The organism is Chryseobacterium sp. BGA-UO-ETr-SB22 (assembly GCF_059567885.1).
Genome location: NZ_JCAQOV010000003.1, coordinates 1 through 57,671 on the forward strand (window position 1 = coordinate 1; position 57,671 = coordinate 57,671).

Annotated in this window: 52 protein-coding genes (1 of these 52 running past the window's edge); 20 read left to right on the forward strand and 32 right to left on the reverse strand. The window is 35.9% G+C overall.

Translation table 11 applies throughout. The features are described 5' to 3' along the window. The first annotated feature begins 1,268 nt into the window (after positions 1-1,268). Complete coding sequence (locus tag AC57AW_RS01795; protein ID WP_496350622.1) at positions 1,269-4,136, forward strand: M16 family metallopeptidase; 2,868 nt, start codon at positions 1,269-1,271, stop codon at positions 4,134-4,136. Between the two features lie 79 nt (positions 4,137-4,215). Here AC57AW_RS01795 and AC57AW_RS01800 read toward each other — a convergent pair whose 3' ends face one another. The 3 genes from AC57AW_RS01800 to AC57AW_RS01810 all read right to left on the reverse strand — a co-directional run bounded on the left by AC57AW_RS01800 (position 4,216) and on the right by AC57AW_RS01810 (position 8,498). Next, on the reverse strand, positions 4,216-5,292 hold the full coding sequence (locus AC57AW_RS01800; protein ID WP_496350623.1) for a GNAT family N-acetyltransferase: 1,077 nt from the start codon (positions 5,290-5,292) through the stop codon (positions 4,216-4,218). Continuing rightward, positions 5,289-6,287, reverse strand: a complete 999-nt coding sequence (locus tag AC57AW_RS01805) for a polysaccharide deacetylase family protein (protein WP_496350624.1) — start codon at positions 6,285-6,287, stop codon at positions 5,289-5,291. The genes AC57AW_RS01800 and AC57AW_RS01805 overlap by 4 nt, the downstream gene beginning before the upstream one ends. A gap of 72 nt (positions 6,288-6,359) precedes the next feature. Next, a complete protein-coding gene (locus tag AC57AW_RS01810; protein WP_496350625.1) occupies positions 6,360-8,498 on the reverse strand; it encodes a S46 family peptidase in 2,139 nt (712 codons plus the stop codon). 256 nt (positions 8,499-8,754) lie between these two features. Between AC57AW_RS01810 and AC57AW_RS01815 the strand changes: the two genes are divergently transcribed. Continuing rightward, positions 8,755-9,243, forward strand: coding sequence for a copper resistance protein NlpE (locus AC57AW_RS01815; RefSeq protein WP_496350626.1), 489 nt, complete (start codon positions 8,755-8,757; stop codon positions 9,241-9,243). 40 nt (positions 9,244-9,283) lie between these two features. On the opposite strand, the gene AC57AW_RS01820 is transcribed toward AC57AW_RS01815, so the two are convergent. Beyond that, on the reverse strand, positions 9,284-9,931 hold the full coding sequence (locus tag AC57AW_RS01820; RefSeq protein ID WP_496350627.1) for an MgtC/SapB family protein: 648 nt from the start codon (positions 9,929-9,931) through the stop codon (positions 9,284-9,286). A gap of 148 nt (positions 9,932-10,079) precedes the next feature. On the opposite strand from AC57AW_RS01820, the gene AC57AW_RS01825 reads away from it, so the two are divergent. The 6 genes from AC57AW_RS01825 to AC57AW_RS01850 all read left to right on the forward strand — a co-directional run bounded on the left by AC57AW_RS01825 (position 10,080) and on the right by AC57AW_RS01850 (position 14,086). Then, positions 10,080-10,637, forward strand: a complete 558-nt coding sequence (locus tag AC57AW_RS01825) for a YdeI/OmpD-associated family protein (protein ID WP_496350628.1) — start codon at positions 10,080-10,082, stop codon at positions 10,635-10,637. A gap of 9 nt (positions 10,638-10,646) precedes the next feature. Further along, positions 10,647-11,045 carry an immunity 22 family protein gene (locus AC57AW_RS01830; RefSeq protein WP_318849086.1) on the forward strand — a complete coding sequence of 133 codons (399 nt, stop codon included), beginning with the start codon at positions 10,647-10,649 and terminating at the stop codon, positions 11,043-11,045. A 122-nt stretch (positions 11,046-11,167) separates the two neighbouring features. Beyond that, the gene (locus AC57AW_RS01835; protein ID WP_496350629.1) at positions 11,168-11,779 is read left to right on the forward strand and encodes an FEKKY domain-containing protein; all 612 of its coding nucleotides are present in this window, start codon (positions 11,168-11,170) and stop codon (positions 11,777-11,779) included. 11 nt (positions 11,780-11,790) lie between these two features. After that, the gene (locus AC57AW_RS01840; RefSeq protein WP_496350630.1) at positions 11,791-12,105 is read left to right on the forward strand and encodes a hypothetical protein; all 315 of its coding nucleotides are present in this window, start codon (positions 11,791-11,793) and stop codon (positions 12,103-12,105) included. 37 nt (positions 12,106-12,142) lie between these two features. Then, positions 12,143-12,877, forward strand: coding sequence for a protein phosphatase 2C domain-containing protein (locus AC57AW_RS01845; protein ID WP_496350631.1), 735 nt, complete (start codon positions 12,143-12,145; stop codon positions 12,875-12,877). 489 nt (positions 12,878-13,366) lie between these two features. Next, on the forward strand, positions 13,367-14,086 hold the full coding sequence (locus tag AC57AW_RS01850; protein ID WP_496350632.1) for a hypothetical protein: 720 nt from the start codon (positions 13,367-13,369) through the stop codon (positions 14,084-14,086). An 84-nt stretch (positions 14,087-14,170) separates the two neighbouring features. Here the strand turns inward: AC57AW_RS01850 and polA are convergent, their stop codons facing one another. The 15 genes from polA to tssO form a co-directional block, all read right to left on the reverse strand. Next, complete coding sequence (polA, locus tag AC57AW_RS01855) at positions 14,171-17,005, reverse strand: DNA polymerase I (protein WP_496350633.1); 2,835 nt, start codon at positions 17,003-17,005, stop codon at positions 14,171-14,173. 146 nt (positions 17,006-17,151) lie between these two features. Further along, positions 17,152-17,583 (reverse strand): hypothetical protein, encoded by a 432-nt coding sequence (locus tag AC57AW_RS01860; protein ID WP_318849080.1) that lies wholly within the window; start codon positions 17,581-17,583, stop codon positions 17,152-17,154. A gap of 95 nt (positions 17,584-17,678) precedes the next feature. Further along, positions 17,679-18,095 carry a type VI secretion system tube protein TssD gene (gene tssD / locus AC57AW_RS01865; protein ID WP_318849079.1) on the reverse strand — a complete coding sequence of 139 codons (417 nt, stop codon included), beginning with the start codon at positions 18,093-18,095 and terminating at the stop codon, positions 17,679-17,681. 483 nt (positions 18,096-18,578) lie between these two features. Then, on the reverse strand, positions 18,579-18,992 hold the full coding sequence (gene tssD, locus AC57AW_RS01870) for a type VI secretion system tube protein TssD (RefSeq protein WP_318849078.1): 414 nt from the start codon (positions 18,990-18,992) through the stop codon (positions 18,579-18,581). A 348-nt stretch (positions 18,993-19,340) separates the two neighbouring features. After that, the gene (locus tag AC57AW_RS01875; protein ID WP_318849077.1) at positions 19,341-20,207 is read right to left on the reverse strand and encodes a lytic transglycosylase domain-containing protein; all 867 of its coding nucleotides are present in this window, start codon (positions 20,205-20,207) and stop codon (positions 19,341-19,343) included. A gap of 58 nt (positions 20,208-20,265) precedes the next feature. Next, the gene (locus tag AC57AW_RS01880) at positions 20,266-22,761 is read right to left on the reverse strand and encodes an ATP-dependent Clp protease ATP-binding subunit (protein WP_496350634.1); all 2,496 of its coding nucleotides are present in this window, start codon (positions 22,759-22,761) and stop codon (positions 20,266-20,268) included. A gap of 266 nt (positions 22,762-23,027) precedes the next feature. Beyond that, positions 23,028-23,699: a hypothetical protein gene (locus AC57AW_RS01885; protein WP_496350635.1), complete on the reverse strand. Its 672-nt coding sequence runs from the start codon at positions 23,697-23,699 to the stop codon at positions 23,028-23,030. 117 nt (positions 23,700-23,816) lie between these two features. After that, positions 23,817-25,082 (reverse strand): hypothetical protein, encoded by a 1,266-nt coding sequence (locus AC57AW_RS01890; RefSeq protein ID WP_496350636.1) that lies wholly within the window; start codon positions 25,080-25,082, stop codon positions 23,817-23,819. Further along, positions 25,066-26,913, reverse strand: coding sequence for a hypothetical protein (locus AC57AW_RS01895; RefSeq protein ID WP_496350637.1), 1,848 nt, complete (start codon positions 26,911-26,913; stop codon positions 25,066-25,068). Before AC57AW_RS01895 ends, AC57AW_RS01890 begins: the two co-directional genes overlap by 17 nt. Positions 26,914-26,922: 9 nt before the next feature. After that, the gene (locus AC57AW_RS01900) at positions 26,923-28,851 is read right to left on the reverse strand and encodes a type VI secretion system Vgr family protein (protein ID WP_496350638.1); all 1,929 of its coding nucleotides are present in this window, start codon (positions 28,849-28,851) and stop codon (positions 26,923-26,925) included. Positions 28,852-29,015: 164 nt separating this feature from the next. Next, positions 29,016-29,423 (reverse strand): type VI secretion system tube protein TssD, encoded by a 408-nt coding sequence (gene tssD, locus AC57AW_RS01905; RefSeq protein ID WP_034697144.1) that lies wholly within the window; start codon positions 29,421-29,423, stop codon positions 29,016-29,018. 413 nt (positions 29,424-29,836) lie between these two features. Beyond that, positions 29,837-32,242 (reverse strand): type VI secretion system protein TssR domain-containing protein, encoded by a 2,406-nt coding sequence (gene tssR / locus AC57AW_RS01910; protein ID WP_496350639.1) that lies wholly within the window; start codon positions 32,240-32,242, stop codon positions 29,837-29,839. A 46-nt stretch (positions 32,243-32,288) separates the two neighbouring features. Further along, positions 32,289-33,200, reverse strand: a complete 912-nt coding sequence (locus AC57AW_RS01915) for a PKD domain-containing protein (RefSeq protein ID WP_318849068.1) — start codon at positions 33,198-33,200, stop codon at positions 32,289-32,291. Positions 33,201-33,250: 50 nt separating this feature from the next. Continuing rightward, on the reverse strand, positions 33,251-33,775 hold the full coding sequence (locus AC57AW_RS01920; protein WP_496350640.1) for a type VI secretion system transmembrane protein TssO: 525 nt from the start codon (positions 33,773-33,775) through the stop codon (positions 33,251-33,253). Positions 33,776-33,786: 11 nt separating this feature from the next. Beyond that, positions 33,787-34,323 carry a type VI secretion system TssO gene (tssO, locus tag AC57AW_RS01925; protein ID WP_318849066.1) on the reverse strand — a complete coding sequence of 179 codons (537 nt, stop codon included), beginning with the start codon at positions 34,321-34,323 and terminating at the stop codon, positions 33,787-33,789. 179 nt (positions 34,324-34,502) lie between these two features. Here tssO and AC57AW_RS01930 point away from each other — a divergent pair, with 179 nt between their 5' ends. The 6 genes from AC57AW_RS01930 (at position 34,503) to AC57AW_RS01955 (ending at position 40,624) form a co-directional block, all read left to right on the forward strand. Next, positions 34,503-35,174, forward strand: coding sequence for a response regulator transcription factor (locus AC57AW_RS01930; protein WP_149388314.1), 672 nt, complete (start codon positions 34,503-34,505; stop codon positions 35,172-35,174). A 318-nt stretch (positions 35,175-35,492) separates the two neighbouring features. Further along, positions 35,493-35,783, forward strand: a complete 291-nt coding sequence (locus AC57AW_RS01935; RefSeq protein WP_002984212.1) for an HU family DNA-binding protein — start codon at positions 35,493-35,495, stop codon at positions 35,781-35,783. Positions 35,784-36,149: 366 nt separating this feature from the next. Next, positions 36,150-37,709: an Rne/Rng family ribonuclease gene (locus AC57AW_RS01940; protein WP_318849065.1), complete on the forward strand. Its 1,560-nt coding sequence runs from the start codon at positions 36,150-36,152 to the stop codon at positions 37,707-37,709. A 75-nt stretch (positions 37,710-37,784) separates the two neighbouring features. Beyond that, positions 37,785-39,215, forward strand: a complete 1,431-nt coding sequence (locus AC57AW_RS01945; RefSeq protein ID WP_496350641.1) for a T9SS type A sorting domain-containing protein — start codon at positions 37,785-37,787, stop codon at positions 39,213-39,215. A gap of 74 nt (positions 39,216-39,289) precedes the next feature. Next, positions 39,290-39,760 (forward strand): OsmC family protein, encoded by a 471-nt coding sequence (locus AC57AW_RS01950; protein WP_496350642.1) that lies wholly within the window; start codon positions 39,290-39,292, stop codon positions 39,758-39,760. A gap of 213 nt (positions 39,761-39,973) precedes the next feature. Next, complete coding sequence (locus tag AC57AW_RS01955; protein ID WP_318849062.1) at positions 39,974-40,624, forward strand: LuxR C-terminal-related transcriptional regulator; 651 nt, start codon at positions 39,974-39,976, stop codon at positions 40,622-40,624. 366 nt (positions 40,625-40,990) lie between these two features. Here the strand turns inward: AC57AW_RS01955 and AC57AW_RS01960 are convergent, their stop codons facing one another. The 6 genes from AC57AW_RS01960 to AC57AW_RS01985 form a co-directional block, all read right to left on the reverse strand. After that, positions 40,991-42,502 carry a carboxypeptidase-like regulatory domain-containing protein gene (locus AC57AW_RS01960; protein WP_318849061.1) on the reverse strand — a complete coding sequence of 504 codons (1,512 nt, stop codon included), beginning with the start codon at positions 42,500-42,502 and terminating at the stop codon, positions 40,991-40,993. Between the two features lie 12 nt (positions 42,503-42,514). Next, positions 42,515-43,879 carry a CsgG/HfaB family protein gene (locus AC57AW_RS01965; RefSeq protein ID WP_496350643.1) on the reverse strand — a complete coding sequence of 455 codons (1,365 nt, stop codon included), beginning with the start codon at positions 43,877-43,879 and terminating at the stop codon, positions 42,515-42,517. Positions 43,880-43,903: 24 nt separating this feature from the next. Beyond that, positions 43,904-44,314 (reverse strand): curli production assembly/transport component CsgF, encoded by a 411-nt coding sequence (locus AC57AW_RS01970; RefSeq protein WP_264519018.1) that lies wholly within the window; start codon positions 44,312-44,314, stop codon positions 43,904-43,906. An 11-nt stretch (positions 44,315-44,325) separates the two neighbouring features. Continuing rightward, on the reverse strand, positions 44,326-45,060 hold the full coding sequence (locus AC57AW_RS01975; RefSeq protein ID WP_228460185.1) for a CsgE family curli-type amyloid fiber assembly protein: 735 nt from the start codon (positions 45,058-45,060) through the stop codon (positions 44,326-44,328). 7 nt (positions 45,061-45,067) lie between these two features. Further along, positions 45,068-45,466: a hypothetical protein gene (locus tag AC57AW_RS01980; protein ID WP_496350644.1), complete on the reverse strand. Its 399-nt coding sequence runs from the start codon at positions 45,464-45,466 to the stop codon at positions 45,068-45,070. A 116-nt stretch (positions 45,467-45,582) separates the two neighbouring features. Next, entirely contained in the window at positions 45,583-46,401 is an 819-nt protein-coding gene (locus tag AC57AW_RS01985) for an RIP homotypic interaction motif-containing protein (protein ID WP_318849057.1), read from the reverse strand. 425 nt (positions 46,402-46,826) lie between these two features. Here AC57AW_RS01985 and AC57AW_RS01990 point away from each other — a divergent pair, with 425 nt between their 5' ends. From AC57AW_RS01990 to AC57AW_RS02005, 4 genes are read left to right on the forward strand one after another with little or no spacing between them, the layout of a single operon-like run. Next, positions 46,827-47,456, forward strand: a complete 630-nt coding sequence (locus AC57AW_RS01990) for an NUDIX hydrolase (protein ID WP_318849056.1) — start codon at positions 46,827-46,829, stop codon at positions 47,454-47,456. 27 nt (positions 47,457-47,483) lie between these two features. Beyond that, a complete protein-coding gene (locus AC57AW_RS01995) occupies positions 47,484-48,290 on the forward strand; it encodes a lysophospholipid acyltransferase family protein (protein WP_047373745.1) in 807 nt (268 codons plus the stop codon). Positions 48,291-48,305: 15 nt separating this feature from the next. Beyond that, positions 48,306-48,743 carry a hypothetical protein gene (locus tag AC57AW_RS02000; protein WP_318849055.1) on the forward strand — a complete coding sequence of 146 codons (438 nt, stop codon included), beginning with the start codon at positions 48,306-48,308 and terminating at the stop codon, positions 48,741-48,743. A gap of 6 nt (positions 48,744-48,749) precedes the next feature. Beyond that, positions 48,750-50,087: a UDP-N-acetylmuramate--L-alanine ligase gene (locus AC57AW_RS02005; protein ID WP_496350645.1), complete on the forward strand. Its 1,338-nt coding sequence runs from the start codon at positions 48,750-48,752 to the stop codon at positions 50,085-50,087. A gap of 81 nt (positions 50,088-50,168) precedes the next feature. Here AC57AW_RS02005 and AC57AW_RS02010 read toward each other — a convergent pair whose 3' ends face one another. The 4 genes from AC57AW_RS02010 to AC57AW_RS02025 form a co-directional block, all read right to left on the reverse strand. Then, complete coding sequence (locus AC57AW_RS02010; RefSeq protein WP_318849053.1) at positions 50,169-50,780, reverse strand: hypothetical protein; 612 nt, start codon at positions 50,778-50,780, stop codon at positions 50,169-50,171. A 74-nt stretch (positions 50,781-50,854) separates the two neighbouring features. Next, positions 50,855-51,913: an NAD(P)H-dependent flavin oxidoreductase gene (locus tag AC57AW_RS02015; protein ID WP_496350646.1), complete on the reverse strand. Its 1,059-nt coding sequence runs from the start codon at positions 51,911-51,913 to the stop codon at positions 50,855-50,857. Between the two features lie 129 nt (positions 51,914-52,042). Beyond that, positions 52,043-52,747 carry a DNA alkylation repair protein gene (locus AC57AW_RS02020; protein ID WP_496350647.1) on the reverse strand — a complete coding sequence of 235 codons (705 nt, stop codon included), beginning with the start codon at positions 52,745-52,747 and terminating at the stop codon, positions 52,043-52,045. 105 nt (positions 52,748-52,852) lie between these two features. Next, the gene (locus AC57AW_RS02025) at positions 52,853-53,728 is read right to left on the reverse strand and encodes an aldo/keto reductase (RefSeq protein ID WP_496350648.1); all 876 of its coding nucleotides are present in this window, start codon (positions 53,726-53,728) and stop codon (positions 52,853-52,855) included. Positions 53,729-53,913: 185 nt separating this feature from the next. Here AC57AW_RS02025 and AC57AW_RS02030 point away from each other — a divergent pair, with 185 nt between their 5' ends. Both AC57AW_RS02030 and AC57AW_RS02035 read left to right on the forward strand, forming a co-directional pair. Beyond that, positions 53,914-54,348 (forward strand): GNAT family N-acetyltransferase, encoded by a 435-nt coding sequence (locus AC57AW_RS02030; protein WP_496350649.1) that lies wholly within the window; start codon positions 53,914-53,916, stop codon positions 54,346-54,348. Further along, positions 54,349-54,816, forward strand: a complete 468-nt coding sequence (locus AC57AW_RS02035) for a GNAT family N-acetyltransferase (RefSeq protein WP_496350650.1) — start codon at positions 54,349-54,351, stop codon at positions 54,814-54,816. On the opposite strand, the gene AC57AW_RS02040 is transcribed toward AC57AW_RS02035, so the two are convergent. From AC57AW_RS02040 to AC57AW_RS02050, 3 genes are all read right to left on the reverse strand, one after another. Next, a complete protein-coding gene (locus AC57AW_RS02040; protein WP_496350651.1) occupies positions 54,793-55,689 on the reverse strand; it encodes a LysR family transcriptional regulator in 897 nt (298 codons plus the stop codon). The genes AC57AW_RS02035 and AC57AW_RS02040 overlap by 24 nt on opposite strands. 101 nt (positions 55,690-55,790) lie before the next feature. Continuing rightward, positions 55,791-56,726: an alpha/beta fold hydrolase gene (locus AC57AW_RS02045; RefSeq protein WP_496350652.1), complete on the reverse strand. Its 936-nt coding sequence runs from the start codon at positions 56,724-56,726 to the stop codon at positions 55,791-55,793. A 292-nt stretch (positions 56,727-57,018) separates the two neighbouring features. Next, on the reverse strand, positions 57,019-57,671 hold the 3' portion of the coding sequence (locus tag AC57AW_RS02050; protein ID WP_496350653.1) for a metallophosphoesterase family protein. It continues 94 nt past the right edge of the window; 653 of the gene's 747 nt are visible here — the last part of the coding sequence; the start codon falls outside the window, past its right edge — the gene reads right to left on this strand; its stop codon occupies positions 57,019-57,021.

The following is a 57,671-nucleotide window of genomic DNA, read 5'->3' on the forward strand; positions in this document are numbered from 1 at the left end:
AAAATTTTAAAGTTTTTTAAGTAACCTCAAACTCTTCCATAACCCTCAATCTCTCTACTCCTGCGCTCCCTTAATTGGGACTGCAAAGATACAAACTCTTTTTAAACTCGCAACTCTTTTTAATAAAAAAAATTAAAGTTTTTCGTCTGTCTCTTTTTGAAGTTTTATAATGTTTCTGCTTATCTAAAAGCTCCTCTGCGCTTACTGAACCTCTTTCGTTTTTCAGTGGGGCAAAGATAGAAACTTCTACCATACTCCGCAACTTTATTTAACATAAAATTTACCCTTTCGTAATATTTAATCCTAATCTACTGACTCGCAGTAGGAAAAATTTTAAACATTTGTTTGGGGAATGGTGATTGGAGCTGGAGAGTGGCAGAGTTTGAGGGAGGGAGAGGTTTTTTGGGTGGAAAGAGATACGGGATTCGGGATACGGGGTGCGAGCGAAGGTGAGGGATTTCGGGTGATCGTAATATAGTATATATAATAAAGATGTAAGTTTTGGCTAAAGCTGGAGGAAAAAGGGATTCTTTGATTAAAAACGGGCTTCCTTCGGCTAAGCTAAGGACTACAGCCCGTTCCTGCTGAAAAAGTTTCTATTATTAACCACAGATGACACGGATTTTCGCAGAGGATGATGTATATATGTATGCAAGGGAACTATTTTGGTGGAAATGGGCTAAAGACCATCTGTATTCACTAATTATTATAGGATTAACCGCAGATGACACAGAGTTTCGCAGATCAGGAGAGAGATTGTTTTGACAAAAATGGGCTAAATACCGCTCCTACTGGATATAATGAACCCGCTATTTGTAATCTAAACCTCAGAACACGAAACCCGCAACGCGAACCTAGAATCCCACAACTCATAATTCATAACTTATAATTCATGATTCGTCTCCTCTCCTAGCCCTGATAGAAATGGTTACCCCGCAGTTTGCGTGGAAGAGCTGGTGGGTTTAGCCAGGGAAAGCCGGGCGTGAGGAGTATGAATGGATAGCAGGTAAAAGCTCCTGAAAAAGATTCTATATATAATAACGAATAGTAAAGATTATATACCTATCTATAGTAATGAAAGATATTATATAAAAAGAAATTACGGAAAGTAATCTTTATTTCCTTTCTATCATGGGTATTTTATTCTTTTGATTCACCTTTTCAACTATAACCATAGATGTAATAGTGATAAAAACCGGCTAACATTTTTTTTTGATTTCATACATTTGTAGTGCATTCCGGATTCTAAGGAGTGAAATGAGTTTTATATGACAGACAGAAAATATAAGGAAACGGTTCATACTGATAAAAACCAATACGAATATATTACAATAGCCCACGACGAAAATAAAGTCAGAATTTATACCTTGAAAAATGGGTTGAAGGTTTTTCTTGCTCAAAATTTTGATGCTCCGAGGATACAGACTTTTATTCCTGTAAGAACCGGAAGCAATAATGATCCGGCCGATAATACCGGACTGGCTCATTATCTTGAGCATATGATGTTTAAAGGAACGTCTCAGATAGGAACCCAAAACTGGGAAAAGGAAAAAGAACTTCTGGACCAGATCTCAGCATTATATGAAGAGCATAAAGCAGAACAGGATCCCGAAAAGAAAAAGGAGATCTATAAAAAAATTGATGAAGTTTCTCAGGAAGCCAGTCAATACGCCATCGCCAATGAATATGACAAAGCTATTTCTTCTTTGGGAGCTACCGGAACAAATGCTCATACCTGGTTTGATGAAACAGTATACAAAAACAATATTCCGAATAACGAACTTGAAAAGTGGCTGAAAATAGAAAAGGAAAGATTTTCTGAAATTGTACTTCGTCTTTTTCATACGGAACTGGAATCTGTATATGAAGAGTTCAACAGAGCTCAGGATAATGATACAAGACTTGTAAGCTATGAATTGATGGATGCTCTTTTTCCTACGCATCCCAACGGCCAGCAGACAACACTGGGAAGACCCGAGCATTTGAAAAACCCTTCTATGAAGGCTATTCACAAGTATTTTGATGAATATTATGTTCCTAATAATTATGCTATGGTGCTTGTTGGTGATCTTGATTTTGAGGAGACTATTCAATTAATTGATCAATATTTTGGCACTTTGCCCTATAAAGAGCTTCCTCAAAAGACACCAATAATTGAACAACCCATTACAGAGATTGTAATAAGAACAGTAAAAAGCCCTACTACTCCACGGGCTCAACTGGCTTGGAGAACGGAAAGCTATGGAACAAGGGATGCCATGCTTGCGGATGTTGTTGCCAATATTCTTAGTAACAGGGGTGAAGCCGGATTGCTGGATCTACATATCAATCAGACACAAAAGATGCTTTGGGCTCAGGCCTTTTCTGTAGGTTTAAGACAATATGGTTATTTTTCTATTGTTGCTGTACCTAAAGAAACACAAACTCTTGAGGAAGCAAAAAACATGGTACTGGAGGAAATTGAACTGATAAAGAAAGGTGATTTCCCAGACTGGATGCTGCCAGCGATCATTAATGATTTCAAAATTCAGAGAATGAAGGGCCTTGAAACAGCGGAAGGACTTGCTACAACCTTGTATGATTCTTATATAAAAGGCAGAACATGGGAGCAGGAACTGAATGAGATGGATGAATATGCGGCTTTTACGAAGGAAGATATAATGAACTTTGCCCAGGATTTTTTCAAAGAAAATTATGTTGTTGTCAATAAAGAAAAAGGAGTCAATGACACGTTGATCAGAGTTGAAAATCCAGGCATTACGCCTGTTAAGATCAACCGTGATACTCAGTCTGAGTTTTTAAAAGAGATTTTAACGGACAAGACTGAGGATATTAAGCCTGAATTTATCGATTATCAGAAAGAAATTGCCACTGACCAGCTTAACGGAAAGAAATTAAGTTTCGTAAAGAATAAATATAATGATATTGCACAGCTTCATTTCATTTTCCCTTTTGGAAGTGATAATGACAGAGATTTAGGAATTTCTACTCAGTTGCTGCAATATTTGGGTACGGATACTCTTTCGCCTGAAGATTTAAAAAAGGAATTTTTCAAAATCGGAATCAGCAATGATTTCAAAACTACGAATGACCAGTTGATCATTTCTCTAAGCGGACTGGAAGAAAATATAGAAAAAGGAATTGCTCTCCTGCAGCATTGGATGCATGATGTACAACCAGACCAGGAAATCTACAATCAGTTTGTGGGAACTGTACTGGAAAACCGACAGGCCATCAAAAAAGATAAAAACCGTATAATGACCGCCCTGACCAATTACACCAAACTGGGTGTTCACTCACGTTTTACGGATGTTATTTCTAAAGAGGAGCTTGAAGGCAGCAATTCTGAAGTATTCACTGACAGAATGAAAAAGCTTTTCAAATACCCTTATCAGGCATTCTTCTATGGTAAAAACTTTGACAATTTCAAAGGATATATTGGTCAGTATATAGAAACTGAAAGTCTTCAGATGCCAGAGGCTAAGCAATATCCTGAGCCTGCCACCGGAGGAAATGTAAATTTCATCAATTATGATATGGTTCAGATGGAAATGAGTAAGATCGGAAAAGGAAATCTGGTGAACCCGCTTCATTTTGGAAAGGTTAATGTATTTAATGAGTATTTTGGACGTGGATTATCCTCCATTGTTTTCCAGGAGATCCGTGAGAGTAAGAGTCTTGCTTATTCGGCCTACGTTTCTTACGCTGCCAACTCTGAACTCAACCATCCTGATTATGTAACAACTTATATCGGAACTCAGCCAGACAAACTTATGATAGCTGTGGATACGCTGAATGAATTAATGCACGAGCTTCCTGAAGTGACTATTCAGTTTGAGAATGCCAGAAATGCGGCTCTGAAACAGATTGCCTCAACAAGGGTAACCCGAAATAATATATTTTTCAATACATTAAGATTGAAAAAGCTTAATATTTATCATGATTTCAGGAAAGACATCTATAATCAGATTCAGGATCTGAAATTTGAAGATATCAGACATTTTTATCAGACAGAAGTAAAATCCATAGATTTTAATACAGCCATTATCGGTAAAAAAGAAAATCTGAATATGGAAGCTGTCAATAAAATGGGAACATTTAAAGAAGTAAGTCTGAAAGATATTTTCGGACATTAAAAAACGAACCGCCCGATAGCATTATCGGGCGGTTCGTTTTTTATCAATGATGAATGATAATTGATCATTGATCATTCTATTACGTCATCATACAATCCCCATCTCCATCCTGATAGTTTGGGTTAAAAGTATTGGGTAGTAATTCCATAAGATTTTTATGAAACAGATATTCTCTGTTGAAATCACGTTCATAAATGTGAGAAAATACTTTTGACTGCTGTATTGCCTCGTTCAATCTGGTCTGATAACTGGTAAAACCTTTCACTTTATGGGTAACTATGAAGTAGTTTAAAAACTGAACAACCTCAGCCAAATCAGAAGCTGAAAACAGATAAGGAATTTTAAGGTATCCATCACGGAGCTGTAATAACAAGCAAGCTTTGAGTTGATTATTATGATCGAAAATCTTAATCCAAAAATATTTAAATGTACCAGCAAAACTCGAAAAGAGATATTTCTCGTCTTTTTGGCCTTCCAAAACCCATGGATTATCTATAAAAGTATTGATTTCATCTGCATTGCGTACCCCTGAAAATTCAGCCATAAAATCAGCACTCTCTTTGTCAATACGATGAAGAACTTCATATTTGAAATCTGGTTTCTGTACGGATAAATTCTTTATTGAGATGAATAAATTGGCAGCCGCATCCAGAGTCTGAAAAAGAGGTTTCAATGGTTGTGTTCCCGGCTTTTTTTCAGGAATCATTTTAGCCGCATCGGTTTTGAAGTAATACCTCTTCCCTTTTTTAGGAAAGACATATTCAAAAACACCCATGATAGTGTAAAGCGCTTCTGCTTCTTTGGTAAATTCTGTAATGGCAATTTTCCCTTCATACTCTTCAAAAACTTTTTTCAACAATGCTTTTGCGGGTCTTTTTTTCCGGTATTCAGGGCTTGCATACAAAGTGCTCAGCCATGCATATCGAATTTCTTTTCCATCAATGACAAAATAATCCGGGAAACATCCTACATAACCAATCAATTTTTCTTCAAAGAAAGCCAGAATAAGAAGGGTATCTTCCTCTGATGCTTTAGGATTCTGAATATGTGACAGTGCGCGATGTTTTGTAATAGGAAGAAAATCATACTGCAGGAACGCTCCGGATGATATAAAATCTTCCAGTTCTTTTCTGTTGAATGTTTTCAGCGTTATCATTTTCTCAGGATCGTATTTTTATTTATCAGTCTTTTCAGTTTGAAATAGGCCATCTCCTTTTTCAGTATCTGTTCTCCGCTCTCTCCCATTTCCATTGGAATTCTTTGAAAATTTCTTTTCACACTATCCAGTTTTATTCCTGCACAGCCAAAGCTGCAGTAGATTTCTTCATTTTTAAAAAGCTCATCAAAAAAATCTTTCTGAACTTCAAAATCAGTAAACGGAAATGCAAAGCTTTCATAGAGAAAACCATTTTCTTTCAAATAAACAAAAGTTTTATCCGTAGTTTCCATCTGCTCTTTCAAAGATAAATCTCCGTATTTCGGGTGATCCCAGCTGTGCGAAGAGATTCCAAAACCTCTTCTGGTAAGTTCCTTTAACTCTTCTGTACTTAAATAAGGTTTGAATTCTTTTGAATAAAAATTAAAATCCACTTCAAGTTTTTCAGCAAGCCAGTCCAAAGTATCTTTTTCCTGATAATTTATTGCTAAAATTTTCTTTTGTAAAAAACGTCTGTCTAAATTTTTAAGCGATAAGACAAAATAAATTTCTGAATCTATAGTTTTCTTTCTCTCAGCAGCATCAGCAAGAAGACTGGCCTTGCATCTGAACATCATATCTTTATTGTCTATGAAAGCCGGATTTACAAAATTGCAGGCATAGATTCCCTTTCGTTCCAAAATAGGAGCAGCAATATCATAAAACTCTCTGAAACCGTCATCAAAAGTTAGCAGGGCAATTTTTTTCTTAGGTATAAAATTCCCAGAAGTAAATTCTTTGAACTCCTGCCAGTCCACAAACTGAAAATTCTTTGACAGATGATCCAGATCTTCTTCAAACTGTTTGGTAGTCTTATAACGGATCACATGTTTTATATGGGGAAGTTCTCTGTCTGAGACACTGTGATAAAGCGGCAAACAGTAATCCAGCGGAAAAGATTTCCCGATATTACCAGATTCAAAAGCTGCCAAAACATTGATGATCCTGTCTTTCATCTTATTTAAAATAAAAAAGAATCTATTCAAAACTCAGTTCAAATAGATTCTTAAAGGTATAACTTTTAAAAATTATTTTATAATTTTCATTTCATCAACAAGCCACTTAGAGTCAGCGAACTTCTCGATAATGAAAAGGATATATTTTGTGTCTACCATGATGTTTCTGCTGAAACGTGGATCATAGTTGATGTCACTCATTGTTCCTTCCCATTGTCTGTCAAAATTCAATCCTACAAGATTTCCGTTGGCATCAAGAGCAGGGCTTCCTGAGTTTCCTCCTGTTGTGTGGTTCGTTGCCGTAAATCCTACAGGAACGTCACCTGTTTTATCTTTATAGTTTCCGAAATCTTTCTTGTTATAAAGATCAATCAGTTTCTTAGGAACATCAAATTCATAATCCCCAGGAACATATTTTTCCATTACCCCAGCAAGGTGAGTCTGGTATCCGTAAGAAACCGCATCTCTAGGCGTAGATCCTTTTACTTTACCATATGTTACACGAAGCGTTGAGTTAGCATCCGGGAAGAATTTTCTGTCTTTATCCGTCTGCATCTGCTGAGCCATGAATTTTTTCTGCAATGCATCAATTTTTGCCTGCATTGAAGTGTACTGCGGATCTGCCGTTTTCATATACGTTTCTTTCATAGAAACATACAGCTGATAAATAGGATCTTTCTTTAAAGTCTTGATCAGTTTATCTTGGTTAGAAAACACTTTATCAATATCAGTAGTCAATGCTGCTCCATTCACAGCAGTTCTTCCTGTGATGATAGAGTTTTTAGACATATCTTCTATTGCAGGGATATTCGGGTTTTCATCTTTATATTTGCTGAAACCTGCTGGTAAAAACTGTGGTGCCGTTTTATTAACATATAATGCCAATAATTTTGCGGTTACTTTAGCATCAAGTTCAGCGCTGTAATCCTTGTAGAAAGAGGTTAATTTTGTTTTTAACTTTGTAAGTTCCTTTTCATCCATTCTTCCCGCTTCTACAGAAGCTACAAAGTCATAATAATCACCGGCAAGCTTTAAAGTCTCAGCATTTTTTACCACTTCTGTGTAATAAGCATTGTTTAAAGCATAAGGAGCCTGATCATTGTACAGTTTATTCAACTGATCCAATGTGTTTTTGATCTCCGGATTTTTAGCAACCAAAGAACCTTCGTACATTACTTTCTTCTCTACAGCATTGGATTTTTTCAACCCTTCCACTTCACCGATCCATTTTTTCCAATAGTTCGCTACGGAAGCGTATTTGGAAGCGTATTTGATACGTGTCTCATTATCCACACGCATTTTTTCGTCTAATGTTTTTAAAGCAACATCACGTACAGCAATTCTTGCAGGATCAATATCCTTCATGATTTTTTCTACGCCTACTGCAGGAAGATATTCTGTAGTTTTTCCCGGGAATCCGAATACAAAAGTAAAATCGTTTTCATTTTTATCTTTTATAGAAACCGGTAAGTAGTGTTTTGGAACGTAAGGGACGTTGTCTTTTGAATATTCTGCAGGCTTATTATTCTTGTCTGCATAGATTCTGAACATAGAAAAATCTCCGGTATGTCTAGGCCAAACCCAGTTGTCTGTATCACTTCCGAATTTCCCGATGCTCTGAGGTGGAGCTCCTACAAGACGAATGTCTTTGTACGTTTCAATTGTGTACGCATAGTATTTATTTCCATAATACATAGGCTTTACCATAATCGACTGGTAAGATTCAATCTTCTGAGCGTTTTTGTAAACCTCAATATTGTTGTTGATCTTTTTGGTAAGTTCCGGCTCCGTCAGGTTATCTGTACCTTCTAAAACCTGATCAGTAGCTTCTTTTATATCTACAATAAAATCTACTTTTACTCCCGGATTAGGAAGTTCTCCATCTGTATTTTTTGCCCAGAATCCATTTGAAAGCAAGTCATTCTGAACAGTAGAATGTGCCTGAATCTGACCGAAACCACAGTGGTGATTGGTTAAAAGCAGTCCTTTAGGCGAAATAATCTCTGCAGTACATCCGCCATTAAACTGTACTACTGCATCCTTTATACTTGGTTTCTGAGGGTTGAAAATATCTTTTGCAGAAATCTTCATTCCCAAATCCTTCATTTCCTTTTCATTCAGCTCAGTAGGAATCCACATTCCTCCATATTGTTGTGCAAATGCCATTGCAGCTGGCAAAAGAAATACAGATAAAAGTATCTTTTTTGTCATAATCAAAATTTTGCCCGAATTTACAAAGAAAAATAAGAATAGGCCTTATAAAACAGGCGGAAAAGTTGTTAAGAGTAGGTTTTTGTAAAATGTATTAATGAAGAGAAAGCAGAAAATTCATTTAATGATCTATACAGTAAACCAGGACCGTATACTGACAACTATCAACCAGCAACATTAAACCCTCCTTCCTCTGGCTTAGTTTTTGTTGATTGGAAGTAACTTTATTATTAAAAACATATTTAAATCAATTATTATGATGAAAAGTAAAATGCTCATGTTGGGAATGGGAGCGGTTTTATTCCTTGCTTCATGTTCTAAAAAAGAAACGACTGAAACAACCGGTACAACCACAGATTCTGCAACAGCTGTACAACCTGCTGCTACAGACAGCATTACTAAGGCTACTCCTACAGCAGCGGGTGACACTTCTGAAAATGCATTAGACTGGGCCGGAACTTATGAAGCGACAGTTCCTTGTGCTGACTGTCCGGGAATCAAGACTTCTTTAACATTGAATAATGATAAAACATTCAGTATTTCTGAAGAATATCTTGACAGAAATTCAAAGAATCAGGATAAAGGATCTTTTGCATGGGATACAACAGGAAGTATGATCACTTTAAAAGGGAAATCTGCCAGTTATAAATATAAGGTTGGTGAGAATATGCTGATCCAACTTGACATGGATGGAAAAGAAATTGACGGTCCAAACAAGGATCTTTATATATTCAAGAAAAAATAAAATAAAGGCTTCGGCCTTTATTTTTTTGCTTATATCTCATCTAAAACTGATAGGCTTTAATTTTCGGGTCGTCTACCAAACGTCTGATTACTTCTTCATGACGGGTATTTTTCCCGGTAAGCCGCCAGATAACGGTTAAACTTTCGGGTGAATACTGTTGTTTGATCATCAGATATTTTAAGTGGTGTTCTTTAAAGATATTTTCACAATATTGAATATCTGCAGAACCTGTCACAGCAATTTTGTATTCCCTCACTTTATTATAATTATCAATGAAGTTCTGAAGATAGGTCAATACATTCAAAATGATTAATACTAAAGCGGTTCCCAACAATGCAATATAGATATATCCGGAACCTACAGCCATTCCTATTGAAGCTGTTGCCCAAATGGTAGTTGCTGTCGTAATTCCTTCAATTTTATTGTCTCCTTTGAAAATAACACCTGCTCCCAGAAATCCAATCCCGGTAATGATATTGGCTGCGAGACGATCCGGATTTTCAACACCAATTTTTATGGAAAGAATAGTAAAGAGACAAGCCCCGAAACAAACCAATATAAAGGTTCTGAGACCCGCAGATTTATTACGGTATTCACGTTCAGCACCAATAAACAGCCCTAAAATAACAGAAATAAGAATAAGTAGTAATTCATTTTTGACAGCATAATGATCCTGAAGAAAATCCATTTTTCACAATTTAAATGTAGAATAAAATTACAATAAAAAATTTATCTTCAGGGGCTATCATTGCACTTTGTTTAGGGCAAGAAGATTTTATTTGAGTGAAAACTTTCGTAATTTTACAGATTAAATGTAAAAGGCAAGTACAGGAGTTATGAAACCTACATTTTTTTCGACAAAAGAAAAATTCAGAGAATGGCTTGAGAAGCACGACAAGGATGAGAAAGAACTTTTAGTGGGGTTCTATAAAACCGGAAGTGGAAAACCTTCGATAAGCTGGTCTGAATCTGTGGATCAGGCTTTATGTTTTGGCTGGATAGACGGCGTGAGAAAATCAATAGATCACGAAAGTTATTCTATACGTTTTACTCCAAGAAAATCGTCTAGTATCTGGAGCAACATCAATATAAAGAAAGTTGAAGAGCTCACCAAAACAGGACTGATGAATCCTGCAGGGCAAAAGGCATTTGATCTAAGAAAAGAGAACAAATCCGGAATTTATTCTCATGAAAAAGCAGAAGTTGCTCTTGATCCTGTTTATCAAAAGCAATTTACAGATCATCAGGCAGCCTGGGATTTTTTTGAAAGCCAGGCTCCATCCTATAAAAAGGTGATCATACACTGGATCATGAGTGCCAAACAGGAAAAAACAAAGCTTTCAAGGCTTGAAAAAGCCATTGATATAAGTAAACAATCAAAAAGATTAGAATAAAAAAATATTATGGATAAAGAAATTTCACACTTCTGGTTAGGGTATTTCAAGAATGAAGAAGATTTTTATAGTTTTGTAGAAGAGGATGAAAATTATTATATAGAAGAAGAAACAGACGATCAGTATGTTTCAAAGTTCGCAGAATCACAGAACATCAAATGGTTTGATGATGACTTCATAGAATATGGCTTTGAGGATGAAAATCTTGGACTTTACGACAAGTTTGCAGAATATTCTTATGCTGACCAATGGCTTCCGATCCTGGAACAAAAACTGAACGAACTAAGTCTGGACACCCCTATAAATACCATCATTTTTGCAACCAGATTTGCTATTCCGAATCCGGTTTCTACAGAAAACGATGATTTTTCCCTGCATTATGTAGGTCAAATAGAATACGACGTTTAATATTGGGAAATGATCTCCCTTTATTGATAACAGGTGACTTCATCAGAAATGCAGTCACCTGTTATCAATAAAAGATTATGAAATGGCATAGAAAGTGATAATTTAGTTCGTAAACTATCATCATGAATAGGAATCTTATAATCATTAATTTCATCATTATACTGTTGCTGGCTGCAGCCTATATTTCCGGATATTATTTTATTAATTACCCTACACAGTTCAATTTCTGGTATTCTGTAAAGGAATCCGGTTTAGAATATTTCTCAGTTATATTGGCCATTACTGCTCTTGTCACTTATCTTGTGAGTAACCTACCTATTAAAAAATTAAATTTTAAGGCTAAGTTTTTAAGAGTTTATCCCATTATTAATTCTATTGTTCTTCTTTTTTTTATCTTTTCATCAGGAAATGAATTGATAAAGAATAAAAAGGAACTTTCAAAACAAGAAAGCGAATATATTGTAAAAGCCAAAAAGGATATAAAAAATGACCAGGTTGCCATACCTTTTGCCGGAGGTTTCTCAATTCCCGCTCATGACCAGCAAAACCTAAGTAAAATTCGGAATATCCGAAAGAAATATGGCATAACCTATATCAATACAGGCTGTATCATTGATCCTATTGATACCAAAGCACAAAAGAAATATACAGAGACTGTAAATCCTTATCTTGAAAAAAGAAATGGAAAAGGCTGGGAAGAAAGAATGCAGGAGGAAATTGACCGTCTAAAATAAATAAATATATCATGGCTATAGCAAAAAAAGGACTCAGAAAAATTGTGGTTAAGAATGAAACTTTTTATTGGAAAATAAGAAAAAAGATTTCTCATAATGAGCGACATAACAGCGACTATAGAATTCCCATACTACATGAAAGTGAGGGGCAAATTTTATTTATAATAGTAAATTTCTGCAGATCCGAATACTATGGACGAGAAGCAATGGCAATAACACCTGCCCTAATTCAATCTAAAATAATAGAAGCAATTAATCTTGGATGGGCTTATAGCCACCCCGGAATTCCAATAAGCCTGATTAATGGAGAACTTGCTTATCTGTGAAAACAAATTTCCTGCTAAAATTTCGTTACAATAAATCATGAAACTATATTCTACCTTACAAATCGGAGATTATCATATTAATCATTGTGAAGATGATCTTCTTATCAAAAAAATTGGTTCGGATAAGATTGTATGTGCTGTAATGGACGGTTGCTCTACAGCAATGGATAGCCATTTTGCCTCGACACTTTTTGGAAAAATTTTGCGTAAAGTTATTATTGAAGCTGGTTACAGAACATTATATGAAAAAGATAACGAACACAGTTTAGAACAAGAACTCAAAGAAATTATAAAAGGATTATTCAACGAACTCAAATTTATTAAAAATCATCTGATGCTGGATGAAAAAGAGCTCTTAACCACTCTTATTATCTTAGTTTATGACATCACAGCGGACGAAGGATTAGTCTTAGCCATTGGTGACGGCGTTGTTTGCATCAATGGAAAGATCACGGAATTTGACCGTGATAACAAACCTGATTACCTTGCCTATCATCTTCATGAAAACTTTGAAGATTGGTATTTTAGCTTATCTCAGAGAATATTTTTTGATCATTTGGATGATGTTTCCATTGCAACTGATGGTATTTCGAGCTTTTCAAAAATTAAAAATACTGATTCTGATGAAATAATCAACTTTACACAGTATTTAATGATTGACCAGCAAAATAACGATACGGAAGAAATGCTCAACAGAAAACTTAAGCAATTGGAGTATCAGTTTGGCGTAAAACCGACAGATGACTTAGCTATCATCAGAATCATAAAATAATTCATACATTTTGAATATCATGGAACATTCAAAACCTCATCGGTTCTACTCCTTTCTAAAAAAACTGTTCATTGTTACAGTGATTATTTCCGCGGTTACATTTGTACAATTTTACTGGTCAATGGGAAGCTTTTCAGATCGGATGTCAAGCGGATGTCTTGAATGTTGGTTTTTTGAAGATGCATTATTTATGTCACTGATCACCGGAATTTTTCTTTCCGCTATCTTTTCTTTGTTTCTCTTTATTAAAAAGATGTTGATCAAAATGGGCATTGAGTTCTTATTATTGGTCTTTGTCTGGTTATTTTGGAACTACTCCATATTTGTAGACAGAGAGTCTTCATGGAGTACTTATGACTTCACAACAGAGGTTCAATATACAATATCACTGTCTTTTTTTCCCGTTATCCTTCTGGCATGTTTGTGTATTTCATTTTTACATTATCAGGAAATAAAAACTAGATTTGCATCTTATAAAAACAAACACCATTGAAAAAAATCATTTCTATTGTACTTCTATCTTCTTTGCTTATCTATTCATGCGATAAAACTAAAGCAGACGCTCCGAAAGACTCTTCGGCCCATATAAAAAAGGATACAGCGAAAAATAGTCCACCAATTCAAAACGCTCGATCAACAGTAGGAAAACAAGTCTCCGATTTTGTTTCAAATCAGTATGAAATTCAATATGAAACTGAAGGTGACCTCAATCAGGATGGCCTTCCTGACAAAGCTTTGGTTTTAAGAAAAAAAGAGGATACTTTAGCTCAGAGAAAAACTATTATTCTTTTAAAAAATCCTGATCAAACATATCGGTTATTTACAAGTTCTGAAACTGTTTTCCCTGAAGAATACAATGAATACGGTTATAAAATGCATGAAACTGAAGATATCAGTATTGAGAAAGGAACATTGAATATCAATCTGTATGATATCGGGCCAATCGGCAATCAATTCAGTAAGTTTAAATATATCGGCGATCATCTGATTCTCACTTATATTGAAACTTATAATATGGGAGCGGGCTCCCACTCTGCGCTCTATTACGAACCCATGAAAGGTAACATTACGCTTGAGAGTATCAATACAATGAAAGAGGAAATGCCTTCAACTACTCAAAAAGCCCAAGTTAAAAAGGAGAGATTTTTATTTGAAAATGTTTCTCTGGATGATGTTGTCAGCAATGCATACAATTCTGTAGATAAATAATAAAGATCTCCTGACTCTAATAAAAATAAAACTTCCGCCCAAAAGACGGAAGTTTTTTATTTAAAGTATGATTTGCAGTATTGATTAATGCGCTTCCAGCCAGTTATCTCCTACTCCAATCTCTACTAATAAAGGAACCTGTGTTTTTAAAGCATTTTCCATTTCAGTTTTGATTAATTTTGAAGCGGCTTCAATCTCATCTGCCGGAGATTCAAATACCAATTCGTCATGTACCTGAAGCAGCATTTTTGTTTTTAGCTGTTGTTCTTCAAGTTCCCGGTCTATTTTAATCATGGCAAGCTTTACAACATCTGCAGCACTTCCCTGAACGGGTGCATTTACTGCATTTCTTTCTGCATGGCCTCTTACCACAAAATTGTTGGAATTGATATCTTTCAAGTGACGCTTTCTTCCTAATATGGTTTCCACGTAACCCATCTGACGTGCTTTATTCACCTGTTCTGCCATGTATTCTTTCAGTTTTGGATAGGTTTCGAAATACGCTTCGATCATCTGTTTGGCTTCTGTACGGGATAATCCGGTTTGTTCTGCTAATGCAAAAGCCCCCTGTCCGTAGATGATACCAAAGTTTACGGTCTTAGCCTGACTTCTCTGGGTTTTGGAAACTTCTTCCAAAGGAATTTTAAAGAGTTTTGCCGCTGTGGAAGCGTGAATATCTTCTCCATCCTGGAAAGCTTTGATCATATTATCTTCTCCGGAAATTTCAGCAATTAAACGAAGTTCAATTTGTGAATAATCGGCAGAGATAATTTTCTTTCCTTCTCCAGAAACAAAAGCGCCACGAATCTGCTGTCCTCTCAAAGTACGGATCGGAATATTCTGCAGGTTCGGGTTTACACTCGCCAAACGGCCTGTAGCAGCTGTAGTCTGTGAGAAATTGGTGTGTACTCTGTTATCTTCTTTTTCAATCTGTGAAGGCAGCGCATCAACATAGGTTGATTTTAATTTCTGATAGGTTCTGTATTCCAGAATATGCTTGATGATCTCATGTTTTGAACTTAACTTCTGAAGTACATCTTCTGAGGTTGCATATTGCCCAGTCTTTGTTTTTTTTGCCTTTGGATCCAGCTGCATTTTTTCAAACAGGATTTCTCCCAGCTGTTTTGGTGAATTCATATTGAATTCTTCTCCGGAAAGTTCAAAAATAGTGGTTTCTAACTGCTTCAGGTCATTCTCAAGATCTATACTTTCCTGTGCCAGCCATTTTTCATCCAGAGAAATACCAGCCAGTTCCATTTTTGCCAGGACTTCCATCAGAGGCATTTCAATATTGTAGAAAAGCTCTTCCAGATTTTCTTTTTTCAGCTGTGGTGCAAAAAGCTCATACAACTGGAAAGTGATGTCTGCATCTTCCGCTGCATAATCTGTCTGTGTTCTCAGATCTGCATCTCTGAAGCTGCCCTGTTTCTTACCTTTTTTCCCGATAATGGTTTCTATGGATACCGGTTTATAGTTCAGGTATACTTCTGAAAGGTAATCCATACCGTGTCTTCCGTCCGGATTCAACAGGTAATGGGCAATCATAGTATCAAACATCGCCCCTTTAACGGTAATGTCATATTGTTTTAAAACTTTATAGTCGTATTTCAGATTATGAGCAATTTTCAGCAGGTCTTCTTTTTCAAAAAACGGTCTGAAAATCTCTAAGGTCTGCAAAACTTCAGCTCTGTCTTCAGAAAGTGGGATATAATAAGCAAGTCCTTTTTTGTAAGAGAAACTCATTCCTACCAATTCTGCTTCCAGCTCGTTTAATGAAGTGGTTTCCGTATCAAAGCAAACAACCTTTTGTTGTAATAGATTATCAACCAGCTTTTTTTGTGCTTTCGGATTGTCGATAAACTGATAAAGATGATCGTTCTGCTCAATAGTAGACTTGGTAGAAGTAGCCTGCTCCAGCTCTTCAAAATTGGCAAAAAGGTCAAGCTGCATCACCTGTCCTTTTATTTCTGTCCCAGTTGGAGTCTGCTTTACTTCCACCTCACTCACCACCACTGTTTCTGTAGGAGCAGGTGCAAAAGCTCTGTAAAGGTTTTCGTAAAGTCTCCTAAATTCTATTTCATCAAAAACTTCTTTTACTTTTTCAAAATCCGGAGTTTCCAGGTCATACTGTTCCTGATGGAATTCTACGGGAACATCACAGATAATGGTTGCTAATTTTTTAGATAAAATACCGCGTTCTGCGGAAGCTTCCACTTTTTCCTTCAGTTTTCCTTTCAGCTGATCAGTATTGGCCAATAGAGTCTCAATATTTCCGTATTCTTTTAGGAACTTCATTGCCGTTTTTTCTCCCACACCTTCCAGTCCGGGAATATTATCTACTGCATCTCCCATCATCGCAAGGAAATCAATAACCTGTTTAGGATCTTCGATCTCGTATTTTGCCTTTACCTCATCTACTCCCAGAATTTCGATATCACCACCTTTTAATCCTGGTTTATAAATTTTAATTTTATCTGTAACCAGCTGTGCAAAATCTTTATCCGGTGTTACCATAAAAGTGGTATAGCCTTCTTTTTCGGCTTTGCATGCAATGGTACCTATTACATCGTCGGCTTCATAGCCTTCTACTCCTAATCGTGGAATATGCATGGCTTCAAGAATTCTATGGATGTATGGAACAGCAACTTTAATCGCCTCAGGAGTTTCGCTTCTGTTGGCTTTGTACTCTGAATAGTCATCAGTTCTTACACTAGCCTGTCCTACGTCAAAAACTACTGCCAGGTGGGTAGGTTTTTCTCTTCTGATCAATTCGATCAAAGAATTGGTAAAACCAAAGATAGCAGAAGTATCCAATCCTTTGCTGGTGACTCTCGGATTCCTGATTAATGCGTAATATCCTCTGAAAATCATCGCATAGGCATCGATGAGAAACAGCCTTTTATCTTGTGTTGCGTCCATATTTTGAATAATGAACAAATATAAGAAAATAGGAGTAAAAGTTGGCAGTCCGGGGAAGGGATTCGGGGTTCAGATGATGAATAGTGAGTGATCACTTCTCTTTGCATGTCAATTTTATGTAACAGCAATCATTCACCGTCTATTTTCTAGCAGTCATGATTCTCGTAGTTCACCTGTTCCATTTTGTTTCGGTAATCTTCCATTTCTTTGCTGCTTATGGTTACTTTTTTTAATTGTACGGGAAGCTGTCTTTTTCCGTCAGGACTTATCCATATTCCATTCATCATATCACCTTCTTTTTTTATGATCATCAATCCTGTAAAGTGTTCTTCTACCATTGAAAACTGTTTGTGAGCTCCTTCAGTAACGTTTAGTTCAAGCCAATTGCTTACTTTTTCATACTTGTACATTGCATTATAGTAAACACCACTTCCACAATCACTGTCTACGGACTGGAAGAATAATGTGATTGGCAATTTTCCATTAACAGTACCTTTGTATAAAGTAGAAGAGTTTTGTGCCTGAAGGGAAAGAAAAGACATTGTAAAAGCAAGAATCAATAAAATTTGTCTGAACATGTTTGTTAGTTTTTAATAGATTGTTTTCATTATGGATAAAAAACAGAACAGTATACCAATGGTATACTGTTCCTTTTTCTTTAAGCTGTAGTGGATTATTTACCTCCTGAAGAAGGCCATAGTCCAGCGTACTGAGAAGTACCGTAGTCAATAGTTTCAGCACTGATTACGAAGCTGATCAACATACTGTTGCTGTCTATTGCATCGAAATCTACTTCGTGCTGGATTACATATCCGTTCTCCCAGTTCAAAGTAATCAATGTTCCTTCTTCGTGAGATTTGTTGAATGTAATTTCTCCTTTTGTTGGCTTGTATTTACCGTTTAACAAGCTTTCTAGGATGTCAGATTTTTCAGTAGCTTCTACTGTAACCTTGATTAATGCGTTAGAAGGATCTGATGCTACACGTCCTGATACGTCTGTAGATCTTGATACACTGTAGTTCATTTTTAACAGTTTCTGTCCTTCTCCTCCGTTGAATTTTAAAATTCCTCTTGAATTTCTTTCTGCCATGATTGTAAATTTTAGTCGTTAGTAATAAATTGTTATTCAATAATTATATAACAAAGATAACCCCCTTGGTTTTGAAAAAAAAGCATTTGAACAGAAATATGAAAAAGTGTAGTAATTATACGATTTGGTGTCGTAGTTCTACGATTTCATGTCGTAATTCTACGACAAAAGAATTAAAATAAATCATAACCTATTATAAACAAACCTATTAAATTTCATTTAAAAATAGGAGGATTTCACTAAATACCACACCACGAAGAGAAATAATATCTTAAAAAGGCAGTTTTAAAGGAATCAAAAACCTTATTATCTATTCCCTTTAACACTGTACAGGTTGAGACTAAAAAAAGCCATTATTCTATTGTTTTTTATTGTTCATAAACTTTCCGGATGATATGACCTTACATAAAAAAACAGGACAGTATACTCGGGTGAGTGTACTGTCCTGTACCAATTTTATTTTTACTAAGATGATGAATAGGCTTAATTACCTGCAGAAGGCCATAATCCTGCAAACTGAGAAGTACCATAGTCAATAGTTTCAGCACTGATTACGAAGCTGATCAGCATACTGTTGCTGTCTATTGCATCGAAGTCTACTTCATGCTGAATTACGTATCCATTCTCCCAGTTCAAAGTGATCAATGTTCCTTCTTCGTGAGATTTGTTGAATGTAATTTCTCCTTTTGTTGGCTTGTATTTACCGTTTAACAAGCTTTCTAGGATGTCAGACTTTTCAGTAGCCTCTACTGTTACTTTGATCAATGCGTTAGAAGGGTCTGATGCTACACGTCCTGAAACATCTGTAGATCTTGATACACTGTAATTCATTTTTAACAGCTTCTGTCCTTCTCCGCCGTTGAATTTTAAGATTCCTCTTGAATTTCTTTCTGCCATGATTGTAAATTTTGATCGTTAATATTTTGTGATTCGGTGATTGTTTAGCAAAGATAGAGGCTCTTTATTGCTAAAAAAAACTTTTGAATATAAATCTGAAAAATTGTAGTAGTTCTACGATTTCTTGTCGTAATTCTACGACAATGGATTTAACAAAACCACTTAAAACGTCACCAGAAAAGGATTTCCTCTTATTGGAAAACAAAATTAAATACAACAATTATCCACATGAGTGAGAAATATTAAGATTTTTTTAATATAAAGTTGGCTTGTTTTAACAGTTTAATTTTTACATAAAAAAAGCAACCAGTAAAAACTGATTGCTTTTCTATTTGTATTTGACATTATTTACTGCTGGGTACTTGCTCCTTCTTTGATGGAACGAACCAGTATTTTATTTTTCCTTAGCAGAAAATCCGGCATCAGGTCGACCGGAAGATAGAAAGGACTTTCTCCTTTTCTCTGCAGTTCTTCTACAATACCAGGATTCCAGGTGAGTATTTTATCCATATCTACATTCAGTTCATCTGCTACAACTTTCAGACTGAATCCTGCATTGATTTCCGTTTCTGAAAGCGCGGCAGTGACTACTCTTCTGTTTCCATCCTCAAAGAAAATTTTGTTGATTCTTGCAGAATTATAGTTACTCAATACGCTCTGAAGTTCTCCGGTAGCATAACATGCATTGAGGTATTTCTTCACGTGATTAATGGTTTCTGCGGGAAGATATTTTGAAAATTCATGATATTGAGAGGAGCCTGCAGCTTCCATCGCTTTGGCTATATTTCCTTCACCACAGTTATAAGCAGCTACAACGGTCACCCAATTGTTATACTTTTTGTAAAGATTTCCTAGTGAGATAACAGCTGTTTTTGTACTTTTATAAACATCGGTACGATTTTGTTCTGTAAGTCCGTATTGGTTAGCATGTGCAGTCATCAACTGCCATATGCCTACTGCTCCTGCACCTGAAGTAATATTTCTGTCGAAATGGGATTCTATCAGAGCTAGGTTTCTCAAATGCTTGGGAAGACCTTTCTGAAGAAGTAACTGTTCAATAAATTCTACAAGGTCTTTATTGGCATTAATGATGCCCTTATATTTTCTCACACTGCTTTCTGAAGTATCAGAAGCGGCAAGAAACTGTCCGTTTACACTGATAACAGTTCCCAACAATAGTAAGCCTGTAAAAATATTTCTGACAATGGTTTTCATTTTTAATTGTATTTATAAGCGAAAGGGCAAATGTATTTTCTGCCCTTTCGCCTTCTATTTAATCTACTTTCCAGCTTGGTTTTTCTTCTTCTTTATTCCAATCTACATGAATGGTCTGGCCGGATTTTACTTCTTCTCTAACAATCATTTTAGAGATTGGTCTGGCAAGCTGTGCACGGATTACTCCTGAGATCTGTCTCGCTCCATATTTGCTGCTGAATCCGCCTAATGCAAGGTTTCTTACTGCATCATCACTGATTTTTAAGGCAATTCCTAACCTTGTCAGTGAGGTATGAAGTGATTTCAATTGAATATTGAAGATTCTTTCTGCAATAGATTCTGTGATTGGTGCAAAAGGAATGATCTCTGTAATTCTTGCTAAAAACTCAGGTCTGAATCGTCCTGAATTTGACATAATCTGCATCAGTGAAGATGATTCCGGAATTTTTCCTTCTTCAAACTGTTTTACAATTTCTTCACTTCCTATATTGGAGGTAAACAGGATCAATGCATTGCTGAAATCTCCTTCTTTACCCAATTTATCGTGAACTTTTCCTTCGTCCATGATCTGAAGGAATACGTCAAAAACTGAATGGTGGGCTTTTTCAATTTCATCAAATAAAACAACGGTATATGGCTGTTGTCTGATTTTATTGACAAGCATACCTCCTTCTTCGTATCCTACATATCCAGGAGGCGCTCCGTATAGTAATGCCGCAGAATGTTCTTCTTTAAATTCTGACATATCAAAACGCACCATTGCCTTTTCATCATTGAAAAGTAATTCGGCCATTGATTTTGCCAGCTCTGTCTTCCCGGTTCCTGTAGGTCCAAGAAGGAAGAATGATCCGATAGGCTGACCTGGCTTGTTCAATCCGCTTCGATTTTCAACAATAGCATCGGAAAGGATTTTTAATGCATGATCCTGTCCTACTACTCTGTTCAATAGAAGAGATTCCATATTCAGGAGTTTTTCTTTTTCCTGAGCCTGGATTTTTCCGATTGGAATATTGGTTTTAGCAGCCATTACAGCAGCAAGCTCCAGCCTGTCTACTTTTTCTCTTTTCTTGGCAGCATGCTGTAGAAGTTCGGCGTAAGAGTCTTCAATGATCTGCTGAATCTGATCTACCGGCATAGAGTTGTCAATAGCAGGCTGCTCACTCAGAGAACCCCAAAGGATAGGGCTTATTTTATCTCTCAGGAGGTTGTAAGTCCAGATCAGTTCTTCTGCTTTATCTTTGCTGTCTGCATATTCTTCTTCTAAAATAGCGTCATAGCTTTCTTTCCAGCTGCTGAGTTCTTTTTCTGACAATTCATCAAGCATTTTGATGGCTGCCATTGTCCTGTCTAATAAATCAATAGCGGCATCTGGCAATTTTTTACCTTTTGCATATCTTTTAGCCAGACGTACACATTCCGGAATCGCAGTTTTTTCAACTTCAATACCATGGTGTTTTTTGTACCCTTCAAGAAGTACATCAATCATTTTTACGCAGGTCTTTTCATCCGGCTCATGTACGGTTAAAACCTCAAAACGACGGTTAAAAGCCTGTTCCGGCTCTATAATTTTTCTATATTCTTCCTGAGTTGTAGCTCCAATAACCGTAATTTCACCTCTGGCAAGTTCAGGTTTTAATAGGTTGGCAACGTTTCCAATGCTTCCTTTTGGGTCTAATAGGGTATGAATTTCATCAATGAAAAGAATGGCTTTTTCAATTTTCTTACATTCATTGATTACTTTCTTCAGGCGGTCTTCAATTTCTCCTTTATAAGAAGTTCCGGCCAGTAATGCTCCGGTGTCCAATTCTAAAAGGGTACCGTTTTTAAGCATTTCGGGAACATTTCCTTTGATAATTTCAGTAGCAAATCCTTCTACTAATGCCGTTTTTCCAACTCCTGGTTCCCCGATGATGATCACATTGGGTTTGCTTCTCCGGCAAAGAATTTCCACGAGCATTCTGAGTTCTTTATCTCTCCCGATAATATTTTCAAGATCACCTTTTCTTGCCTGTGCCGTTCTGTCTACACAGTAACTTTTGATGGAAGGAAATGAAGAATCTGAATAGTCTGAACCATTTGAAAACACTGATGAGAAATCACCATCTTCTGAAACAGTAAACGGTGTATCTTTTCTGTATAGATTGAATATCTCATGTTCTCTCAACGGAAGTGATTTCAGCTGCTGAAGGGAAAATACAACCTGTGGTTTTACAATTGCTGTAAGGAGACAGATGGGCGTAATCTCATCTAGTCCTAATTTTAAACGGATATCGTCAGCTTCTTCTACAAGGGTATCTATAGCATCATCCTGACCTACTTCATCGGGAAGATGATTGGTTTTAGGGTATTCTTCAATGCGGACATCTGCCCATTCATAGAAATATCCGGGATCCTTATCTATACTTTTCAGAAATTCATTAAGGCCGATATCTTTATGCATTAAAGCCTGCAGAATATGCGGGCCTCCATAGGTTCCATTATAATTTTCCTTCGCTATCGACTGAGCAATGTGAAATAGTTGCTTTACGGTTTCGTTGGTTACTAGTACTCCCATTTATAATTTTCTTATATTAATATATTTGCGTTCTGTTGTAATGTACTTCAGATTTGATGGTATTGATCTGTATTTTTCATCCCTGTCTGTCAGAGAATCAAAAGTCCTTTATTTTTTGTGTAGCTAAAATTAATTATTTTATTCTAAACGAGATAAAGATAGTTAATTCTTCAATTAGAGAAGTAACAACGGTATTTTTTTCTTTTTAAGGATAATTCCTGGGTTACACTATATAACCCAATTGTTGTCCTATATCTTTCTTTTCTTTATATATTTAGAAAGTATAAAGCAATTAAACTGGTCCATTGCAGCCCTATGTAGATATAGAATATCATGGCTGAAGGTTCTGCCAGTTCATGCAGTTTTTCAATTAATGTAGTTTTGATAATTTCAGAAAAGTCTGCATTTTCATCTCCCAGATTCAGCTCGTCAAACTTTATTTTATTTAAGGCATAGCTTAGGATACGTTTGAGTATTTTGTTTTCTGAACTATTTTTAAACTCATTCAGCAATTTTACTTTAGCGATTGCAAAATCTGCACTTGTACGGATAACAGCTGGTTGTTTCGCTTTAAAAATCCCAATCACTTTATCAATAAACGGGACTACGATTGTTTTGGAATGATCCTGAAGGAGTTTGCTAATCACTACAGACATCGCATATTTTGAAGCAAAAACAATTGTAAAAAACGGAGCAATAATCATCAACAAATAAAATATAACCGCCGAAACAGGTTTTGCTTTAATTGTTGTTATTAAAAATGCAATTGCTCCTGCATGTCCCAATGACGGGCCTAAACGATCAGATAAAATATAAATCCCCAATATCAGGGAAACAATAGTGGAAATAAGCCCTATTGCATAAATTTTAAATATACTCAGGATAAATGCGGCGGATAGTTTGGAAAAGTATTTTAAGTGATCCGTGATTTTGTTCATTGATGTTGAAGGTTATTTAGTTTTATGGAGTGCTTTTATGAAAAGCGGTTTTGCGCTGATTGTTTATAGTTAAGAGTTATTGAAATAGGTATTGAAGATATACATTTTTACAGAAATTTAATAATAAAACACTTGTACTTCTGAGGTATTTTTTTGAGTATTATTAATTTCTTTCTGGGTTATTCTTCCGTTATTATCCAGTGTAAATTTAATTCTTTCAGCATTGGAAAGTTCTTTATTTACTTCTGTTTTACCATTTTTAAACTGGTTGGAAAAATTGTAGGTATTGATTTCTGTAGTTATTGCTTCTGGCTCGTATTTACATTTTTTTTCAACTCCTGATAGTGGTGTTTCAGATTCTTCTTTAAATTTTTTCCAGCCTAGTGTTTTCTGTTGTTCAACAGTTATTGGAGTCCATTTTTTATCTACAAGAACCGAAGCATTTACAATCATATATTCATACTTTTTCTCTTCGGTAATCTGATTTTTAGTATAGCTATAGGTTGTTTTCGTAAACTGATTTATCCATTTTTTAGCATCTGATTTATCTGAAGCTCCATAGTATTCAACAGCACTCATGAGTTCATTACCTGCTGGGCCATATTGAAATTCAACAATATGATTTTCATTTTCAGTATATTTCCTTACGACTTGCCCTTTACTATTATATTGATAGAGTAAGGTATAAGTTTCATTTTTCACTACTTTTCCGTTAGGTGCTATTTCTTTTTCTTTTATGCTTTCTTTTAGAATATGATCATTTTTATCATAAGTAAATTCTCTTTCTGACTGTATATCTTTGGTATTCTTCTTTTGAGAAATAAGCCTTCCGTTTTCATCATATGTGTTTTCTAACAATATTTTGTCAATCATTTTATCTTCAGCTATCCGCAATAACTGCCCATATTTATTGTAATGATACAAATATTTGTTTTTAGCATCCGGAAGATTTTTTTCGATACTTTTAATGAGTCCAAGCTCATTAAATTCTATGAGTGTAAAAAAATCACCTCCTGCGGTTCCGCTTCTTCCAATAGGATATTTATAAAAGGTAGAATACTTTTTGGGAGAAAAATATTTGAGATGGTTAATCTCCAGCAAGTCATCCGTATTCATAAACTTTGAATTTAGGATATCAAAAACATGCGATTTAAGATCAACCTTTGCATCTATTTCATGCTGTTTGCCAGGTGAGTAAAACAATACCAAATCTCTATTTTTTTCATAAGCACTCTTCTGGTTTGGGTACAGTTCTTTAGTGTTAAACTTTTCAACCTCTTTATTATATTCCTGCATATTTTGACTATTTGAATGACAACTTATTACTATGCCAATAAAAACTAACATCTTAAAGATGATTGACTTCTTATTTTTCAGTTTCATTTTTTTTCGATTTATCTATTGCTTTCATATCATCCGAGTCTTTATGAATTCTATCCCATTGCCACTTCCAAAAAGTGATCAATACATCTCCATAAATATAATCCATTACGTTTTCTGTAGTTCCTTTTTTAAACAGGTGTCCTGATTTAAAAGCATCTTCAACAAAGCCCGCGAATTTATTTGATCCTATATCAGGGAAAGAATGAGCCAGACCTAATGAGTGGGCAACTTCATGAGGAATCGTTATCCAATCTTTTTTTGCCATGATTGCAGGTCCTACGATCACATTATCAGCGCCAGCAAATATACTTTCAGATTTGCCAAATAAATTATCAATATCAAAAGGAACAAAAAATACAATGGTATCTTCATAATCAGGGTTACTTTTCCTGTATATTTCTTCTAAATAGTTTTGCACATATCCTGCATCTCCTTTATCTGAAAAAATCCCGTCTTCCATCAATTCCCAGCTTGCACCATTTTTTTTCAAATACAGATCATCATCCATATTATCAAAATCTACCTCCAAATATTCCTCTTTATCTATTTTGAAGTGACTTAATGTTTGGGAAAAGGTATCTTTAATCTTTTGTTCATAGGTTTTCAGAAATGAACTGCTAAATTTAGTTTCTAAGGTATCAAACTCATATGTATTCAGTTCCTGGTTTATTTTTAATCTCGCCTTATTCTGAATATCAATTTTAAGAATAGCTTCTTTTTTTTCTGCAATTTTCTTCAACAATGTTTCTTCGCTACTACTGAACCAACCTGTTTTACCACTTTGCACCTCTACCAGTTCGGCCTCAAGTTCGGCTTTTTGTTTCTGGAGCTTCTGCTGTCTTTTAATAATATCTTTATCTTCAAAATAATCAGGTGTAGCAGTGCCGTTTCTTTTTGACAGATATATTTTCTCATCATATCCATCTACTTTGATTCGTCCTTTAAAATGAACTTTTACATACCGGACATTCAAATCATATTCAATGCTGTTGTTGTACACATTCAGCATTCCCATCAATTCACCTGCAGTGATATAAAGAGTTGGCATTGAATCAACTTTTTTCCCTGCAGCTATGTCTTCTTTCCGTTGTTTTTCTTCGGCTTTTTCCTGTTCAGACTTTTTATGAAATGTAATGATTATACTTGTACTCTCCGTAATATAATCTAAAAATGTAATTTTAATATTTTTACTAAACTGCTTTGGACTACTTTCTGAAATCTCAAAGCTACTGCTGCCTTCATCCGTAAATTCTATTTCTATCACACCTTCCTTACCATCTATATCGATTCTTCCTTCTACGGGTTCTTCAATATTGAAAAAAACCTCAAGCTCGTAGCTTTTGTTATTTCCGGATTCGTCTTTTGCAAAGCCAGAAAACCAGGGAACAAAATAGGGTTTCCCATTTATATTTAACCCGGATTTTCCATTATTGGAACCTACGTTAATATAACCAAACTCTCCCAAAGAGATGTATTTTAAATGAGGAGCATATTCTTTTTTAAGACTATCAACCCCATCTAGAACCAGGCTTTCATAATTAAGTGGTTCACTATAGGTTGTTTCATAATTTTCTCCTGCATACCAATCAAACCCAAAATCTGGCTTAGCTGCATAATTATTTTTCCTCCTGAAAATGGCCAGTCCTTTTATGGAGTTTTTAACTTTTCTTTCATCCCCCGGAGGAGTGTCATAGGTAACTCCTTCCTGATCTCCTTTTTGTTTTACAAATTTGGAAGCGAAATTACTTATAAAGTTTCCGGCATTATTTTCAATCTCCTGGGTTGATAATTCAGATATCTTTCCACCTGCTATTTCTGTAATATTTCCCATGATATCAAATTAATAGTTAGCCCCTTTTTCTCCGCTATTATTTTTAACTTCTTTCTGGGCATTATGATGAATGGTACCTTCAGCAGAAATAACCTCAATATCTTTACTTGCGTTTCTTTTCACATTTGTAGATTCAGAAGATATATCTCCTTTTGCAACTTTCAAAATATTAGCTGCCATTAAAGAATAATCTAAAACAACATTCTGCATCATCATCCCCCCAGCGGTACTCATATGATTTACTCCCGCTCCTTCTGTAATATTTAGTCCTGCAGTAGAAGTAATATTTTCTGAAGCACTTATATTTATATTTTTTGCATTAATATTAATCGTTTCTGGTGCCGTTATATTAATATTGCTTCCGGTAGTATCCAGATGAATTTCATTACCGCTTTTATCTGTGATAATGATACTTTCATCTTCTGTGAAAACAATTCTATGCCCACTTCTTGTTTGGATAGACTTTACACGGTTGTCTGCACCTCCGCCAAGGCCTATTCCGCCATGGAACATTCCTCCCATGACAAAAGGTCTGTCAGGGTGGCTGTGAACAAAATTGACCATCACCTGATCTCCTATTTCAGGAATAGCTACATACCCGCGGTTTTGGGTAATCTGATCAGTTCCTCCTGCATCAGGGCTCATTACACGGACAAAGTGAGTGGTATCATTCATCTGCCAGTCAAATCTTACCTGAACTCTTCCCTGCCCTTCCGGATCGGTATTTGAAATTACGGTTGCAATCTGCGGTTGTGCAGCAGGTACATTGAATTCCGGTTTGGGTAAAAACCCAGTATCTGCGGCAATAGATTCAAAGGTTCCTGAATAATGTCCGATCGTATCAATTTCGTGGACAGCTTCCGTTACCATCACTTTGGTAAAATAAGAAGTCTCATTGCTGTCCGGCTTTCTCATGTGAATATCCACAATACATCCCGGATGTAAAAACGGAACTGTAGTAGATCCGGAAACAGAAAATACATTTACCGCCTCGCTTCCTGAGGTGCTTCTTTGGGAATGTTCTACATCCAGATGAGTTGTTGCTTTAATAGGTGCAATCTGAAGCGCCGGAGTTTTATAAATTTTATCGTTGTGGCCGTATGCTGTACGGGCAAGATCGCCCAAATGACTTACAGGTGTTTCTCCGGAAGTCAGTTTTTCATTTTTACTGCTGTTATAACCATAGTACTGAGGTTTTGTATGTACAGCCTTTAGCTCTACTCTGACGTTATCTGCATTGCTTCCGTAAAGCAGTTTGATAGGTTTATTCTGTGGAGGAAGTTTTCCGAAATGCAATACCTCGCCATCATAATAGAATTGTTCCCCATAAGCTTCTGCCATTCTTGCCAGGTAATTATAATGTGTTTCATTGTATTGGCTGCTGTAAATGATCTGAGAATAATCATTTGTGTCAATTCTTATATCAAATCGTTCTTTATCAATTCCCTGCTTGATTACTTCTTCAGCTATGATTCCCATATTAACGGGTTGTCCACCGCCAAAACTCTGAATATGCGGAGCTCCATCCAATAAGATCGTTGGGCTGTATCCGGAAAGTATAATATTTCCAAGACTCATTTTTTCCTGGCTGAATCCTACTTTGGTAATAATCCCCACAAAGTTTCTTTCAGGGCTTTTCTCAATATCTTTGTAAGAAATAACGGCAGTAAGGCGTTTTCCCAAAAATTTATTGGCTTCTTCAAGGGTATGGCTCTGCCTGTCTCCCAGTGCGTCATGGGCAAGGGTAAGACTGAATTCGTGGTGGCAGCTAGCTTTTTGTTTAAGAGTGAAATGTTTGTAGTACTTAATAATTTTACCTTCCACAACCAGTGACAATTTTACCAGCCGATTGATTCCTGCATGATGATTCTCGGATATTCCGTCTGCATTCTGTGACGGACGGAAGGAAGATCCTTTTGTTTGTGATTCGGTTTTCATATGCTTTGTGTTTGTGTTAAAGATAACAATATTTTACATAACAGACATTATATAAACATGTTATAGAATTAAATTTTCTGGTATAAGTTTTCATCAGGCAAAAAAAGACCGCCTTTAATAGGGACAGTCTTTTTTCTTATGAATGTTGATAATGTGTGTAAATGTTAGCTTGACGGCCAAAGTCCAGCGTACTGAGAAGTACCGTAGTCAATCGTTTCAGCGCTTATTACGAAGCTGATCAGCATACTGTTGCTGTCTATGGCATCAAAATCAACCTGATGCTGGATTACATATCCGTTCTGCCAGTTCAAAGTAATCAATGTTCCTTCTTCGTGAGATTTGTTGAATGTAATTTCACCTACTGTAGGCTTGTATTTACCATTTAATAAACTTTCAAGAATATCAGATTTTTCAGTAGCTTCTACTGTAACTTTGATCAATGCATTAGAAGGATCGGATGCTACACGTCCTGAAACGTCTGTAGATCTGGAGACGCTGTAGTTCATTTTTAACAGCTTCTGCCCTTCACCGTTGTTGAATTTTAAGATTCCTCTTGAATTTCTTTCGGCCATGATTAGTAAATTTAATCGTTAGTAATATTTTGTGATTCAGTGATTGTTTAGCAAATATAGAGGCTCTGTTCCGCTAAAAAAAACTTTTCAATATAAATCTGAGAAATTGTAGTAGTTCTACGATTTCTTGTCGTAATTCTACGACAAAAGATTTAAACACCTTAACACAACATCCACCAATACAGCATTTTAAATTAAATCCCATTTTTAAGATAAAAAACAATTTTACACTGTAAAGAGAAATAATTGGGAAATTTTAACTGAATTATGAGTGGTCAATTCGCATCGATGTGAATTTTTTCGTTCAAAGTTCAAAGTTTAAGGTGTAAGCATTTCAATTTTTCACTTCCGGTTTCAGGCACAAAAAAAGCAGAAGTATGTACTCCTGCTTTTGATATTTTAAAAATGAATTCTTAGTGCTTTGTATATTCCGGTTGTTCTGTCGGAATTCTTGACGGTGTAAAGTATTCATTAAGCCAGTAGAAAGTCTGTCCGTTCTGCTGAATCTTTACAGCCGGATTGTTTCTGTTGGCAAGCATTCTGTCTGCTAAATTTTTATAGTGATAGAAATAGTTTTTCACAGTCTCACTAGGAACAATTTTTGCTTTTTTCCAACCTTTCAGTTTGTACTTAGCCATCAGTTCTTCTTCAGAAAGATCAAACCCGGTACTCATTCCGATAGCGTAAGACATTGGAAGCTCATAAAGATCTCCTTTATCCAGGAATTTGATAGTCGGATTATATTTTTTCAGCAGCTTTACATATTCTTTCACTGCTCTTGCCTGATTAAAGTCTGGACGGTCTGCCTGAGTATTTCTGTATACTTCGGTGTAGAAAGCTTTTAAGTTGTCATATTCCGATTCAGAAATAAGGATTCCCTTTTCTATTCCCGGAGTAAAATCTTTCAGATCTTTCGGAATATATCCTTTTACAAGGAATGGACTTCCGTAGTTGATCAGCTGTGCAGCAATTCCTGCAGAAACCGGATTGGTAAGACCTGGATACAGATATTTGTATTTTACATCAACATCTGTTTTTCCTGCTCCTACGGATGAATGGAAATATTCATTAAGTGATTTGTCAATATTCTGGTTGTCTAAAGTAACCTGTGAAATAAGGCTGTCTACAGATTTCTTCAGGAATCCGGGAGTCGTAATATCACCTTTTTTAGGAAAGATAACGAATCCCTGAGACATACTCTGTTTAGGGTAAGCCAATGAGAAGAATCCGGCATCACCTTCTACCAGGCTGAAGTTATTCTTGGTAAGAACATCATATTGGTTGATGATCTTTTGCTTTTTAAGTTCAGCAATATTTTTGGCCGTATTGGTAACAACATTTTCTGCCATCAATACGAAATCATTGTAGGTATCTGATGATCTTGCGCTTGTCTGGAACATAATCAGTCTTGCCTGAGCCTGAGTAAGCGAGCTGATCACACTATACATATTTCCGCTTTGGTTGGCAGAAGTTCCTACAGTGACTACAATATTGGTTTCATCAGACACGTTTGAAAGAAGATTTCCTGCTGCTGTAAGAGCTTCACCTACCGGTTGGTACCCATTATTGCTTGCACAGTTCATCTCATTCGTTTTCTGATCAATAAACGTGGTCATCTTACTGTAGTCTGCGCTTAAGTTTGATACAGAAATATTTTCCCCGCAAGGATTATTTTTGTACAGCACCACACCATATTTAACATTGCTAAAATAAGATGGTTTTTCAAATCTAAGCTGAAGATCCTGCAGCAATGATTTTACGATAGGTGCATAAGGTGCATTTCCTGCACTTACATCCAAAGCAAAAACGATATTGATATTTTTATCTCTTTCTGTGATCTCTCTGTAACGGTCAAAATAAATAGGTTCCCCCAATACATTGGATACAAAGTTCTTGCTGTAATCTAAAATATTGGTAAAATATTTTGTTTTTGAATCCGGAGTCGGAGCTTGTTCCAGTGGAAGGTTTACAGGGAATATATTCTCAAGCTGCGTTCTTTTGTTAACGTCTGTAAGAAGAATTGCTTTTTTATTTTCGGCATCTGATCCAGATCCTCCCGGATATCCTTCATAGATTCCTAAGGCAGAATCATTAATTCCCGTTGTATTTTTCAGCTTGATAGCAGAACGCTCTCCCCAGCTTGAAATTACATTAGAACTTACCCATCCGTAAAGTCCTTTGCCGATGCTGTCTATATCAATTGAAGGTTTTTTACCTACTAAAAAGCGTTTGTTGTTTTCAGCCTGTTTGTAGACATATACAATTTGTCCGTTTGGAATCTTTACATTGGCTGTTTCAATAAGACTTGGTGAATTAAACACCATAATAGAGTCGTTCTTATAGTACCTTTCAGCATTCCTGATGACTTCGCTGTTACTTGGCACTGCGGCTACTCTTACAGGATATCCTGTTTTTTCACTTTTTAAAGCGTTGTTCCAAAGAAGAAGGTCAGATTCCGGAATCCATCCATATGTTTTGATGGATTTTGACGAAACTTTTTTCATTAAAGCATCCGGAACATATTCCGCTACTTTTACCATTCCGTCTCTATGTTTTAAAACCATTAAAGGTTCAAGGAATTTTACTTCTTTGTAAGATTTCTCATCATCTTTATCCAGATAGGCCGTATTTCTCGATCTGTCTGAAATAACGATCCATGGAGCTGACTTTTTAGGATAACCGTTCACTACAGGGGAAGCATCCACCTGTCCGTACTGTGACGGTTCCGGGGTTTTCTTTGACGGCAGTTTTACCTGGCAACTCGTCAATAATACTGATAACCCTATATAATATGCTGCTAGAGGAAATTTATTTCTCATCCTATTTTATCTTTAATGATTGGCGCATCCGTAAAACCGGATGATATTATTTGCTTTGGTTGATTTCTACTTTAGTTACACACTCCTGTTTATCATCCAGGTTCACTTTTACAGTCTGTATCACCGTGTTTTTGTCAAACTGAAGACCGGCACAATACATGTAGAAGTTGTTCACTTTGCTGTCATTTACCTTTACTACTGTGTTTTCATTGTTACACAGATAGGTTTTCAACAGGTAATTGTAGTGCATATTGAAACTGTTTCCATTTGCAATCTGCTGCAGGTGATATTTGAAATCGTTATCTACCTTTGCGTAAGAGTCTTCTACAGATACTTCTTCTTCTGCAAGAGCATCATAAGCCGGAATAATTTTGATATGGTGATAAATAGGCTCCTGAGTTTCTTCAGTGTATAGCGTTACCACATAGTCTCCGGGTTTTTTATAAGAGTAGATTGTAAACTTATCTTTAGAATCTGTATTTCCTGTTTCTCCGAATTTCCATGCAAAAACTTTTGCATCAGAAATGGCACGGAAAGAGACGCTTTCATTTTGCATAGCCTGAGCTACTGCTTCTATAGTAGTTGCTGCTTTTGCTGTATCTTTTGCTTTCTGAACGCTTCTTGCGCCTACCATTACAGGGAAAGATTTCGTATACTTATTGTCAACGATCAAACTCACCTGATAGTATCCCGGTTTATTGTAGAAGTGAATTCCACTGTTTTTATCTGAAGTTGTACCGTCTCCGAAATTCCATCTTTTGGTTTTCGCAAACTGGGTTTTATCTTCGAATAAAAGCGTGTCTCCTACCGCCAGTGAAGACGGATAAACCACCCCAACAATATCATCGGCTGAATGGATAACTTTTTTCTGCAGCCATAGAGCAACCAATGCTGCGATGAGCAAAGTTGCGACAACACCGATAATAATGTTTTTCTTGTTCTTTTGAAAATAATTCATAGTTAATAATTGTGATGTGTTCTATATAAAATTCCTAGTATTTATACTACTTATTGCACTCTCGCTTTCAGGTCCTGCTCACGCTGATAAAGCCTGTTCTGCTTGTCCTTAAATCCGATTCTGCATTCATCCACCTGCTTCTGGAAAATCTTAATATCTTCTGTAGTGGTTGAAATCACTTTTTTGTCATCAAAGTACATTTTATAGAATTTTGCGATCTGAGGATAGGCATCTTTTCTGATATCAATAACATCAGTACTGCTGAAATAGCTGTTAAGATCATTCACCCCTAACTGAATATTATTTTCTATAAAAGGCTGCGGACCGTCATTGGTAAGCTTTGTGATCATGGTATAAGTACTGTCCATGATTGGGATCACAATTTTCTGATGATGCTCAAATTCAGCTTTCTGTTCAAGATTCTGAATCCCTCTTACGTCTTCATCAGAAAATGGAGATACAAATCCTTTTAAAAAGATTACTCCCAAAAATAACATAGCAGTCACTAGCATCAGTATTAAATAAAAAAACTGATAATGCCTTTCTTTCTTCGATAATGTGATTTGTCCTTGCATATCTTTTCTTTTTATCTTCTTCTTTTACTTCCTGTGAAATTTCTTGTTGGGTCTTTTCTAAGCTCGTTATTGGTTACTTTTATTTTACCCATACATTCATCCAGATCTCTTAGAACGGTTTTCTTCTTATATTCTACCTCAATGATCTTGGCCTTTAAAGTCATCATAGGCACTATCTGCTTCATCAGTACAGCATAATGCTTAAAGCTTTGTGCACTGTCTTTACCCATAATGTTTTTGGCATCTCTCACGTTATCCATAATACTGGTTCTGAGAAACACGTCATTCTCCACCTTATTAATACTAAGCTGGTTCATTTTGTCATAAATTTCATCAATATGATCTTTCAGTACGTCACTTCGAAGCATGAGTTCTTTATAAGCTTCAGCTTCCCGGCTAATCCCTTCACGTTGTATATCATAACTCTTAAAGAAGAGAAATAAACACGTAAAAGTTACAACCGACAAAACGACAAAAGACAGAATAAACTTCCAAATGCCTATTCTGACGTCAGATTTGTTTAATTTTTTTTCCCTGTTAGAAGACATAATTTGCGATTTGTTTGGCCTGTGAAAATATAAAAAAAAAATTTTATGCACAATACGTAATTTCCCCAAGTCTGTTTCGTAAAAACCCTGATTAAATTAATATTAATTTTCACTTTGATAAGTTTTTCATAAATTAGACCTCTAAATTTTAAATATCATTCGCCAAATCGATATTAAGAATGAGTAAAATATTATCTAATACCGTACGTTTTTCTATTGCTGACAGTGATTTTTATTTTAAAAAAATAATGATCAAAACTCTCATGGAGAATCCTTTCTATATGCTCCTAAATGACTGTAACAATGGACACGAGCTGGTAAACAGAATCTACAGAAGACAGGAGGATGTGTTCATTATTGAGCTCTTTATGCCCGTGTTAAGTGGAATTGAAGCCATCAAATATATCCGAAAAAACAACTCGGAAACTCCTATTATTACCTATTCCGGCACTTATCAGGAAGATATGGCTGAAATCCTTTCAAAGATTCCTAATATCTATTACTGCCAGAAAAAAAGCACTATTATAAAAGATATCATCAAAGGAAGCATAGCTTCTGAAGACTTTGACTATCAAACCTATTCCAAAGAATGGGAGCAGCAGCCGCTTGCAGTACAGGAATATATGGACAGACAGAAAAAGGGTCAGGAAGAGCTTTCTCCGGCTGAAATACAGCTGATGAGATTCTGCTATGAAGGCTTCAGTAATAAAGAAATTGCAGAAAAACTTAACCTGAGCACAAGAACTATTGACACTTATATCAACCGGCTTACAGAAAAGCTGGGGCTGAAAACCAAGCTTCACCTTATACGTTTCTGCGTAGAAAACGGATATTACAATTCCAGTTTATAAAAATTCTGATTTCAGATTTAAAAAATTAAAATTCCGGATAACAGATGGAGGCTGAAGAGGCTTTGTGAACACTTTGTTTAAAGTAAGAAAACCCTGCAGAACCTATCGTTACCGGCATTTATTAAATTTTGTTCATTATTTTTTTGTACCTTTATGCCGCTAGATTATTTTATTGTTAAATTATAATAACCCTGCCTTAATATACTATATACATTAAAAGCTCAACGATTTGAATAAAAATATTTTGCCACTAATTTGCTAGTATTCAATTTTTTTAACTAAATTTGCACACCTAAAATTTAAAATTAAAATAAGGAAATGACAAAGGCAGAATTGGTAAACACCATCTCAAATAAGTTGGGAACAGAAAAGAATGAAACACAGAAAGTTGTAGAAGCTTTTATGCAGGAGATCAGAACTTCTATGTATAATGGGGATAACGTTTATCTAAGAGGTTTTGGATCTTTTATCATTAAAACAAGAGCTGCTAAAACAGGAAGAAATATTTCTAAGAACACTGCAATTGAGATACCTGCTCATAACATTCCTGCTTTCAAACCTTCAAAATCTTTTGTTGAGAAAGTAAAGACTAAAGTTGCAGTAAAATAAGAACATTAACTGAATATTAACTAGTTACTAAAAATTAAAATTATGCCAAGCGGAAAGAAAAGAAAAAGACACAAGGTTGCGACTCACAAAAGAAAGAAAAGAAGAAGAGCAAACAGACATAAGAAAAAATAATCTCCTCTTTTCGAGATTTACAATATAATAATATAGTTGGTGGTTTTTAGTTTCTAAAGTTCACCGACTATATTTTTGTTTGCAACTATAAGATTCCGCGGAAAGCGGATGGTTTCAAATATTATTTTAATAAAAATATAATGGTTTTCATTCAAAATCCTTATATTTAATAGATGAATTAATCAAGAAAAACATCCACTTCCTATAATCTTAACAATTTTATCTTATTAAAAAATGAAGAAAGAACTAATAGTTTCGCATGAAGATGATCTTACAAAGATTGCACTACTGGAAGACGGAAGACTATGTGAACTTCATGAGCAAGAGGACAAAAGCGATTTTATAGTTGGAGATCTGTTTATAGGAAAAGTAAAAAAACTAGCACCCAATCTGAATGCAGCATTCGTGAATATCGGATATGACAAGGATGCATTTCTGCATTACCAGGATCTGGGACCTCAGTATCTTACATACAGGAAGTTTTTAAAAGATACTATTTCTAAAAAACAAAGCACTTCAAGCTTAAAAAATTTCGAGATACAACCCGAAATAGACAAAAATGGAACGGTAGATAAAGTAATTGCCAAGGACGATATAGTTCTGCTGCAAATCACTAAGGAGCCTATTTCTACAAAAGGCCCAAGAATCTCTACCCAAATCTCTCTGACAGGACGTTTTCTGGTTCTGATTCCTTTCGACAATAAAGTTTCTATTTCCAAAAAGATCAGAAGCTTTGAAGAAAAGGAAAGGCTGAGAACCCTTATCGACAGCATCAAGCCTGAAGGTTTCGGGGTTATTATCAGAACAGTAGCCGAAGGAAAAAAAGTAGCAGACCTTCATAATGATATGAACCAGCTGGTTCAGAAATGGGAAAGCACTTTTAAAAACATTCAGAAAAATAAAGTTCCATCCAAAGTTTTAAGCGAAGAAGACAAAGCTTCAGCTATTTTAAGAGACAATTTTAATCAGGATTTCGTAAATATCATCTGTGATGATGAGCAAATGGTAAGCGAAATGACAAATTACGTAGAAGTAATTGCTCCTGAAAAGAAAAATATTGTCCAGTTTTATGATTCCCATATTCCTCTTCTGGAATATTACAATGTTGAAAAACAGCTTAAACAGAGCTTTGGAAAGCACGTAAACATTCCAAGTTCCAAAGGCGCCTATCTTGTTATTGAACACACAGAAGCACTTCACGTCGTTGACGTCAACTCTGGTAATAATATTACCACTGGAACTGCTGTCAACAAAGAACATGCACTGAAAGTGAACAAAATGGCTGCTACTGAAATCGCAAGACAACTTCGCCTCCGCGATATGGGAGGGATCATCGTAATCGATTTCATAGACATGCCGAATTCTGATCACAGAAGAGATCTCTACGAGCATCTGAAAGAGGAAATGAAACGTGACAAAGCACGTCACAAAATCCTTCCTCCAAGTAAATTTGGACTGATCCAGATTACCAGACAAAGAAACCGTCCGGAAAAACAGATCGAGACCAAAGAAGAAAACCCGAACAAAGACGGAGAAATTGTAGCTCCTATTGTTATCGTGGAAAGAATGGGTGAAACCTTAAGAAACATCCTGCAGAAAGAAAAAGGAAAAATCTACCTGCATGTACACCCATTTGTAGAAGCCTATTTAACCAAAGGCATCAAAAGCATCCAAATGAAATGGTTTATCAAATACAAAAAATGGGTAACCATTGTTCCAAGAGATTCTTTTAAATATTTGGAATACAAAATCTACAATGCTAAAAAAGAAGAATTAATAGAATTCTCTAATTAAAACAAAATTCAACCTCTGGTTTTTACCGGAGGTTTTTTTTATTACTTTTGCCAGACATAAAAACTCAAACAAATAATGAAAAAAAATTTATTACTGGCTATTCTGGTGATCCAGAATATCTCTGCCCAGATTGTGTCTAAAGACAATCTTTTTGCTTCAAACGGTATCTATTCCACTACCAACTATGATGCCTGGTCTAAAATGATTCAAAACTCAGACGGAAGTATTTATTTTACTTATACCAAGAATAACGGAACCACTCCCTCACCCTCTTTTTTATCAAAATTAAATGCAAATGGTTCTGTAGATTCAACTTTTGGGAATAATGGTGAAATTCAATTACCTTATACTTCAAATGACAGCCAACTGAAAATGCAGTCAGATGGCAAGCTCTTGATTCATGCTTTTGACTCCGATACAGACACCAATTACTCAGCAATTATTAGAATACTTCCAAATGGACAACCAGATTCATCGTTTGGTATCAATGGAATTTCAAAGATTCCTGATATCAATCCCGATCTTAATGTCCGGGGGTACGGGCTGGCTCTTCAGAATAATAAAATAATCGTTTACGGACAGAAAACAATTATTCCTTTACAAGACCCTACAGGAATTATATGCAGACTGAACGAAAATGGAAGTCTTGATACTACTTTTGGAATAAATGGCTTTATCAGTAATTTTTCAAGCTTTAGCTTAGTAGCTTTAGACAACCAATCCAATATAATCTGTTTTGGGTATAACAAGGCAGATCCTACAGGTTCAGCATATGTTGGCGCTGTGGCAAAATACAATGCAGACGGACAACTTATTACTGGTTTTGGGAACGCAGGTATTGCCAACCTAACTTTCAATCCAGGATATATTCAATCTGCAATACTTGACAGCAATAACAATATTATTTTTTCAAGCTTTGATCCGAATGCAGCCGGAAGCCTTAACAAAATCAATGCAAATGGAACTTTTGATCCCTCATTTGTCGCTAATTTCAATTCATCTTTTTCTTCTTTGAATGATATTTTGAGTATTGTTGAAAAAAATGGTTACTACTACATAGGAGGAATGAATTATGCCCAGAACGGAGGTGAGTTTTTCATTTCAAAAATTACTCAAAATGGACAAATAGACCCTGTTTTCAATTATTTTGTGGAAACAGATTCAAACTTGACAACCATTGGTGATATGATCATCAACGACAGTAATATCATTGTTAACGGAAGTGGCTATATTGTAAAATACCTTCTTAATAATATGACACTGAGAGCAGCTAATCCGGTTAAGCCTGCTTCTGCCATTGCAATTGAAAACCCTGTCGGCCAAAACCTCATCTTCAACTCAAAGGATAAAGTGGCTAAAATAGAAATTTTCTCTCTTGGAGGGCAGATAATAAAAATAATAAAAGATTCTCATTCTTCTGTTTCAGACTTACCCAAAGGTAGCTATACAGCAAAGGTGACTTTCGAGAATGGCAACACAACGAATAAGAAACTTATCAAAAATTAATAAGAATTCATATTTTATTTTTTAAAAAAGTATTTGCTTAATTTTAGCAGATACTTTTTTATTTTCAAATCAAAATGAGCAAACACCATCATTACAAAACCACCATCCAGTGGACAGGAAACAAAGGAACCGGAACAAGCGGATATAGAGATTACGAAAGAAGCCACACGATTTCAGCAGAAAATAAAGTGGTTATAGAAGGTTCATCTGATCCGGCATTTCGTGGTGACAGAACAAAACATAATCCGGAAGAAATGCTTTTATCTTCTCTTTCCTCCTGCCATATGCTATGGTACCTTCACTTCTGTTCTGAAGCTGGTATTATTGTAATAGAATATACTGATGAAGCAGCGGGTAAAATGGAAGAAACAGCCAACGGAAGCGGCCATTTTACGGAAGTAACCTTACATCCTAAAGTAACAGTTGCAGAAGAATCAATGATTGAAAAAGCGGAGCAAATTCATCATAAAGCCAACGAATATTGTTTCATCGCCAACTCAGTCAATTTTCCGGTGAAGCATATCCCTACCACGTTAGTTAAATAGTACCACATCTTAAATTAAATTCCGGAAACACTGATGAATATTATACTTTAACAGTAATAACTCTAAAAAACTCCACTTAAAGAGAATTATTTAATAAAAAATCAACAAAAATAATGTTTTACCATCAATAAAAACACAATAATTTTAAAATATTTGTCAATTTTATTCAAAATATAAAGTTTTTTTACTATTTTTATATAAATAAAACAGACCATGATGAAACCAAGATTGACCATTTTTGATGAACCCATGCTGTATACAGAGGGATTATCAAGACTGCTAACACAAAGCAAAATCTTCAGTACAATTGACATTTGTAATTCTTTGGAAACCCTCTCCAAACACTTAAAAGAAGAACCTTCTGAAATGCTTGTCATGAGTTCTAATATGCTCATGCTTACAGATATCTGCAAGTTGGTAGAAAGTATCATTTCTGAACATAAAAATACCAAAATCATTGTTATAGGAAGCTCTTATGATGTGATAGATATGCGGAAGCTCTTCAACAAAGGTATCAAAGGTTATCTGGACAAAAACTGTACCTATGATGAGTTCCTGAAATCCATTAATATATTACTCCTTAATGAGATCTATATCTGTGACCATGCAAAGGAAAAAATGATGAACTTCATCAGCAGCGAACAGGGAAAACAAAATCCCCACATCAAAGAACCACTCACCCGTCGTGAAATGGAAATTCTTAAACTGATCTGCGACGGATGCAGCAGTAAAGACATCTCTGAAAAACTTTTTATCAGCATCAATACGGTAGAAACACACCGAAAAAGAATTCTTTTGAAACTCAATGCGAAAAACTCAGTCGGAATTGTAAAATATGCTATTGAGAATCATATTATCGACTGAAATTCTCCCATGAAAAACTCAGAAAAATTCCAAACTTTACAGTCTGGAATTTTTTTATGCCTGAACTCATTCTTGATACTAGAATCAGACGCAATTTATTATTAATCCTTTTTCATTGTAAGATGAGAAGTGAAACCTGGAGATCAGAAATTGAGCGATGAAAAAGTTTATATAACTTTATCCTTATTGTTTTATCTGCAAACAATCCAAATTTCTAATCTCCGGCTCACCACTTGGAACTTTAAACTTTAAAACCCTGGACTTTTAATATCATTAAACAATGTGTTTTGCAAAGCCAGTCATTGAATAATGAAAAGCAGCTAAACAAAATTAAACATTAAACTTAAGAACATTAAACCTTGAATCTTATTCATAATCCGGCATCTCCCCGTTGCTGAAAAGCGCTGTTCGGGTAAGATCCGTCATACTGCTGTTAAGATCAATGACCATTACATTTCTTTGCGAAATATTATCATTGGAAGTATTCATAAAAATGATCTGCGCATTATTCGGTGAGAACCTTGGATCAAGATCATTGGTACCTAACACTTTTTCGCTTTCAGCAGAAATATCGCTTATGACATCTGTGACCAGATTATAAATGAAAATATGTGAATCCAGCTGTCGGTAATTTCCGCTTCCATCCAGATATCCTGAGACATCACGGGTAAAGAGAAGAAGCTGTCCGTCTACAGAGAAATTCAATCCACCGCTGGCTCCCACAGAACCGGACAATACGGTTTTCAGGACACTTCCCGTCATATCGATAACATAAACTTTAGTGTTATAACCATTATAATCATTGGTTTTCAAAGCTATTTTACTTCCGTCATAGCTCCAGTCGCATTCGGATATCATACTTCCGTCAGGAGTGGTATATACCAGACTCAGACCGCTGCCGTCTTTATTGATCCTGTACAGCTTATTAAAGTTGGAATAAATAAGCTCCTTACCATTGGTGCTCCAGGCAAAATCCATTTCATAATTATTAAAACCTGCTACAGCCACCGTTGTTACTTTAAAAGGATTGGAGCCATCAGGATTGGCTGTATAAATATGAGTACTTCCACCTTCTGTACGAAGAAATGCAATGAGACCTGCATTATTGTTCTTACGTGGCCGCCAGCTGTTGTAGGAAGAATTGGTAAACTGGAAATTATTTCCCTGATCATCACTGGAGATGATAACAAAGTTTCCATTCTGTTTTTGGGTATAATGATACCTGTTGGCCGGCACCGTATTGGTGGTGAATTTACTGGTAGAGCTTAAAACTGGCTGGTGAATGCCGTCCGAAACAGACACCTGCCAGAAGTAACTTACACCAAACTTCAGATTTGAAAGCGTATAATGATTAGCTGTCAAATCATTAACCTGAATCACATTAGTGTCAAGATTATTTTTAATTGCCAAACTGTATTTTAAAACATCCGCTGTATCCGGATCTGTTGCGCTCCAGGTTAATTCGACGCTCAAAGGTTGATTTACTGCGTTATCTATCGGACTTAGCAACTGTGGTGTAGCGGGAGGAGAATTCAATGATGTATCATCATCCATCTCAAAAACTGCCGTTACCACTTGATTTTGATTCTGTATATTGACAGACTGGAAGCTGGTAATATATCCTGAAAGTTCTGCTTTTACAGAATAATTTCCTACCGGCATGGCTGCGATTTCAAAAGTACCGTCTGTACCACTGAAAACCGTCTGTGTTGTAGGATTGGTAAAAATTTTCACATTGGAAAGCGGCACATTACTGCCTCTTTTTACGACTTTTCCTTTTAACATTCCTGTTTGAGCCTGTTCTACAAGGTCTTCATTGCATGAAAACAGACAAAAAGCAAAGATGAATATGCTGAGTATTTTAATTAAAGTTTTCATAATTCGTGTTTTTTATTTGTTTCCGAAGTAAAAGTTGATTCCTATACCAAAGCGAAAAGCCTGATCTTTTCTTTTTCCGTTCACAAGGCCTTCCCAGTCGTCTTTGAAGCCCAGGTCATATTGAGCTGAAGCTCTCAGTGAAACATTCCGGCTGATCATATATTCCAATCCGCCTCCGAACTGTCCTTTATATTGAGGTTTATATTTTGAATACATAGCTCCTGCTCCACCATAAATGTATGGGCTGAATCTATATTTAGGAAAAAGTACATATTCCAGATTCACTTCGGGACCGAAATAGTTTCTTTTTGCAATATTTGAATTTTCAAGAGTAAAATAACTTCCATTTATTTCTACATTCAGGTAAGGAGTAAGAAAATATTTAAATCCTATTTTACCTCCAACATTCATTTTAGCCCCTACATAATCATCTTTCACTTTCTGTCCTTCCACATTGGCAAATACAGAAACTTTCTGTCTGTAGTTCTCAGGATATTTGCCGCCTACTGCTCTTCCGTCATTTTGCTCCTGTTCTCTGTTATATTCATTGATTAAGGTCTCGTATCCTCCATTAGTATCCACTGCTTTCCCCCATATTTTATCTCTTATTCCTTCTACAATAAGAGATTTTACTGCTTTTTCAATAGCCTCGGTGACAGCAAGCTGAACGGGCTCATTTTGGGTAAGTCCTACCTCAGCCTCCAGGAGTCTTTCCGTATCAATATATCTGAAAAAACTTCCGTTGACGCTGGTTGAAAGAATGGTTTTAGAAGTGTAAACTGTTTTAAGAATTTCTCCGTTAAGGGTAGAGACAGCACGAAGGTAAATAGTAATTCTATCCTGGCGGTACTGTGTAGAAGCACCGATACCGAAATACCTTGCTCCAAGTCCTCCGGTGAGAATATTGCTGTCATAGGAGATTACGCCGCCTTCAAGAAGAATTCCGGCATACAAAAGAGGAGGAAGTGCCTGAGTGTTTTTATCTGCATCCTTTATATATTCCTGTCTTGTGGAACGGATGATTTGTCTTTCATTCAGAAGATTGGCAATATTTTCCCTTTCAATAGGGATAAACCAATGGCTGTCTTCCAGTGCTTTGATAAGAATGGTGGTGGTTCCCTGAGGGACTGCCGTACTCCAGTTGTTTCCGTTTTCGGAAGGTTTATACTGGCCGGTCTGATCCCTGAATTTGTAGACCCCTATTACAATTTTTTCTTTGGGAAGGGGAAGGTTTTTCAATTCTGCGGTAGAGGAAGTAACCTCTCCCATAGTTGGCTTTTCGGGATCCGAAGGTAAACCAAATATTGAACTACAAGCCTGCAGAATGCATAGCAGGAAACTACAGAAAAAGATTCTGGTGTAAGTGTAGGTTGTCATGGTAAGTTTATTTTTAGTTATTTCCTATTTCGGAATTACGATCTCGGACTGATCGCCATTGCTGGTATCCAAAATATTGATTAAAAGTCCCTGATTAGTATTGGTAATCTGTAAGTAAAGCGATCCGAAAAGATAATTTCCGGGCTTTATATTTCCATCACCAAACTGTTCATCAAACAGTTTTCTTGAAAGTTCGCTGAGAATCTGTCTGTTGAGACTCTGGGTAAAGCTGTCAAGAGAATTTACACGATCCAGCAGATCGCTGAAATCATTTTTTTCATCAAATTGGTTTTGTGCATTGGCAGAGCTCAAAAGCCACTGATAATTAAACGTGTCTCCTCCAAAAGCCGGATTGACCGGTTTGTAGACGAGCTGCTGAGATTTTCCGTAGAAAATACCCGCAATAAAGGTCAAAAAAATGATAAAGGTTTTCATGGCGGACATTTTTAGTAGATAAATTCATTTTTAATAAGGTTTTTCTTAGCATTAAATTCTTTGATATATTTTAAGCTGTAGACCAGCTGTTCTTTTAAATAATCTTCTGCAGGATTAGTCATAAAACTGTAAATAATTTTATCCTCAATCTGAATATTGATCTGGCCGCTTGTTCCACGAAGGGGAAGTTCTGTAATGGTGACGGCACTGCTGCTTTTATCCGGAAGCTGGCTGTATTGCATGTAAAACAGATCATAAAAATCTTTTCCAACTTTAGTTTTGGTTTCATCAATGGTAAGTCCTCTTAATTCATAAGCCGCATCTTCTTCTACCTTTGCTGTTTTCTTTTTAAAAAGATCACTGTTAAGCTCCAGACTATCTTTGGCGACTAGTTTTTGGGTTTCTTCGTCTCTGATATAAAGAAAGGCTTTCAAGGCATCTTTTGATTCAAGATTGACACTGATCTCTGACAGTATTTTGACTTCATTGGGATTAACAGAAAATTTACCACTTTGCTGATTGTTTGAAAGGTTTCCTCCGTTTCCTTTTTTGATAGAAACCAAAAGGTAATTCAGTTCCTTGTAAACGGTGGTATTATTCATTACAATTGCTTTCAGTATAATCTGATTTTCAAGGAGGCTGCTTTCTATTCTTGCGTTTACTTTTTTATCTTCCTGCCCATAAGTCCATACAGACAGGAAGCTAAAAAATGTGCTCAGGCTAAGGGAATATAAAAGTTTCATCATTTGTATTTTAATAGTTTCTCATGAAAACTGTTTTATTATCTCCCTTTACGTTGATCTGGATTCCATCCGAAATACTATTGCTTCCCGTGACATCAATAATATTGTTGTTTCCTTGTGCGGTAACTGCGGCTTTAGTTTCTTTATCTGTAAATGAATTGATAAAATAAAGCGTATTAAAGTCTCCCAGTTGTTTTACAGCAATATTAGTTTTGGCATTCAGAGAAAGCTCGGCATTGTTATAATCACCTATTTGAATGATATTGGTACCGTATGAAGTCTGATCAATCTGCTGCCTGGCTATAAGATTAAAGATTGTATTACTGTTGATCTTATCCCAGTCGATTTCCTGTGCCTGCAATCGCAATAATGCGAAAAGAGCAAAAACACTCCATCTTAAAGTAAACATGGCCTATAGTGTGTTAAAGATACTGATGCTAACCGAAGAAAATTGGAGGTAAAAAAGGAGAAACCCTGTAGTTTCTCCTTTACAATTTCTAAGATTTACAGTATGTGTTATAGGGCTTAATTGGATTGATTCACAATCATTGAGTTTCCGTTACCCATCTGAGTTCCTACATGAATATGAGAGTCACCAGTCTGAGTTACCCAGGTAAAGTTTCCGTTACCCATTTGAAGGTCAATTGCTGTGTTGGAATCACCTAACTGGAACTGATAAAGTTGATTGGCATTACCTGCCTGTACTCCCACAGAGGTATTATCATCTCCTATCTGTACTGAAGCTGCGATATTACCTGTTCCTGCTTGTACATGAGTAGCACTGTTATCATTACCATCCTGATACTGAACAAGGACATTATTGGCTCCTATCTGAATTCCACTGGCGTCATTTCTTCTTCCCAGCTGAACCTGATATGCTTCATTACCACTACCTAACTGAATAGCTGAAGCGTCATTTCTTCTTCCGTCCTGATATTGAACGACAGAGTTACCTAATCCTACCTGTACCGAAGAAGCATCATTTCTTCTTCCGATCTGAGTTTGTTCTGTAGAGTTAAGAACTCCAAGCTGCCATGTGGAAGCAGAGTTTCTGTTTCCCATCTGCATTACTTGATTTGAGTTTCCAATACCTACCTGATCTACATCTATAGAGTTTCTGTTTCCTATACTTTGTGCAGTATTAACGTTCAAAATACCTACCTGATCAATGTCTGCGGTATTACGATTCCCTGTCTGTGTCAAAGAGTTGATGTTCAAAAGACCAGTCTGATCCACAGTAGCAACATTTAAGTTTCCTGTTTGGGTAGTTACATCAATATTGAATTGTGCAAATCCGAAACTCATGGCGAATAGTGTAAGTACACCTGTAAGTAAATTTTTCATCTTAGTAAAAATTAATTGGTTAATAGTAAGGCAAAGGTAGCCTCTGCATCAAAGTGAAAAACCACCATCAAAGTGTAAATTTCAAAAGTCACTGTTTATAGGTGTAAGGGTCACTATTTGCCGTTGTATGGGGGTCATTGTTTTCAGTTACGGGAAAACACGGGAGTCATTTTAAGCCCTGTAAGTAACTCAGTAAGTGGTGAATATTGAATTTTACAAGGTCATGATTATCACTCATCATTCCAAGTTTATCATGAGCATTGACACTTCACAGTTTTGGGTTTTAAACTATTTATCGTCACCCACTATTTATTATTCACTTGCAAAGGAAAATTCACGGCAACTCATCTTTAATGCTAATATCCGCATAGGTTAATTAATGTTAAGGCCATTATTTCTTCAAGATATATTGTTAAATTTGAGGTATGGAAAATTTTGGAAAAGATTTATTACGAAAAATAAAAACGGTAGAACTTCCCGGTGAACATGCACATGGGGTCTTCTCACCTCCCTCCCGTCCCGTTTTTACGTATGATGAAGTATTGGCAAAGAATCCCAAATTTGCGGCTGTTAATATCGTACTGTATCTGAAAGACAACGAGTGGTATTTTCCATTGATTCAAAGAACCATTAATGAGCACGACAGACACAGCGGGCAGATTTCACTGCCTGGAGGAAAGCGTGAAGAGATGGACAGAGATTTTGCTGAAACCGCAATTCGGGAAACTTCCGAAGAAATCGGGATAGACAAACATTATCTAAGGATCATCAGAGAAATGTCTCCTATTTATGTTCCACCGAGCAATTTTTATGTATATCCTTATATTTCCTATACGAAAAAGAACCCTGCCTTCATTCTTCAGCAGACAGAAGCTGTGGAAACGATAGAATTTCCGATCACTTCTTTTCTAAATTTGTCAGATACCCCCGAAATCATGGCACTGCCTAACGCAAACGGATATGAGGTTCCTGTTATCAATTTTAACGGATACATTATCTGGGGTGCTACAGCGATGATATTAAGTGAATTCAGTCAGTTGCTGAAAAAAATGTAACTTTGCACTACCGTGTTTAATTGAGAAATGGCGAAGAAAAATATTTTCACCGATGCATTCGGAACACCTTATTTTTTGAAAAGGTTTATTATTTTTATTTTAGGAGTTGTATCATACAGAAGATTCAACGGATTTAATAAGTTAAAGATAACGGGGACAGAGCACCTGGTGGATCTTCCGGATTCTAACGTACTTTTTGTATCCAACCATCAGACTTATTTTGCAGATGTGGCAGCAATGTACCATGCCTTCTGTGCTGTGAACAACGGATATCTAAACACGATAAAAAACCCGATCTACCTACTGAATCCCAAGATTGATTTTTACTATGTGGCAGCAGAAGAAACCATGAATAAAGGTATTCTTCCCAAGATCTTCAAAATCGCAGGAGCTGTAACGGTAAAAAGAACATGGAGAGCCGAAGGAAAAAATGTCAACAGAATGGTAGACATGAGTGAGGTAGATAATATTATGAAAGCATTGGACAATGGCTGGGTAGCAACTTTCCCTCAAGGAACTACTTCTGCTTTTGCACAGGGACGAAGAGGAACAGCCAAATTGGTAAAGAATCAGCGTCCTATTGTAATTCCAATCAAAATAAACGGATTCAGAAGAGCTTTTGATAAAAAAGGACTCCGCGTAAAGGTAACCGGTGTAAAACCTACGATGGAATTCAAAGCTCCTTTGGATATTGATTATGATAATGAAAAAGCACCGGAAATTTTATTGAAAATCATGACTGCTATTGAGCAGACAGAAGATTTCAACCTATTACACAGTTATGATGAAGAACTTAAAGCTAAAAAATTAGAACAAAAGGACTCAAATAATTAAAGTAAATTAAAAATTATGAACAAAATACTTGGAATCTTATTCGCAATCATAGTATTAGTTTCATGCAACAGCCAAAAAGTATATTCGGATTTTGATATCAGCTATTCGAAAAGTGGAGGCTATGCTCCTGTATATGAAAATCTGCTTATAAAAGGAAATAATGTACACTACTCTTTTGAAGGGCAGGGCAAGAAATACAAGCAGGATTTTAAAATCTCTGATGAGGATTTAAAGAAACTGGATCAGGTGCTTTCTCAGAACAATTTCAGAAGAATACAGGAAGACCGTAAAAAAATCTACGATAATATTTCAACTTCTATCAATATCAAGAAAGGTCCTAATGAAGGGAGTAAATCTGATGCCAGCATGATCATTTCGAATTATCAGACCAACTGGAAAAACATTCTTGAAGCTTTCCAGCAGATCATTAATACTAATGTTAAAAAACAGTAAATACAATTGAAAACCCACTTCATTGCCATTGGCGGAAGCGCCATGCATAATCTTGCGATTGCACTAAAAGACAAAGGATATCAGGTGACAGGTTCTGATGACGCTATTTTTGAGCCTTCAAAATCCCGTTTGGAAAAGAAAGGAATTCTGCCTCAGGAAATGGGCTGGTTCCCGGAAAAGATCACTCCGGATATTGATGCTGTTATTCTTGGCATGCATGCCCATCAGGATAATCCTGAACTGGCAAGAGCAAAAGAACTGGGTCTGAAAATATATTCTTACCCTGAGTTTCTCTACGAACAGTCAAAAAATAAAACGAGAGTTGTCATTGCGGGATCACATGGTAAGACAACCATTACTTCAATGATTCTTCACGTTTTGAATTTCCACCAAAAAGATGTGGATTTCATGGTAGGAGCTCAGCTTGAAGGTTTCGACTGTATGGTAAAACTTACTCAGGATAATGATTTCATGGTTTTGGAAGGTGATGAATACCTTTCTTCTCCTATTGATCTGCGCTCGAAATTTTTATTGTATCAGCCGAATATTGCTTTGATGAGCGGTATTGCATGGGATCATATCAATGTTTTCAAAACGTTTGATGATTATATTGATCAGTTCAGAAAGTTTGTGGCAAGCATTACAGCGGGAGGAGTTCTGGTATACAATGAAGAGGATCCGGAAGTGGTGAAAGTAGTGGAAAATGCTGAAAACTATTTCAGAAAAATCCCTTACAAAACTCCTGAATACGAAATCAATAATGGTAAGGTATATTTAAAAACTGAAATGGGAGATGTTCCGCTTTCTGTTTTTGGAGCCCACAACCTGTTGAACATGGAAGGAGCAAGACATATCTGCCGACAGCTGGGTATTATGGATGAAGACTTCTATGAAGCTATTATGAGCTTCAAAGGAGCGTCCAAACGTCTTGAGAAAGTAGAAAGAGAAGATAAAGGAACACTTTATAAAGATTTTGCCCATGCACCAAGCAAGGTAAAGGCTGCTGTAAAGGCATTCATAGAACAGTTTAAAAATAATAAGAAATATGGATTTCTGGAACTTCACACGTATTCCAGTTTAAATCCTGCTTTCCTTGAGCAGTATGACCATGCAATGGACGGACTGGATGAAGCTGTCGTTTTCTATTCTGAGGATGCTTTGAAAATTAAGAGAATGGAGCCTATATCACCTGAATTTATCAAAGAAAAATTCAAGAATGAGAATTTAAAGGTTTTTACAAATGCTGAAGATCTTCATGCCTATTGGAATACATTAGATAAAACGGATGGTGTTTATTTAATGATGAGTTCCGGAAATTTTGGTGGTCTTGATTTAACAAAATAAATAAAAAGCTTCAGAAATAATCTGAAGCTTTTTTGTTATATGCTTATTTTATGACTCAACAAAAGTCTCTTTTATGAGTTACTAATCATTTAGTTTCCTGTTGTTGGTCAGTTCTACAGTTTTGATGGATCCTACCGGTGCAATTTTTATTGTTTTATTACCTTTTGCCAGATAAATGTAATACATACTGTTTGATCCTATCAGGTGTACCAGCTCCGAATTTCCATCACCATAATTTAATGTATAGTCATATTTAAGCCTGTTCTCCTTTATTCTTTTTGTTAATGTCATCCCTTCACCCCAACCTATTCCTACGAAAAAAGATAGCAGCATCATAGCCATAAATCTTACAAACATATTGGTAAAGTGATTCTCAATAGCCTCTTTGCTCATACTTTCATGGTCTTTAAGAGAAGCCATTTTCAGAGCCCATTTTTTATTCTGATTGCTTTGCTTTGATAAATAGGATGGAAAGGCAAATGAAGATACAACGATGATAATAAGAGCAATCAATATGACTGGATGAGACGTTAAAGTAGCAATCGGACTGATCAGGATGTCCATGATTGTTGAGTATTTTAGAATATTAATGCCTATCTGGTAGTAATAGACACTTTCTTTTAATATCCCCATTACGACAAGAAACAGGTAGCCGAACGGAAGTGATCTCTGAATTCCCTCTGAAAATTTCATTTCTATTTTCGTTGATTTTAGTTTTTATATTTCACGAAAATAGAAAATTACCAGCAAATTGAAAACATATTGACCTATATTTCACATTCTTTGATCAGATTTCTCAAAATTTCTTCAGTAGAAAGTTCGTTGTATGGATGGATAGACTGCCCTATCCAGATTCCTACAAATTCTGGATTTTGCAGAGATTTCGCGGCTTTACGTAATGCATTGGTCAGTTTATTCTGGTAAGGATACGGTAAAATATATTCTGAGTTTTCCACGGTTTCTATAAATTGATTTTTAATTCCTCTCGCATATCTTCCGGAAAAACTCTTCGTTAAAACAATTTCTTCTTCTCTTACTTTTTTCAGTCTTTCCTTTTCAAAAGGCTGTAAAGCACTTTCCTGAGAAGCCAATAAAAGATTTCCCACCTGAAAACCTTGTGCTCCTAAATCTTTAACAGCTTTTAAGGTCTTGGCTCCGTAAATTCCTCCTGCATAAATTAAAGGAACATTCACATGATCATACACCTGCGACAGCAAAGACAACCCTCCGATCTGCGGAATGTTCTCCGCCTCAAAACTTCCTCTGTGGCCTCCCGCTTCTATTCCCTGAACACAAATAATATCAATACCGGATTTTTCAAGCTGCAAAGCTTCATTCACAGATGTACAGGTTCCGATAAGGGTAACTCCGTTTTCTTTTAATTTCTGAATACTCTGATCATCCAGATTTCCGAATGTAAAACTCAAGATTTTACAGTTCTCCTCAATAATGGCCTCTACCTGCTCATGATAAGTGGTTATATTGATCGCCTCAAGATCCGGAAGCTCTACTTCAATAGTATTTTCTCTGGCCAGCTGCTCGAGAAACTGCTTGGTTTTGACAAACTTTTCTTTTAAAGCATCGGTCACTTCAGGAATATGATGTACAAAAATATTTGCAGCGAAAGGCTGATCCGTAATTTTTTTCGTTTCTCTGATCAATTCAATAGACTGATCAGCGGAAAGATCTGCCAGTGCCAGTGATCCCAGACAATCTGCTTTTGCGGCAGCCGCAACCATCTGTACTGTACTTACTCCAAACATCGGAGCCTGAATAACAGGATATTTTATCCCTAGTTTTTTACTGATTGTATCCGGCCAAAACATAAGAATTATTTTTATTAAAATTTACGAAGAAAACGACAATGAATGTCATTCAAAACCATGATATTACTCAGTGAAGTTCAAGCTTTAAAGTTGTTGATCAACATTTTTTACAGATGATGCAGAACAAACTTATTTTGCCTTCCTGAGTTCTTTATAGTACAGCTTTGATGCAGCATCAAGCTTTTCTGTGGCATAAGAAAATGTGGCAGCAGGCATTGTCTTCACATAAGCATCAAGAAAATCGCTTAATTTCTTCTCATCTTTTTTACCAGCCTCTCTTACCCAGCTTCCTACCGCTTTATTCACCAGTTCATGGGTATCATGAACAAGAATTTCAGCAATGGCAAAAGTATCACCAACCTCATTTTTCCTGATAAAGGCATGAGTACTTACAATAGCTGTTCTTCTTTCCCACTGACTTTCGGAATGGGCAAGCTGGTATAAGATATCTCTGGGTTTGTCAATAAGATATTCCCCGATAATATAACACGCCGCTCTGTCTACAAAATCCCAGTTATTCAGACGGTCATGACGGTTCAGATACAGATCAAAAAGGTCTTTCTTCTGATCATCAGTCGTTTTTTTACTTCTGGCCTGGAAATCCATGATACTTACAGCCCCCATCCTCACTTCATAAAACTCGCTGTCAAGAAGTTTGTTGATCTCATCCAAAGGCATCGCAGAAAACTCTTTAGCGATAGTAAAAACATCTCCGAATTTCACTCCGAAACTCTTTGTAATCCCATCATTTCCTTTGAAAAATTTCTCCACTTTATCGAGTTCTTTTTCATTTTTGAATAACGAGAGTGTTTCTATGAATTCTTTTGCAGTCATCGGCTATTATCAATTTAAAATCCCGCAGGTTTCACAATCACTCAGATTCCTGATCTGTACATTCATGAAAACTGCGGGAGTTATTTTATTTTATTAATCTGAAGATTAAATATCTGCTACGGAATTCAGCATTTTTTGTTCCCATTCAGGATCTTTAGGATCAAAGAATAATCTTTTTCCTGTATCTAAAGAACGAACAACATTCATTTCATCTTCTGTCAGTTCAAAATCAAATACATTAAAGTTTTCTTCAATTCTTGATGGTGTCACAGATTTCGGAATCACTACAAACCCTTCCTGAAGGTGCCATCTCAGAATTACCTGAGCCACGGTCTTACCATATTTTTCAGCAATAGCTTTCAGATCAGGATTGCTTAAAAGGTTGGCATTCCCATTTCCAAGCGGGCTCCATGGCTGTGTTATGATATTATTTTCTCTGTCATAGACCTGCAATTCTTTTTGCTGGAATACCGGATGCAGTTCAATCTGGTTGATCACTGGCAACACTGTTGAATTAGCTTTTAATTCTTCCAGCTTCTCAATCGTAAAATTACATACGCCTATTGCTTTGATCTTTCCTTCCTGATATAATTCTTCCAACGCCTTCCAGGTTCCTAAAAAGTCTCCATAAGGCCAGTGAATAAGATACATATCAAGATAATCCATCTGCAATCTGTCTAATGTTCTCTGAAAAGCACTTTTAGCTTTTTCATATCCATGATCCTGAACCCATACTTTTGACGTGATAAACAGTTCATCCCTGTTTACTTCACTATTTTTCACCCCAGCACCTACAGCTGTTTCATTCTGATAAATAGCAGCAGTATCAATCATTCTATATCCACTCTGAATAGCTTTTATTACCGCATTCTCACATTCTTTAAGGTCTTCCATCTGCCATACTCCAAAGCCTAAAGCAGGAATATCCACTCCGTTATTTAAGGTTACCACAGGTTGTCCTGGATAGGTTTTCTTTTGCATAAGTCTTTATTTTAGTTATTAATATAAAGTGATAAACAAATTTGCGACAAAAAATCGAAAATCCTGCCTACCAATTTTACTGTTGCCTCAGCTCAATACCTCTATTTCCATTTCTAACGTTCAGTTTCCACCCTCTAGTTGGTATTCCAGCTCTATTTTCTCTACTTTTGTTTAAATTTAGTATCATGTCACAAAATATCAGACTGGCAGCTGCAGAAGATTACCCGAGAATTATGCAAATCTGGGAATCGGCTGTAAAAGCAACTCATACTTTTCTTGCAGAAGAGGATTTTAATTATTTTAAAGAAGTTATTCCAAGAGATTATCTTCCTAATCTGGAAGTTTATTTAATTACGGATAACAATGATGCTAAAGGTTTTGCATCCGTAGCAGAAGGGAATCTTGAAATGCTCTTCATTCGCGATGATGCCCGTGGGAAAGGATATGGAAAAGCCCTTTATCAATTTATGAAAGAAAAGACCGGATTGACCAAAGTGGATGTGAATGAGCAGAATCCACAAGCGATTGGATTTTATGAAAAAATGGGTTTCAGAAAGATCGGAAGATCAGAAAAAGATGGTTCGGGAAAGGATTATCCACTTATTCATATGAGTCTGTAAATGGAAAATTTCACTTTTAAAATAGCAAATCCTGATTCGGAAATTCCTTATCACTTACTGTTGTTGGCTGATGAAACCAGAGAAGCTATTGATCAGTATATTTTCAATTGTGAGATCTATCTTTTACACGACGGCATTGAAAATATTGCAGTGATGGCTCTCTACAAAAATAGTGATACAGAATTGGAAATTAAAAACGTTGCTGTGATTGAAAGCTACAGGAGCAAAGGTATCGGAAGTATTCTGATGGATAAAGCAAAGGAAATTGCAAAAGAAAATCAGTATAAAACACTGACTGTTGGAACTTCGGATACCGGCTTCCAACAGATCAGATTTTATGAAAAAAACGGTTTTATCAAAAATGGGATTCTGAAAAACTTTTTTATTGAAAATTATCCAGTTCCCATTTATGAAAACGGTTTACAAATGCGCGATATGGTTATATTAAGCCATCACCTGACGGAATAAGCCTTTAATATGCTCTATTTCAGTTTGATAATTGGTTTTTTTACGACATCCGAAATACAGAGTGTTTTCCAATTTCTTCTTCCCTTCCCAGATCAGCTGAACTTCACCGCTTTCGAGGTCTTTTTTACATAGAAAATCAGGAATAACGGCTAATCCTGTTCCTCCTTTCAGACAACGGATGATAGAATTCAGATTAGGAACAATATAATTCGGACGGAAATTCGGCTTATGACCAAAATTAAGAGTCCAGAACTGGAAAAGATGCTCCATATCTCCGGTAGTTCCGTACCATTTTTCATTCTTCAGCCATTCTTCTATCTGCTCAGCATCTTTTGTTTTTAAAACCTTATTGAAAGCTGCCACATCCACATCTTTTCCCCCTACCAGAATAATCTGTTCAGAAGAGAAAGCTTCATGTTCTATATTGGGTGAGGATCCTTTTTTCGGAGTAATAATAAGATCCAGAATTCCTTTATCCAACTGATCCAGCATTTCCGGATATTCTCCAAAACTGATAATCAGATTAAAAGGCAATGAAGAAACATATTGTTCCAACGTCGTCTGGAAAGTTTCAAAACACATTCCGACACTGATGGTAGGAGTATGTTTCTCTGTAGACTTCTGGAAGTTTTTTTCTACATCTTCCAGCTTAGTAATAGGCTCTGCAACTGCATTAAATAATACCTTCCCACGCTCTGTTGGCATCATTTTTCTACCGGTTCTGTCGAATAGTTTGTATCCTACATAAGCTTCTAATGAACTTAAATGCAGACTCACTCCCGGCTGTGATATGAATAAAGCATCCGCAGCACCCGTCAATGTCCCGGTTTTATAGATCGCCTTAAAAGTACGATACCATTCTAAATTGACCATGATTTAATTATTAATATTCTGATGCAAAGTTACAAAATAATTATAATACTGATGAATATTTAATGCGAGTGAATTTTCGTTATCATTACTCAATTCTGATTCTATTTTACAATCTGCATAATTGTAGTCTGAAATTTTTCTGACTCATCTTTGTGAATCTGGTGTCCGGAATTTTCAAATAAAAACAGATCTTTCTTAGGAGCTTTTACTTTCTTAAAATATTCAGTTGTAATTCTGGTAGAGGTTTGGACATCATTTTTACCCACAAAAAAATAAATCGGGCATTCTACTTTTTTTAGCGTCTTTGGCAGATCAATATTCATAACTTCATTCCACGCTGGCGACCACGTTTTTGACCATTGAAGAAAACCTTTTTTGAAATCATCACCAGTCACATACTGTTTCCCGTCTTTATAAAAAAGCCATTTTCTTAAATAAAACAGGTCTTCATCTACTTTGAACGGAATATGTACACTTGCTAGTTCTTTATGGGCAACAGGATTTTCTTTAAAATGATCTTTTAAAATATTGAGCAATTCTTTCTCACTCTCCAGTTGACTTACAACAGGGTTTACGGCAAAATAAGCATTTAAAACTTCAGGGTGATTTCTTACAATATAAAATCCTAAAGCATTACCCCATGAGCTTCCCAGCAGATATATTTTTTCCTGTTTTAATTCTTTTCTCAGAAAATTAATAACCTGATAGGTATCTTTTCCCATAAGCTCCACTGAAGGTGGAATGGGTGAAGGATTTAATTCCAGCGTCTTACCGGCATCCCTCTGATCCCACTGAACAATTGTAAATTTATTTTTTAAAATATTTGTAAAAGAATCTGCGTTTTTTCTCATCGAACTTCCGGGGCCTCCTGATAAAAATAAAAGTATTGGCTTGTCAGAATCATCTGTTTTAATTTCTATGGCTTGTTTTATTCCTCCGATTTCAGGAGTAAGAAGGGTATCTATTTTTCCTTTTTGTAATTGTGCGAAGCAAAATACTGATAATAGTAAAAAAATAAGAAGGTTTGTTTTTTTCATGATTTCTAAATTTTAAGTTGACTTTAATAATCTGGTACAAATATGCTCCGGATAATTTTCAGAAAAGTCCGAATAAAAGAAGTCGAACCGATTTTAATGATAAAATCAGTCCGAATGCATGCAGATTAAAGTTCGAGTAATTACAAACGACTATTAATCAATTTATTAAAATTTAAACAATATGTAATTTGTCAATTTTTAAAACGAAGTATGAAAAGATTTTTTTTAATTATTTGTACATAATAAGTCTAAAACGAATCTCGTTTTTAGAATAGAGCTTCAATAAAAATCATCAAAATAATGATACTTTTTCATTTTTTAGAAAAGCAGAGTAATAATCAGGAATATCACTTTCCTCAATTCCACGGACCGTTTTATCAATAGGATATGATAATTGTACAATTTCGGGAGTAATTTTTTCTTCGTCTAAAGTGAATACAACATAAGAAGCCAGTCTATTTTCTTCTTTAGAACGGCCTACGGAACCACAATTGACAGCCCAGCCCTTATTTTCAAACTGTTTTTTAAAAGATAAATGAGTATGCCCCATCACCAGAACATTAGCCTGGGAGTCTTTTAGCATATTCTCAAAAACCTCATCATTTTCTGATTCATAGAGATACATATCATTACTTTCCAGACTGGAATGAACCAATTGAATAGACCAATGCTTCTTCCCCACTTTATAATTTAATTTTAAATGAAAAGGCAGCTGTGATAAAAACTGTTTGTTCTCTTCTGTAATATGTTTTTTAGAATGATCTATTGCAATAAACCTGGCATTCGTCTCTTCTTCTGAGTGTTTAGACAAAGGGACAACAGGAATATCAAAAGCAATTCTTTCATCGTGATTTCCCAGTAAACAAGGAATATTTAGTTCTTGCATTCTCTCAATGACTTCATTACCCCAAGGAGCAAAATCTACAAGATCTCCCAGACAGAATT

Excerpts from the sequence above, each read along its gene's own strand:
- AC57AW_RS01795 (WP_496350622.1), top strand. The coding sequence starts at position 1,269 with ATGACAGACAGAAAATATAAGGAAACGGTTCATACTGATAAAAACCAA.
- AC57AW_RS01800 (WP_496350623.1), bottom strand. The coding sequence starts at position 5,292 with ATGATAACGCTGAAAACATTCAACAGAAAAGAACTGGAAGATTTTATA.
- AC57AW_RS01805 (WP_496350624.1), bottom strand. The coding sequence starts at position 6,287 with ATGAAAGACAGGATCATCAATGTTTTGGCAGCTTTTGAATCTGGTAAT.
- AC57AW_RS01810 (WP_496350625.1), bottom strand. The coding sequence starts at position 8,498 with ATGACAAAAAAGATACTTTTATCTGTATTTCTTTTGCCAGCTGCAATG.
- AC57AW_RS01815 (WP_496350626.1), top strand. The coding sequence starts at position 8,755 with ATGATGAAAAGTAAAATGCTCATGTTGGGAATGGGAGCGGTTTTATTC.
- AC57AW_RS01820 (WP_496350627.1), bottom strand. The coding sequence starts at position 9,931 with ATGGATTTTCTTCAGGATCATTATGCTGTCAAAAATGAATTACTACTT.
- AC57AW_RS01825 (WP_496350628.1), top strand. The coding sequence starts at position 10,080 with ATGAAACCTACATTTTTTTCGACAAAAGAAAAATTCAGAGAATGGCTT.
- AC57AW_RS01830 (WP_318849086.1), top strand. The coding sequence starts at position 10,647 with ATGGATAAAGAAATTTCACACTTCTGGTTAGGGTATTTCAAGAATGAA.
- AC57AW_RS01835 (WP_496350629.1), top strand. The coding sequence starts at position 11,168 with ATGAATAGGAATCTTATAATCATTAATTTCATCATTATACTGTTGCTG.
- AC57AW_RS01840 (WP_496350630.1), top strand. The coding sequence starts at position 11,791 with ATGGCTATAGCAAAAAAAGGACTCAGAAAAATTGTGGTTAAGAATGAA.
- AC57AW_RS01845 (WP_496350631.1), top strand. The coding sequence starts at position 12,143 with ATGAAACTATATTCTACCTTACAAATCGGAGATTATCATATTAATCAT.
- polA (WP_496350633.1), bottom strand. The coding sequence starts at position 17,005 with ATGGACGCAACACAAGATAAAAGGCTGTTTCTCATCGATGCCTATGCG.
- AC57AW_RS01860 (WP_318849080.1), bottom strand. The coding sequence starts at position 17,583 with ATGTTCAGACAAATTTTATTGATTCTTGCTTTTACAATGTCTTTTCTT.
- tssD (WP_318849079.1), bottom strand. The coding sequence starts at position 18,095 with ATGGCAGAAAGAAATTCAAGAGGAATTTTAAAATTCAACGGAGGAGAA.
- tssD (WP_318849078.1), bottom strand. The coding sequence starts at position 18,992 with ATGGCAGAAAGAAATTCAAGAGGAATCTTAAAATTCAACGGCGGAGAA.
- AC57AW_RS01875 (WP_318849077.1), bottom strand. The coding sequence starts at position 20,207 with ATGAAAACCATTGTCAGAAATATTTTTACAGGCTTACTATTGTTGGGA.
- AC57AW_RS01880 (WP_496350634.1), bottom strand. The coding sequence starts at position 22,761 with ATGGGAGTACTAGTAACCAACGAAACCGTAAAGCAACTATTTCACATT.
- AC57AW_RS01885 (WP_496350635.1), bottom strand. The coding sequence starts at position 23,699 with ATGAACAAAATCACGGATCACTTAAAATACTTTTCCAAACTATCCGCC.
- AC57AW_RS01890 (WP_496350636.1), bottom strand. The coding sequence starts at position 25,082 with ATGAAACTGAAAAATAAGAAGTCAATCATCTTTAAGATGTTAGTTTTT.
- AC57AW_RS01895 (WP_496350637.1), bottom strand. The coding sequence starts at position 26,913 with ATGGGAAATATTACAGAAATAGCAGGTGGAAAGATATCTGAATTATCA.
- AC57AW_RS01900 (WP_496350638.1), bottom strand. The coding sequence starts at position 28,851 with ATGAAAACCGAATCACAAACAAAAGGATCTTCCTTCCGTCCGTCACAG.
- tssD (WP_034697144.1), bottom strand. The coding sequence starts at position 29,423 with ATGGCCGAAAGAAATTCAAGAGGAATCTTAAAATTCAACAACGGTGAA.
- tssR (WP_496350639.1), bottom strand. The coding sequence starts at position 32,242 with ATGAGAAATAAATTTCCTCTAGCAGCATATTATATAGGGTTATCAGTA.
- AC57AW_RS01915 (WP_318849068.1), bottom strand. The coding sequence starts at position 33,200 with ATGAATTATTTTCAAAAGAACAAGAAAAACATTATTATCGGTGTTGTC.
- AC57AW_RS01920 (WP_496350640.1), bottom strand. The coding sequence starts at position 33,775 with ATGCAAGGACAAATCACATTATCGAAGAAAGAAAGGCATTATCAGTTT.
- tssO (WP_318849066.1), bottom strand. The coding sequence starts at position 34,323 with ATGTCTTCTAACAGGGAAAAAAAATTAAACAAATCTGACGTCAGAATA.
- AC57AW_RS01930 (WP_149388314.1), top strand. The coding sequence starts at position 34,503 with ATGAGTAAAATATTATCTAATACCGTACGTTTTTCTATTGCTGACAGT.
- AC57AW_RS01935 (WP_002984212.1), top strand. The coding sequence starts at position 35,493 with ATGACAAAGGCAGAATTGGTAAACACCATCTCAAATAAGTTGGGAACA.
- AC57AW_RS01940 (WP_318849065.1), top strand. The coding sequence starts at position 36,150 with ATGAAGAAAGAACTAATAGTTTCGCATGAAGATGATCTTACAAAGATT.
- AC57AW_RS01945 (WP_496350641.1), top strand. The coding sequence starts at position 37,785 with ATGAAAAAAAATTTATTACTGGCTATTCTGGTGATCCAGAATATCTCT.
- AC57AW_RS01950 (WP_496350642.1), top strand. The coding sequence starts at position 39,290 with ATGAGCAAACACCATCATTACAAAACCACCATCCAGTGGACAGGAAAC.
- AC57AW_RS01955 (WP_318849062.1), top strand. The coding sequence starts at position 39,974 with ATGATGAAACCAAGATTGACCATTTTTGATGAACCCATGCTGTATACA.
- AC57AW_RS01960 (WP_318849061.1), bottom strand. The coding sequence starts at position 42,502 with ATGAAAACTTTAATTAAAATACTCAGCATATTCATCTTTGCTTTTTGT.
- AC57AW_RS01965 (WP_496350643.1), bottom strand. The coding sequence starts at position 43,879 with ATGACAACCTACACTTACACCAGAATCTTTTTCTGTAGTTTCCTGCTA.
- AC57AW_RS01970 (WP_264519018.1), bottom strand. The coding sequence starts at position 44,314 with ATGAAAACCTTTATCATTTTTTTGACCTTTATTGCGGGTATTTTCTAC.
- AC57AW_RS01975 (WP_228460185.1), bottom strand. The coding sequence starts at position 45,060 with ATGATGAAACTTTTATATTCCCTTAGCCTGAGCACATTTTTTAGCTTC.
- AC57AW_RS01980 (WP_496350644.1), bottom strand. The coding sequence starts at position 45,466 with ATGTTTACTTTAAGATGGAGTGTTTTTGCTCTTTTCGCATTATTGCGA.
- AC57AW_RS01985 (WP_318849057.1), bottom strand. The coding sequence starts at position 46,401 with ATGAAAAATTTACTTACAGGTGTACTTACACTATTCGCCATGAGTTTC.
- AC57AW_RS01990 (WP_318849056.1), top strand. The coding sequence starts at position 46,827 with ATGGAAAATTTTGGAAAAGATTTATTACGAAAAATAAAAACGGTAGAA.
- AC57AW_RS01995 (WP_047373745.1), top strand. The coding sequence starts at position 47,484 with ATGGCGAAGAAAAATATTTTCACCGATGCATTCGGAACACCTTATTTT.
- AC57AW_RS02000 (WP_318849055.1), top strand. The coding sequence starts at position 48,306 with ATGAACAAAATACTTGGAATCTTATTCGCAATCATAGTATTAGTTTCA.
- AC57AW_RS02010 (WP_318849053.1), bottom strand. The coding sequence starts at position 50,780 with ATGAAATTTTCAGAGGGAATTCAGAGATCACTTCCGTTCGGCTACCTG.
- AC57AW_RS02015 (WP_496350646.1), bottom strand. The coding sequence starts at position 51,913 with ATGTTTTGGCCGGATACAATCAGTAAAAAACTAGGGATAAAATATCCT.
- AC57AW_RS02020 (WP_496350647.1), bottom strand. The coding sequence starts at position 52,747 with ATGACTGCAAAAGAATTCATAGAAACACTCTCGTTATTCAAAAATGAA.
- AC57AW_RS02025 (WP_496350648.1), bottom strand. The coding sequence starts at position 53,728 with ATGCAAAAGAAAACCTATCCAGGACAACCTGTGGTAACCTTAAATAAC.
- AC57AW_RS02030 (WP_496350649.1), top strand. The coding sequence starts at position 53,914 with ATGTCACAAAATATCAGACTGGCAGCTGCAGAAGATTACCCGAGAATT.
- AC57AW_RS02035 (WP_496350650.1), top strand. The coding sequence starts at position 54,349 with ATGGAAAATTTCACTTTTAAAATAGCAAATCCTGATTCGGAAATTCCT.
- AC57AW_RS02040 (WP_496350651.1), bottom strand. The coding sequence starts at position 55,689 with ATGGTCAATTTAGAATGGTATCGTACTTTTAAGGCGATCTATAAAACC.
- AC57AW_RS02045 (WP_496350652.1), bottom strand. The coding sequence starts at position 56,726 with ATGAAAAAAACAAACCTTCTTATTTTTTTACTATTATCAGTATTTTGC.